This is a genomic window from Streptococcus sp. Marseille-Q5619 (genome assembly GCF_946901205.1).
Taxonomy (GTDB): Bacteria; Bacillota; Bacilli; order Lactobacillales; family Streptococcaceae; genus Streptococcus.
Genome location: NZ_CAMPPO010000006.1, coordinates 1 through 57671, shown reverse-complemented (window position 1 = coordinate 57671; position 57671 = coordinate 1). Strand labels below are relative to the sequence as shown.

The 57671-nt window shown below is 40.2% G+C and carries 29 protein-coding genes and 4 pseudogenes (1 of these 33 running past the window's edge); 32 read left to right on the top strand and 1 reads right to left on the bottom strand.

Annotated elements, in window-relative coordinates; genetic code table 11:
* The 23 genes and pseudogenes from glpO to OC530_RS08065 all read left to right on the top strand — a co-directional run.
* A protein-coding gene (gene glpO / locus OC530_RS08175) for a type 1 glycerol-3-phosphate oxidase (RefSeq protein ID WP_164226146.1) crosses the window boundary here: on the top strand, positions 1–1449 show its 3' portion. It extends 378 nt beyond the left edge of the window; the window shows 1449 of its 1827 coding nt (coding positions 379–1827); its start codon lies off the left edge, out of view; its stop codon occupies positions 1447–1449.
* 69 nt (positions 1450–1518) lie between these two features.
* Positions 1519–2223, top strand: coding sequence for an MIP/aquaporin family protein (locus OC530_RS08170; protein ID WP_164226147.1), 705 nt, complete (start codon positions 1519–1521; stop codon positions 2221–2223).
* A 362-nt stretch (positions 2224–2585) separates the two neighbouring features.
* Positions 2586–3449: a helix-turn-helix domain-containing protein gene (locus tag OC530_RS08165; protein WP_061438586.1), complete on the top strand. Its 864-nt coding sequence runs from the start codon at positions 2586–2588 to the stop codon at positions 3447–3449.
* Between the two features lie 357 nt (positions 3450–3806).
* Complete coding sequence (locus OC530_RS08160; protein ID WP_173218778.1) at positions 3807–5384, top strand: ABC transporter ATP-binding protein; 1578 nt, start codon at positions 3807–3809, stop codon at positions 5382–5384.
* Positions 5385–5595: 211 nt separating this feature from the next.
* The gene (locus OC530_RS08155) at positions 5596–6774 is read left to right on the top strand and encodes a ryptide export MFS transporter (RefSeq protein WP_262081066.1); all 1179 of its coding nucleotides are present in this window, start codon (positions 5596–5598) and stop codon (positions 6772–6774) included.
* A 309-nt stretch (positions 6775–7083) separates the two neighbouring features.
* Positions 7084–7215: a teichoic acid D-Ala incorporation-associated protein DltX gene (locus OC530_RS08150; RefSeq protein ID WP_000813667.1), complete on the top strand. Its 132-nt coding sequence runs from the start codon at positions 7084–7086 to the stop codon at positions 7213–7215.
* Positions 7216–7235: 20 nt separating this feature from the next.
* Entirely contained in the window at positions 7236–8786 is a 1551-nt protein-coding gene (dltA, locus tag OC530_RS08145) for a D-alanine--poly(phosphoribitol) ligase subunit DltA (protein ID WP_262081065.1), read from the top strand.
* A complete protein-coding gene (gene dltB, locus OC530_RS08140) occupies positions 8783–10027 on the top strand; it encodes a D-alanyl-lipoteichoic acid biosynthesis protein DltB (protein WP_262081064.1) in 1245 nt (414 codons plus the stop codon). Before dltA ends, dltB begins: the two co-directional genes overlap by 4 nt.
* Positions 10028–10039: 12 nt before the next feature.
* Entirely contained in the window at positions 10040–10279 is a 240-nt protein-coding gene (dltC, locus tag OC530_RS08135; protein WP_000351967.1) for a D-alanine--poly(phosphoribitol) ligase subunit DltC, read from the top strand.
* A complete protein-coding gene (gene dltD, locus OC530_RS08130; RefSeq protein ID WP_262081063.1) occupies positions 10272–11540 on the top strand; it encodes a D-alanyl-lipoteichoic acid biosynthesis protein DltD in 1269 nt (422 codons plus the stop codon). The genes dltC and dltD overlap by 8 nt, the downstream gene beginning before the upstream one ends.
* A 152-nt stretch (positions 11541–11692) precedes the next feature.
* The gene (gene adcR, locus OC530_RS08125; RefSeq protein ID WP_050208104.1) at positions 11693–12133 is read left to right on the top strand and encodes a zinc-dependent transcriptional regulator AdcR; all 441 of its coding nucleotides are present in this window, start codon (positions 11693–11695) and stop codon (positions 12131–12133) included.
* Positions 12133–12837 carry a metal ABC transporter ATP-binding protein gene (locus tag OC530_RS08120; RefSeq protein ID WP_173234300.1) on the top strand — a complete coding sequence of 235 codons (705 nt, stop codon included), beginning with the start codon at positions 12133–12135 and terminating at the stop codon, positions 12835–12837. Before adcR ends, OC530_RS08120 begins: the two co-directional genes overlap by 1 nt.
* Entirely contained in the window at positions 12830–13636 is an 807-nt protein-coding gene (locus OC530_RS08115; RefSeq protein ID WP_000950038.1) for a metal ABC transporter permease, read from the top strand. The genes OC530_RS08120 and OC530_RS08115 overlap by 8 nt, the downstream gene beginning before the upstream one ends.
* A gap of 9 nt (positions 13637–13645) precedes the next feature.
* Entirely contained in the window at positions 13646–15151 is a 1506-nt protein-coding gene (gene adcA / locus OC530_RS08110; RefSeq protein WP_173234298.1) for a zinc ABC transporter substrate-binding lipoprotein AdcA, read from the top strand.
* 1819 nt (positions 15152–16970) lie between these two features.
* Positions 16971–17855, top strand: coding sequence for an SPFH domain-containing protein (locus tag OC530_RS08105; RefSeq protein ID WP_173306583.1), 885 nt, complete (start codon positions 16971–16973; stop codon positions 17853–17855).
* Between the two features lie 202 nt (positions 17856–18057).
* Positions 18058–23016 (top strand): ZmpA/ZmpB/ZmpC family metallo-endopeptidase, encoded by a 4959-nt coding sequence (locus OC530_RS08100; protein WP_262081062.1) that lies wholly within the window; start codon positions 18058–18060, stop codon positions 23014–23016.
* Between the two features lie 237 nt (positions 23017–23253).
* On the top strand, positions 23254–27042 hold the full coding sequence (locus OC530_RS08095) for a sugar-binding domain-containing protein (RefSeq protein ID WP_262081061.1): 3789 nt from the start codon (positions 23254–23256) through the stop codon (positions 27040–27042).
* 1 nt (position 27043) lies between these two features.
* Positions 27044–28731: pseudogene (locus OC530_RS08090) on the top strand (alpha-L-fucosidase).
* 100 nt (positions 28732–28831) lie between these two features.
* A complete protein-coding gene (locus tag OC530_RS08085) occupies positions 28832–29722 on the top strand; it encodes an Rpn family recombination-promoting nuclease/putative transposase (protein ID WP_112444740.1) in 891 nt (296 codons plus the stop codon).
* A gap of 7 nt (positions 29723–29729) precedes the next feature.
* Positions 29730–30077, top strand: a pseudogene (locus tag OC530_RS08080) (hypothetical protein); the annotation flags it as partial.
* A gap of 5 nt (positions 30078–30082) precedes the next feature.
* Positions 30083–30457: pseudogene (locus OC530_RS08075) on the top strand (hypothetical protein); the annotation flags it as partial.
* Between the two features lie 7 nt (positions 30458–30464).
* Positions 30465–30809 (top strand): annotated as a pseudogene (locus OC530_RS08070) (hypothetical protein); the annotation flags it as partial.
* Between the two features lie 704 nt (positions 30810–31513).
* Positions 31514–42754 (top strand): DUF1542 domain-containing protein, encoded by an 11241-nt coding sequence (locus tag OC530_RS08065; RefSeq protein WP_262081060.1) that lies wholly within the window; start codon positions 31514–31516, stop codon positions 42752–42754.
* Positions 42755–42867: 113 nt separating this feature from the next.
* Here the strand turns inward: OC530_RS08065 and OC530_RS08060 are convergent, their stop codons facing one another.
* Positions 42868–44964, bottom strand: coding sequence for a GH92 family glycosyl hydrolase (locus OC530_RS08060; RefSeq protein ID WP_262081059.1), 2097 nt, complete (start codon positions 44962–44964; stop codon positions 42868–42870).
* 170 nt (positions 44965–45134) lie between these two features.
* Here OC530_RS08060 and OC530_RS08055 point away from each other — a divergent pair, with 170 nt between their 5' ends.
* The 9 genes from OC530_RS08055 to OC530_RS08015 form a co-directional block, all read left to right on the top strand.
* Positions 45135–46415, top strand: a complete 1281-nt coding sequence (locus OC530_RS08055) for a glycoside hydrolase family 125 protein (RefSeq protein WP_262081058.1) — start codon at positions 45135–45137, stop codon at positions 46413–46415.
* Positions 46416–46514: 99 nt separating this feature from the next.
* Positions 46515–49160 (top strand): alpha-mannosidase, encoded by a 2646-nt coding sequence (locus OC530_RS08050; protein ID WP_262081057.1) that lies wholly within the window; start codon positions 46515–46517, stop codon positions 49158–49160.
* Between the two features lie 83 nt (positions 49161–49243).
* The gene (locus tag OC530_RS08045) at positions 49244–50113 is read left to right on the top strand and encodes an ROK family protein (protein ID WP_173274994.1); all 870 of its coding nucleotides are present in this window, start codon (positions 49244–49246) and stop codon (positions 50111–50113) included.
* Positions 50107–51987 (top strand): beta-N-acetylhexosaminidase, encoded by a 1881-nt coding sequence (locus tag OC530_RS08040; RefSeq protein WP_262081056.1) that lies wholly within the window; start codon positions 50107–50109, stop codon positions 51985–51987. Before OC530_RS08045 ends, OC530_RS08040 begins: the two co-directional genes overlap by 7 nt.
* Before the next feature lie 783 nt (positions 51988–52770).
* Positions 52771–53286, top strand: coding sequence for a hypothetical protein (locus OC530_RS08035; RefSeq protein WP_050242789.1), 516 nt, complete (start codon positions 52771–52773; stop codon positions 53284–53286).
* A 341-nt stretch (positions 53287–53627) separates the two neighbouring features.
* Positions 53628–54215, top strand: coding sequence for a hypothetical protein (locus tag OC530_RS08030; protein ID WP_138704746.1), 588 nt, complete (start codon positions 53628–53630; stop codon positions 54213–54215).
* Between the two features lie 14 nt (positions 54216–54229).
* Positions 54230–54574, top strand: a complete 345-nt coding sequence (locus OC530_RS08025; protein WP_050252545.1) for a hypothetical protein — start codon at positions 54230–54232, stop codon at positions 54572–54574.
* The gene (locus tag OC530_RS08020; protein ID WP_054388361.1) at positions 54574–55008 is read left to right on the top strand and encodes a protein-export chaperone SecB; all 435 of its coding nucleotides are present in this window, start codon (positions 54574–54576) and stop codon (positions 55006–55008) included. The genes OC530_RS08025 and OC530_RS08020 overlap by 1 nt, the downstream gene beginning before the upstream one ends.
* 596 nt (positions 55009–55604) lie before the next feature.
* Positions 55605–57671, top strand: a 2067-nt coding sequence (locus OC530_RS08015; RefSeq protein ID WP_262081055.1) for a YSIRK-type signal peptide-containing protein, incomplete at its 3' end; no start/stop codon positions are given.

The window sequence follows — 57671 nt, the reverse complement described above, 5'->3', positions numbered from 1 at the left end:
TACGACCTCTTGGCAGGAGTTAACAACACGCCAGCTGCAAACAAGGTTTTGAGCAAGGATCAAGTCTTGGAACGCCAGCCAAACTTGAAGAAAGAAGGCTTGGTAGGAGGTGGAGTTTATCTTGACTTCCGTAACAACGATGCGCGTCTCGTGATTGAAAATATCAAACGTGCTAACCAAGACGGTGCCCTCATTGCTAACCACGTGAAGGCAGAAGGTTTCCTCTTTGACGAAAGTGGCAAGATTACAGGTGTTGTAGCTCGTGATCTCTTGACAGACCAAGTCTTTGAAATCAAGGCGCGTCTGGTGATTAACACAACAGGTCCTTGGAGCGACAAGGTGCGTAATTTGTCTAATAAGGGAACACAATTCTCACAAATGCGCCCAACTAAGGGGGTTCACCTAGTCGTGGATTCAAGCAAGATCAAGGTTTCACAGCCAGTTTACTTTGACACAGGTTTGGGTGATGGTCGTATGGTCTTTGTTCTCCCACGTGAAAACAAGACTTACTTTGGTACAACGGATACAGATTACACAGGTGATTTGGAACATCCAAAAGTGACTCAGGAAGATGTAGATTATCTACTTGGTATTGTCAACAACCGCTTCCCAGAAGCTAACATTACCATTGATGATATCGAAAGTAGCTGGGCAGGTCTTCGCCCATTGATCGCAGGCAATAGCGCTTCTGACTACAATGGAGGAAATAACGGAACCATCAGTGATGAAAGCTTTAACAACTTGATTGCGACTGTTGAATCTTATCTCTCTAAAGAAAAAACGCGTGAAGATGTTGAATCTGCTGTCAGCAAGCTTGAAAGCAGCACATCTGAGAAACATTTGGACCCATCTGCAGTTTCTCGTGGTTCTAGCTTGGACCGAGATGATAATGGTCTCTTGACCCTTGCTGGTGGTAAAATCACAGACTACCGTAAGATGGCTGAAGGAGCTATGGAGCGCGTGGTTGACATCCTCAAAGCAGAATTTGATCGTAGCTTTAAACTGATCAACTCTAAGACTTACCCTGTTTCAGGTGGAGAATTGAACCCAGCAAATGTGGACTCAGAAATCGAAGCCTTTGCGCAACTTGGAGTGTCACGTGGTTTGGATAGCAAGGAAGCTCACTATCTCGCAAATCTCTACGGTTCAAATGCACCGAAAGTCTTTGCTCTTGCTCATAGTTTAGAACAAGCACCAGGACTCAGCTTGGCAGATACCTTGTCCCTTCACTATGCAATGCGCAATGAGTTGACTCTGAGCCCAGTTGATTTCCTTCTTCGTCGTACCAACCATATGCTTTTTATGCGTGATAGCTTGGATAGCATCGTTGAACCAGTTTTGGATGAAATGGGACGATTCTATGATTGGTCAGAAGAAGAAAAAGCAGGATACCGTGCGGATGTCGAAGCGGCTCTCGCTCAAAATGACTTAGCAGAATTAAAAAATTAAGAAAAAATAAAAGAGGTGGAGGGTAGGACTCCTTGTCGCCCGCCCCTTCTTTTTAATGGAGACAGAAAAATGATGAGTGAATTATTTGGAGAATTTTTAGGGACTTTAATCCTGATTCTTCTAGGAAATGGTGTTGTTGCAGGTGTGGTTCTTCCAAAAACCAAGAGCAACAGCTCAGGTTGGATTGTGATTACTATGGGTTGGGGGATTGCAGTTGCCGTTGCGGTCTTTGTATCTGGCAAGCTCAGTCCAGCTCATTTAAACCCAGCTGTGACCATCGGTGTGGCCTTGAAAGGTGGTTTGCCTTGGGCTTCCGTTTTCCCTTACATCCTAGCTCAGTTCGCAGGAGCTATGCTCGGTCAGATTTTGGTTTGGTTGCAATTCAAACCGCATTATGAGGCAGAAGAAAATGCAGGAAACATTTTGGCTACTTTCAGCACAGGACCAGCTATCAAAGATACTGTATCAAACTTGATTAGTGAAATCCTAGGAACTTTTGTATTGGTATTAACAATCTTTGCTTTGGGACTTTATGACCTTCAAGCAGGAATCGGAACCTTCGCAGTGGGGACTTTGATTGTTGGTATCGGTCTATCACTAGGTGGGACAACAGGTTATGCCTTGAACCCTGCACGTGACCTTGGACCTCGTATCATGCATAGCATCTTGCCAATTTCAAACAAGGGAGACGGAGACTGGTCTTACGCTTGGATTCCTGTTGTGGGACCTGTTATCGGTGCAGCATTGGCTGTTCTTGTATTTTCCCTTTTCTAGTTTAGAAAATAACTATTATTGCTAGAGCTTGGGCGAAAACTCAATTTCAGGAAAAAATGAAGTAAATCTTCTCATAATAAAACGCATCATATCAAGTTTTCAACACCTGATATGATGCGTTTTTCTGATTTTTAAGACTTTTTCTCCAGTCTCTTTTTTCGATTGAAGATGTAAGTATTTTAGTAACTAATTTCTTAGTACTAGCCAACAACGATAATAATAATTCCTTCAAAAAGTAGGAAGAATAAAGACAATAGTTTTTGCTTTTTCATGTGAAATACCTCACTTTTATTTTCTTCTATTTTATGCTAAAATATTAAAAATCAAAAACTGTTCCCATATATGCTTGTTGGAGAGATATTATGAAAAAATTTGGAGAAATTTTTAAAAAGTTTCGAGAATCTAGAGGGTTTCGCTTAAAAGATGTCGAAAAAGCTGGTATATCAACATCACAGCTCTCACGTTTTGAAAAGGGAGAGACTGATTTAACCATTTCAAAATTTATGGCTATTTTGGATGAAATTAACATGCCTATTGATGAATTTATGTATGCTGTTCATGATTTTCATCGTGATGAACTGAATGAACTCTTATCAAAGATTAGGCATTTTGTATCAAATCATGATGTTGATGGGTTGAAAAAACTACTTTATTCTCAGATGGAGTCAGATTCTAAACAAGAGAAATTTCATAAGCTTAACATTATTTTATTAAAAATTCGTTTACAAGATTTATCTGGAGAAGCTTATTATTCTGGTGATGATTTATCTTATCTAACTGACTATCTCTTTAGTGTTGAATACTGGGGATACTATGAATTATTGATTTTTTCAAATACTTTAGATGTCCTAAAACACGATGTCTTTATGGTTTTGGCTAGAGAGATGTCCAGACGTTCTGATTTTTATAAAGAAATTCCTAATAATAGACGATTGATTTCATCTATGCTATTGAACGGATATATCACATGTATTGAAAGAGGAAAATTTCTTGATGCTTTGTATTTTGAAAAACGACTAAACCAATGCTTTTTCACTGAAACTGAAATTTATGAACGGTTGGTATTCCAGTATGCCCAATATCTATATCGCTATAAAAAAGAGACGGATTGTAAAGCAATTATTGAAATGAGGAAGTGTATTGGAGCAATGAAATTAGCGGGAAGTAACCATTTGGCAAAGAATTATGAGGGACATTTAGAAAAAATTTTAGCAGATAAAGGGTAGTGTGCAGATATGGGAAAGGAAGTATCTCGAAATAATATTTTGGTAGAATTGTCTTTAGAAATTTCAATTACGGTTGTTTTATCAGTTCATTGTATTTGAGCGATAGGATTTTTCGAAGTTGTCACCATAATTATGAATTTTGAGGTATTTAATATGCAAGTTCTATCTCCATATATTTTAAGAAAGAAAAGTGAAACAGGAGAATTATTTTTCAATAGTAAAAATAATCACTCTTAATAAACAGCATCATATATAGGTTAATTAAATTATTGTATAGTCTCAGTTGGAGTTAATTTGTTTATAACTTTTAGACTGAGGCTTTTATATCTATTCGCTTTCTTTTAGATAGGCTTATTTATGAAATTTCTAAAATACATTAAAACTAATATTTTTATCTATTTTTTAATAGGAGTGCTTTTGAATAGCGGAATGGCTCTAATAAAGCCATTGTTATTGGATAAGCTATTGAATATTCGTGAAGAGCAACTTACAATTGGTACAATTTCATACTTTGTTTTATATGGCCTGTGTTTACACCTGTTTTTTTATAGCACGATGTTGCTAGCAAATTTTGTCAGTAATAATCTGCAGCGTCATCTGCAAATTCGTTTAAAAGATCAGCTTATCAAGAAACTATTTTTGAAAGAAAATGTTGTAGATGATGAAAAAGTTTCAATTGTTACACAAGATATGGAACTGCTCTATAATCGCTTCTTTTTACCCCTGGATATGATAGTTGGAAGAGTTTTTATACTTTGTACAACGATTGTTTTTATTTTGGTGCAAAATTTTTGGCTTGGTCTTGTTTTTATCGTGTTCTCTTTTCTTCGACCATTACCTCAATGGGTAATGAATAATCGTTTAATGAAAAGTGGTGCAAATTTTTCGGAAATGCAAAAAGCTTTTCATCTATCTGTAGGAGATTTTTTTAAGGGAGCAGATACGATATATTTTTATGGCGCTAGTAAAGAAAACTTTGCTAAGATGAGAAAAAACAACGAGTGTTACGAGAATGCTCGTTGGAAAAATGAATGGACTAGCAATGTCGTTTATTTTTTCAATGGTCCTTTAGAATTCCTTAGTCAGGTACTACCTCTTGCACTTGGTCTTTTATTACAAAAGAGTGGTATAGAGTTAACAACAGCTAGTTTGGTCTCTATGTATATAGCTACAATGAATCTTAGCGGACCTATTCAAAGAATTATGTATAGCATATCTGATATACAGCGATCGCAAACAGTGAAAGAAAAAATATTTTCATTATTGGAAGAATCTTGTTTAGAAACATCATATCTGACAGTCGAATCTTTAGCTGAGCTAGTTTTGGAGGGCGTTTCAAAACAGGTTGGAGAGCAAGTGCTCTTTTATGATTTGTCACTTAGATTAACTAAGCCGAGTAAAGTTTTAATAAAGGGAGCTAGTGGTACCGGAAAGTCAACTCTCCTACAGTTGGTAGCAGGAAAGATAAGTCCGAATAGTGGTAGAATTATCGTCCGTGATAAATCAGGTCGAGAATTTACTCATTATCAAGGGAATGTCGCTTATATCTCTCAGAATCCATTTTTCAGACATGGGACAATCCGAGAAAATTTAACATTAGGACAGGAGATTTCAGATAAAGAATTACTCTGTTGCCTAGAACAAGTTGGCTTAACGAATGAAATCACCAATATCTTGGATTATCAACTGATAAACAATGGAGAAAACATTTCAGGTGGACAACGTTTACGACTTGAATTAGTTCGCTGTCTGCTTCGACAAAAAGACATTGTGTTGGCGGATGAGGTTACATCATCCTTAGACAAGGACAATGCATATCAAGTGCGCCAGTTACTTTTGCAGTTGCCTATCATTTTGATTGAAGTTGCTCATCATATTGATTCAGAAACGGTTTATAATCAAGTAATTGATTTGGGAAAATATAGAATAAAATAAATAGACTTGTTTGGCATCTTGCCAGCTATAATATATATGCTATATTATGGATTGTTTTAGCTGATTTAAAGATGTGAAACCTAAAAACGATGGCTAAGTTGGAATGTTAAAAATTCAATTTCTGACCACCTAATCTTGTGTCAAATAGTTATCAAACAAAGTCTACTATACCATTTATCAGTTAAATATTTTTATGTTATAGGAGCGCTATATGTCTAATTCATTTATCAAGTTGTTAGTCTCTCAATTGTTTGCAAATTTAGCAGATATTTTCTTTAGAGTAACCATCATTGCTAACATATACATTATTTCAAAATCAGTAATTGCCACATCACTAGTTCCCATTTTAATAGGGATATCCTCTTTTGTTGCAAGTCTTTTAGTTCCTTTAGTTACTAAAAGGTTAGCGCTAAATAGGGTTTTATCTTTATCCCAATTTGGAAAGACTATATTATTAACGATACTGGTAGGAATGTTTACCGTAATGCAATCAGTAGCGCCTTTGGTAATCTATCTATTTGTTGTTGCGATTTCCATATTAGATGGTTTTGCAGCACCCGTTTCCTATGCTATTGTGCCACGCTATGCGACCGATTTGGGCAAGGCTAACTCAGCCTTATCAATGACTGGTGAAGCTGTTCAGTTAGTGGGTTGGGGATTAGGTGGACTCTTGTTTGCAACAATTGGTCTCTTACCTACCACGTTTATCATTTTAATCTTGTATATCATTTCTAGCTTTCTGATGTTATTTCTTCCTAAGGCTGAAGTGGAGGTGTTAGAGTCAGAAACTAATCTTGAAATTTTACTCAAAGGTTGGAAGTTAGTTGCTAGAGATCCTAGATTAAGACTTTTTGTATCAGCAAATTTATTGGAAATTTTCTCAAATACGATTTGGGTTTCGTCTATCATACTTGTCTTTGTAACTGAGTTATTAAATGAAACGGAAAGTTACTGGGGATATTCTAATACAGCATACTCTATTGGGATTATAATTAGTGGCTTAATTGCTTTTAGGCTATCTGAAAAGTTCCTCGCTGCTAAATGGGAAAGTATTCTTTTTCCGCTTGTAGCTATGGCAATAGTGACACTGACTATTCTATATTTTCCAAACGCACAGATGTTTTTATTATTTTCAGCTTTAGTTGGTATGTTATCGCAACTAAAAGAAGTTCCTGAAAGTGTATTTCTTCAGGAAACAGTAGAGGAAAATAACTTGGTTAATGTCTATTCCGTTCTTGAAGTGATTTCGACACTAGCATTTTCAGTGTTTGTTTTGCTAATGAGCTATATTACTGAGAGTTTTGGTATTAGCATAAGTTTTTGGCTATCAGCCATTTGTCTGATGATAGAAGCTATTTTAATTTATATCAGACGAGATTATTTTAAATGAGAGACGTGTTAAAAAGTCTTTAGAATCAGAAAAGCGCATAGTATCAGGTGTTGAAAAAATTTGATATTGTGCGTTTTATTATGGAAAGATTCCCTTCATTTTCTACTGAACTTGAGTTTTTGCCCAGGATCACTCTATTTGAAATATACATAGAAAAACCGCATAATTCTTAAAATAAACTGAAATCTAGTGAAAATGTACGGCAAACAATTGAAAAATTACCCTAGAAAGTGGTACAATAGTAGAAAAATACTATAGTAAGAGTCTATCTTATTTAGCAAAAATTACAGAAATGAATGGTTTTTCTTGATGAAACAGAGAAAAGAATTGTACCTCTTTCTTGGTCGGACAGCCTTGTATTTTCTTATCTTTCTGGGGCTGCTTTACTTCTTTAGCTATCTTGGTCAGGGTCAAGGAAGCTTTATCTATAATGAATTTTAACTTGAAGGAGAATCCCTATTGTGTCAAATAAACCAATAGCAGATATGATTAAAACCATTGAGCATTTTGCTCAGACCCAGCCTAGCTATCCTGTTTATAATGTTTTGGGTCAGGAACACACTTATGGAGATTTGAAGGCTGATTCGGATAGTTTGGCTGCAGCCATTGACCAACTAGATTTGCCAGAGAAGTCTCCTGTGGTCGTTTTTGGTGGCCAAGAATATGAAATGTTGGCAACTTTTGTAGCGCTGACTAAGTCAGGACATGCCTACATTCCAATTGATAGTCATTCGGCCTTGGAGCGAGTTTCGGCTATTTTAGAAGTAGCAGAGCCAAGTTTGATTATTGCCATTTCAGACTTTCCATTGGAGCAGGTTTCTACACCGATATTGAATCTAGCTCAGGTTCAAGAAGCCTTTGCTCAAGGGACAAGCTATGAAATCACGCATCCAGTCAAGGGCGATGATAATTACTACATCATCTTTACTTCTGGTACGACTGGTAAGCCTAAGGGAGTGCAGATTTCCCATGATAACCTCCTCAGCTTTACCAATTGGATGATTATGGACAAGGAATTTGCGACACCGAGTCGTCCGCAAATGCTGGCTCAGCCACCTTATTCATTTGATCTGTCTGTCATGTACTGGGCACCGACCTTGGCACTGGGTGGTACGCTCTTCGCTCTTCCTTCAGCTATTACTCAGGATTTTAAGCAACTCTTTGCGACCATCTTTTCATTGCCAATCGCTATCTGGACATCAACACCGTCCTTCGCAGATATGGCCATGTTGTCTGAAGACTTCAATAGTGAGAAAATGCCTGGTATCACGCATTTCTACTTTGATGGTGAAGAATTGACGGTCAAAACGGCTCAAAAACTACGTGAGCGTTTCCCAAATGCCCGTATTATCAATGCCTACGGCCCAACAGAAGCGACAGTAGCCCTGTCAGCAGTTGCTGTGACAGACGAGATGCTAGCGACTCTCAAACGCCTACCAATCGGCTATACCAAGGCTGATTCTCCAACCTTTATCATTGACGAGGAAGGAAATAAACTGCCAAATGGCGAACAGGGAGAAATCATTGTTTCTGGACCAGCTGTTTCAAAAGGTTATATGAACAATCCTGAAAAAACGGCAGAAGCCTTCTTTGAATTTGAAGGGTTGCCAGCCTACCATACAGGAGATGTGGGAACTATGACAGATGAAGGCTTACTTCTCTACGGCGGACGCATGGACTTCCAGATTAAGTTCAACGGTTACCGCATTGAGTTAGAAGATGTCTCTCAAAACCTCAATAAGTCTCGCTTTATCGAGTCTGCTGTAGCTGTACCACGTTATAATAAAGACCACAAGGTGCAAAATCTATTGGCTTATGTCATCTTGAAAGACGGTGTTCGTGAGCAGTTTGAGCGAGATATTGATATTACCAAGGCTATCAAGGAAGATTTAGCAGATATCATGATGTCCTACATGATGCCATCTAAATTCCTTTATCGAGACAGTTTGCCACTGACTCCAAATGGAAAAATTGACATCAAAGGATTGATTAACGAGGTGAATAAGAGATGATGGAGTTTTTTCAACAGCTTCCTCATTTAGAGCCATACGGTAATCCTCAGTATTTTGTTTATGTGATTGCTGCAACCTTACCTATCTTTATTGGTCTCTTTTTCAAGAAACGCTTTGCCTGGTATGAAGTGCTGGTTAGTCTCTTCTTTATCGTCACCATGTTGGTGGGTGGGAAGACCAATCAATTGGCTGCCTTGGGTATTTACCTTTGCTGGGAAATATTGCTCGTACTCTTCTACAAGCATTATCGAAAAAGCAAGGATGGCAAGTGGGTCTTCTACTTAGTTAGTTTTCTGTCCCTACTTCCGATTATCTTTGTCAAGGTGCAGCCGGCTATCAATGGAACGCAGTCTTTGCTTGGGTTCTTGGGAATTTCTTACCTGACTTTTCGTTCGGTTGGGATTATCATCGAGCTGAGAGATGGAGTGATTAAGGATTTTGCCCTCTGGGAGTTCCTTCGTTTTCTTCTCTTCATGCCGACTTTTTCAAGTGGCCCAATCGATCGCTTTAAGCGTTTTAATGAAAATTATCAGACCATTCCTGAGCGAGATGAGTTGATGGATATGCTGGATGAATCTGTTCGCTATATCATGTGGGGCTTTTTGTATAAGTTTATCCTGGCTCATGTTTTAGGAGAAACCTTGTTGCCTCCTCTGAAGAATCTAGCCTTGCAGTCAGGTGGTTTCTTTAACCTCTATGCCTTGGCAGTTATGTATACCTTTGGTCTGGAACTCTTCTTTGACTTTGCAGGTTATTCTATGTTTGCCTTGGCCATTTCAAATTTGATGGGGATCCGTAGCCCGATCAACTTTAACAAGCCCTTTTTATCAAGGGATTTGAAGGAGTTTTGGAATCGTTGGCATATGAGTCTTTCTTTCTGGTTCCGTGACTTTGTCTTTATGCGAATGGTGATGGTGTTGACCAGAAAGAAGATCTTTAAAAATCGCAATGTAACCTCAAGCGTGGCTTATATTGTAAATATGCTGATTATGGGATTTTGGCATGGAGTGACCTGGTACTATATCGCCTATGGACTCTTTCATGGGATTGGACTGGTCATCAATGACGCTTGGGTTCGTAAGAAAAAAACGCTCAATAAGGAGCGGAAAAAAGCAGGGAAGCCTGCTCTACCTGAGAATCGCTGGATTCAGTTGCTTGGCATGGTTATCACCTTCCATGTCGTCATGCTGTCATTCTTGATCTTTTCTGGATTTTTGAATGATTTATGGTTTAAAAAATAAAGGAAATAAAATATGGATATCAAATCAGAAGTTATCGAAATTATTGATGAGTTGTTTATGGAAGATGTTTCTGACATGATGGATGAAGATCTTTTTGACGCAGGTGTCTTGGATAGTATGGGAACGGTTGAATTGATTGTGGAGATTGAAAACCGTTTTGACATTCGTGTCCCTGTAACAGAGTTTGGTCGTGATGACTGGAATACAGCTAATAAAATTATAGCTGGCATTGTGGAGCTACAAAATGCTTAAACGCTTATGGATGATCTTCGGACCGGTCTTGATAGCTGGTTTGTTGGTTTTTCTGCTCATTTTCTTTTATCCTACTGAGATGCGTCATAATCTAGGAGCTGAAAAGCGTTCAGCGGTGGCTACTACTATCGATAGTTTTAAGGAGCGAAGTCAAAAAGTCAGAGCACTATCTGATCCAAATATGCGTTTTGTTCCTTTCTTTGGCTCCAGTGAATGGCTTCGTTTTGACGGTGCTCATCCTGCGGTATTAGCTGAGAAATACAATCGCTCCTACCGTCCTTATCTTTTAGGACAGAGGGGAGCTGCCTCGCTCAATCAGTATTTTGGGATGCAACAGATGCTGCCACAGCTGGAGAATAAACAAGTTGTGTATGTTATCTCACCTCAGTGGTTCAGTAAAAACGGCTATGAGCCAGCAGCCTTCCAGCAGTATTTTAATGGAGACCAGTTGACCAGTTTTCTGGAACATCAATCTGGAGATCAGGCTAGTCAATATGCGGCGACTCGCTTACTACAGCAGTTCCCAAACGTAGCTATGAAGGATTTGGTTCAGAAGTTGGCAAGTAAAGAAGAATTGTCGACGGCAGACAATGAAATGATTGAATTATTGGCTCGGTTTAATGAACGCCAAGCTTCCTTTTTTGGTCAGTTTTCAGTTAGAGGCTATGTCAATTATGATAAGCATGTAGTTAAGTATTTAAAGACCTTGCCAGATCAGTTTTCTTATCAAGCCATAGAAGATGTTGTCAAAGCAGATGCTGAAAAAAATACTTCCAATAATGATCTGGGAATGGAGAATGATTTCTATAATAAGCAGATCAAGAAGGATTTGAAGAAATTAAAGGATTCTCAGAAAAACTTTACCTACCTTAAATCACCGGAGTATAATGACCTGCAGTTGGTGTTAACCCAGTTTTCTAAATCTAAGGTAAACCCGATTTTTATCATTCCACCTGTTAATAAAAAATGGATGGATTATGCTGGTCTACGAGAGGATATGTACCAACAAACGGTGCAGAAGATTCGCTACCAGTTAGAGAGTCAAGGTTTTACCAATATAGCAGATTTTTCTAAGGATGGCGGGGAGTCTTTCTTTATGAAGGACACCATTCACCTTGGTTGGTTGGGTTGGTTGGCATTTGACAAGGCAGTTGATCCTTTCCTATCCAATCCCACACCAGCTCCGACTTACCATCTGAATGAGCGCTTTTTCAGCAAAGATTGGGCGACTTATGATGGAGATATCAAGGAATTTCAATAGATAATAGTATGGAAGAGTTCAAGAATAAAGCCGATTTTTACGTTTTTTCTTGACTCTTTTTTTGCTTGTGATATAATTAACTGGTAAATAAAATTCTACAGAATAGTATTTTTGTCTTAAAAAAGAAAAGTCCAGAAGGAAAGGAGTCAGATATGAGACAGCTAGCGAAGGATATTGATGGCTTTTTGAATGAGGTAATTTTGCAGGCGGAAAACCAACATGAAATCCTAATAGGTCATTGCACTAGCGAGGTGGCCCTGACTAATACCCAGGAGCACATTCTTATGCTCTTGTCAGAGGAATCTTTAACAAATTCAGAGTTGGCGCGTCGCCTCAATGTCAGTCAGGCAGCAGTTACCAAGGCTATTAAGTCTTTGGTCAAGGAAGGGATGTTGGAAACATCTAAAGATCCTAAGGATGCGCGTGTGGTTTTTTATCAGTTGACTGACTTGGCTCGTCCAATCGCTGAGGAGCATCATCATCACCATGAGCATACACTTTTAACCTATGAACAAGTGGCGACTCAGTTTACTCCAAATGAACAAAAAGTGATTCAGCGGTTTTTGACTGCTTTAGTAGGAGAAATCAAATAATGAGATATATTACGGTAGAGGATTTGTCCTTCTATTATGATAAGGAGCCTGTTCTTGAACATATCAATTATAGTGTTGATAGTGGGGAATTTGTTACCTTGACAGGGGAAAATGGGGCAGCTAAGACGACACTGATTAAGGCCAGTCTTGGAATTCTCCAACCACGCATTGGCAAGGTGACCATTTCAAAGACAAATACTCAGGGAAATAAATTGAGAATAGCCTATCTTCCCCAGCAGATTGCCAGTTTTAATGCTGGTTTTCCAAGTACGGTTTATGAATTTGTCAAGTCGGGTCGCTATCCGAGAAAAGGCTGGTTCCGTCGCTTGAATGCTCATGATGAGGAGCATATCAAGGCTAGTCTGAACTCAGTTGGCATGTGGGAACATCGAGACAAACGCTTGGGTTCTCTATCTGGGGGACAAAAGCAGCGAGCGGTGATTGCGCGCATGTTTGCTTCGGATCCAGATGTGTTTATCCTAGATGAGCCGACAACGGGGATGGATGCAGGAAGTAAAAATGAATTTTACGAACTCATGCACCACAGCGCCCATCATCATGGCAAGGCTGTTTTGATGATTACCCATGACCCTGAAGAAGTTAAGGACTATGCGGACCGCAATATCCATCTAGTCCGTAACCAAGACTCACCATGGCGTTGTTTCAACGTTCATGAGAATGACCAGGAGGTGGGCCATGCTTAGTTTATTATCTTATGACTTTATGCAACGCGCCTTTCTGGCGGTTATTGCTATGAGTCTTTTCTCGCCAGTTCTTGGAACCTTCCTTATCTTGCGTCGTCAGAGTTTGATGAGTGATACTCTTAGCCACGTCTCGCTGTCGGGTGTAGCTTTTGGTCTGGTACTAGGGATTTCTCCGACTGTTTCTACGATTGCTATTGTCTTGATTGCGGCGGTCTTTCTGGAGTATCTCCGTACGGTTTACAAGAGCTTTATGGAAATCGGGACAGCTATCCTCATGTCAACAGGTCTGGCTGTTTCTCTGATTGTTATGAGCAAGGGTAAAAGCTCCAGTTCTATGAGTTTGGACCAGTATCTTTTTGGTTCGATTGTGACCATCAGTGAGGAGCAGGTCATTTCCCTCTTCGTCATTGCGGCGGTTGTTTTGATTTTGACCTTCCTCTTCCTTCGTCCTATGTATATCTTGACCTTTGATGAGGATACAGCCTTTGTGGATGGTTTGCCCGTTCGTACCATGTCTATTCTTTTTAACATGGTTACAGGAGTGGCCATTGCCCTTATGATTCCTGCTGCAGGAGCTCTTCTGGTATCGACCATTATGGTCTTGCCAGCTAGTATTGCCCTGCGTCTGGGGAAAAACTTTAAATCGGTTATGCTACTTGCCAGTGCGATTGGATTTTTGGGAATGGTGGCAGGACTTTACATTTCCTACTATGCAGAAACACCTGCAAGTGCAAGTATTACCATTATTTTTGTAACTGTTTTCTTGCTAATCAGTTTAGTAAGACGTTTTATCAAATAGGAGAAGAACATGAAAAAAATTAGCTTATTACTAGCCAGTCTATGTGCCTTGTTTTTAGTGGCTTGTTCCAATCAAAAACAGGCAGATGGCAAACTCAATATCGTGACAACCTTTTACCCTGTCTATGAATTTACCAAGCAAGTCGCAGGAGATACTGCTAATGTAGAACTCCTCATCGGTGCTGGTACAGAACCTCATGAATACGAACCGTCTGCCAAGGCAGTTGCCAAAATCCAAGACGCAGATACCTTCGTTTATGAAAATGAAAACATGGAAACATGGGTTCCTAAATTGCTAGATACTTTGGATAAGAAAAAGGTGAAAACCATCAAGGCGACAGGTGATATGTTGCTCTTGCCAGGTGGTGAGGAAGAAGAGGAAGACCATGACCATGGAGAAGAAGGCCATCACCATGAGTTTGACCCCCATGTTTGGTTATCACCAGTCCGTGCCATTAAACTTGTAGAGCACATCCGTGATAGCTTGTCAGCAGATTATCCGGATAAAAAAGAGACCTTTGAAAAGAACGCATCTGCCTATATCGAAAAATTACAAGCCTTGGATAAGGCTTATGCAGAAGGCTTGTCTCAAGCCAAACAAAAGAGCTTTGTAACGCAACACGCAGCCTTTAACTATCTTGCCTTAGACTATGGACTCAAACAAGTCGCAATCTCAGGTCTCTCTCCAGATGCAGAGCCATCAGCAGCTCGCTTGGCAGAATTGACAGAGTACGTCAAGAAAAATAAAATCGCCTATATCTACTTTGAAGAAAATGCTTCACAAGCTCTTGCTAACACACTTTCAAAAGAGGCAGGTGTCAAAACAGATGTCCTTAATCCTTTAGAAAGTCTGACAGAAGAAGATACCAAGGCGGGAGAAAATTATATCTCTATCATGGAGAAAAACCTCAAAGCTTTGAAACAAACAACAGACCAAGAAGGTCCAGCTATCGAGCCTGAAAAGGCAGAGGATACCAAGACAGTCCAAAATGGTTACTTCGAAGATGCAGACGTCAAGGATCGCACCTTGAGCGACTATGCAGGCAACTGGCAATCAGTTTATCCTTTCCTTGAAGATGGAACTTTTGATCAGGTCTTTGACTACAAGGCTAAGTTGACTGGTAAGATGACTCAGGCTGAGTACAAGGCATACTATACAAAAGGCTATCAGACAGATGTCACTAAGATCAACATCACTGATAACACTATGGAATTTGTTCAAGGTGGACAAAGTAAGAAATTCACCTACAAGTATGTTGGTAAGAAAATCTTGACTTATAAGAAAGGCAATCGTGGTGTGCGCTTCCTCTTTGAAGCGACAGATGCGGACGCTGGACAGTTCAAGTATGTTCAGTTTAGTGACCACAATATCGCCCCAGTTAAGGCAGAACATTTCCATATCTTCTTTGGAGGCACAAGCCAAGAAGCCCTCTTTGAAGAAATGGATAACTGGCCAACCTACTACCCAGATAACCTATCTGGACAAGAAATCGCCCAAGAAATGTTGGCGCATTGATGAGAAATCGACTAGTTCATAAGAGCTAGTCGGTTTTTAGATATTAGATGGCTAACTTCATTATAGACCTTTCCAGAACTTTAAAAAATAAATAAAACTCTTGAAATATCTGGGCTTATATGCTAGAATGATTTTATCGGATAAGGTTCATTAGAATACTACCCCCTAACTACTGCCATAGTTAAGGGGTGTTTTGGTATATTCTACAGGAATAGAAAAAGACCCTCTAAACTTTGTAGAGAGCCTTAAAAAATCAAAATAAAAAGATAACCCCAGGCACATAGGAATGCTCAACCTTTCAGTCTACCCCATTCTGGGACCCAGCGTTTATCCTTCACAAGTTATCTTATTGAGTCCATTATATCACACTTATGGAAAATGTAAGAAATTTGTATAGTATTTTTAAATGAATTGATGAAAAATCAAATACCTTTCAGAACTAAGGAACTTTAAATAATAAATAAAACTCTTGAAATCTTAGCGCTTGTGTGTTAGAATAATTTTATCGGGTAAGGTTCATTAGAACACCAAATCCCTTAACTATGGCCGTAGTTAAGGGATTTTTTGACGTATCTTAGCGATTTAACGGGTGTTTACAGGCTAGTCATTCGGTCTACTTCTTACCATCTAGCCATTTGCAGACGAAATACAAGATAATTCCTGCTATGACGTCCGTTACAATAGTAAGAACGAGCTCTGGGGCAAGGTTCATTAGTTTCACCTCCTCTCACGAACCGTAAGGAACGTAATCGGTAACCGATGACAAAAATAGTACATCACATTAAATTTAGATCATCAACATTGCTTAATGCTTGAAATATTAGGACTTATATGCTAGAATGTAGTTAGTGTATAAGGTTCATTAGAACACCAAAGCCCCTAACTACTGCCATAGTTAAGGGCTTTTTTGACGTATCTTAGAGATTTAACGGGTGTTTATAGGCTAGTCAGTCGGTCTACTTCTTACCATCTAGCCATTTGCAGACGAAATACAAGATAATTCCAGCTATAACATCTGCTATAATAGTAAGAGCAAGCTCTGGTATAAGGCTCATTAGTTTCACCTCCTCTCACGAACCCATAGGAACGTAATCGGTAACCGATGACAAAAGTATTATACCACACTAAATTTAGATCATCAACCTCACTTAATGCTTGAACTATTGTAGATTATATGCTAGAATATAGTTAATTGATAAGGTTCATTAGAACACCAAAGCCCTTAACTATTGCCGTAGTTAAGGGCTTTTTTGACGTATCTTAGCGATTTAACGGGTGTTGATAGGCTAGTCAGTCGGTCTACTCCTTACTATCTAGCCATCTGCAGACGAAATACAAGATAATTCCAGCTATAACATCCGCTATAATAGTAAGAGCGAGCTCTATGATAAGGCTCATTAGTTTCACCTCCTCTCACGAACCCATAGGAACGTAATCGGTAACCGATGACAAAAGTATTATACCACACTAAATTTAGATCATCAACATTGCTTAACGCTTGAACTATTGGAGTGCGGTTCACTGTAATGATATTTTTTGTTACCCTCTTAAAGAATTAGCCATTACTTGTATTGTTTCTTTGTCCACGGCTTTAAAAGCTCAGATAGTACGTTGATAAGCAACGGAGTTAGAGAGAACTGGCATGGTGCACCTAATTTCTTACCAGTTGTTTTAGAAAGAGATTGGACGACAATAGGACAATTCACCTCTAATTATTGACATTTCAGGAAAAATCGCAGTAAAAACGGTACAGCCTTCTTTAAATGTGCTATAATACTAGAAAAATACTTGTGGAGGTTCCATTATGGCAATATTTTTCATGATTTTTCTGATTGTTTGTGTGCTCCTATTGCTGATAGTCACATTGAGTACGGTTTATGTGGTTCGTCAGCAGTCGGTGGCGATTATTGAACGCTTTGGGAAATACCAAAAGGTTTCCAATAGCGGTATTCATATTCGCTTGCCTTTTGGGATTGACTCGATTGCGGCACGAATCCAGTTGCGCTTGTTGCAAAGTGATATTGTGGTTGAGACTAAGACCAAGGACAATGTGTTCGTTATGATGAATGTGGCGACTCAGTACCGTGTCAATGAGCAGAGCGTGACAGATGCCTACTATAAACTCATGCGTCCAGAATCTCAGATTAAATCTTATATCGAAGACGCCCTTCGCTCTTCTGTTCCAAAATTAACCTTGGATGAATTGTTTGAGAAAAAAGATGAGATTGCCCTTGAAGTTCAACACCAAGTAGCAGAAGAAATGACCACTTACGGCTATATTATTGTGAAAACCTTGATTACCAAGGTCGAACCTGATGCAGAAGTTAAGCAATCCATGAATGAAATCAATGCGGCGCAACGTAAGCGGGTCGCAGCGCAAGAATTGGCTGAAGCCGATAAGATTAAAATTGTCACTGCAGCTGAAGCCGAAGCAGAAAAAGACCGCCTTCATGGTGTGGGGATTGCCCAACAACGTAAGGCGATTGTGGATGGATTGGCAGAGTCTATCACTGAACTCAAGGAAGCCAATGTTGGCATGACAGAAGAGCAAATCATGTCTATCCTCTTGACCAACCAGTATTTGGATACTTTGAATACCTTTGCCTCTAAAGGAAATCAAACCATCTTTTTACCAAATACGCCAAATGGTGTAGATGATATCCGAACACAAATCTTGTCAGCCCTCCGTGCTGAGAAGAAATAATAGACTAAAGAGCTTGGCAACAGGCTCTTTTTGTATTGTTTTTGTTAAGAAAAACAAAGAACATTGATATACATTTAACTAAAAATTATTGTATATTGTCTACTTTAATTAGGAATGATAAGAGAATAACTAGAAAGATTTGTGAATACAGACTATTTCTGATATACTAAATATACAGTAATAATGAATGATGGGAGATGAGATGAAAGAATTTCAATTTGAGAGAAAGCAGCGTTTTTCTTTGAGGAAATATGCAATAGGAGCTTGTTCAGTCTTGCTAGGAACGAGTTTATTTTTTGCTGGTATGGGGGCTCAATCCGTACAGGCTACAGAAACGACTTCAACACTAATTTCAAGTCATTATTTGGATGAGCAGGATTTACCTGAAAAGCTGAAATCTGAGTTGCAATGGTTTGAAGAAAATAAGATTGAGGTAAAAGAGGGAAAAGAATACTATTTTGTCTATCGAAAATTGGCTACAAGATTACCAGAAACAGGTCTGTTTTCTAATGATGGGATGTTTATCTTGGGAGCAGGATTATTATTGCTTTCCTTCACTTTGATCAAGAGAAAAAAGGGAGCGACTTACTTCCTTGTGACCGTCTTTGCTGTTGGTGGCTGGGGAGCATCCATCTCTGCTATCGAAAATCTGGTAGAATTGCAACCAGTCCTTGTTAAAAGGGTAGAAGGTCAGTTTTTACCAAGTCCTGAAAGAGTCCAAGGATATGAATTTACGGGATATTATTTGGTAAGAGATAGTGGTAGCAAGGAACTTACTGTTGATAAGGTAGAGTCGCCAGCATTATCTCAAAAGGAGGACAGTTCAGAACCTCAATCTAAGAAGATTGTACCACAGACTGCATCTCATTTTAGCTCGACTGAAGACCTTGTGCAATCTCCTCAACCATCCTACGCAGTTGAGAAAATTGTTGAAGCTCCTGTAAGCAAACAAGCTCCTGATGAAATTGGATCTATAGGGGCTAAGGAGGAAGTTACAGGAAATCCCCGAGTAGAACAACCGAAAGCAGAAAATAATAGTGATTATAAAACAAGTCCTGAGGAAGGTGTGTTAAATGCCACAGTAGAGAAACCAGAATTGCTAGTCACTACAGAGGAGGTTGCTTTCCAAACGATAGAACAAGAAGATGCAACCTTAGCTAAAGGGCAAACTAAAGTTGTTCAAGAAGGTGTTGTTGGTGAACGCACCATCTATACAGAAGTCACTATCGTTAATGGGGAAAAATCTAGCAAAGTTATAGAAAATATAATCACAAAAGAGCCGGTGGACAAGGTGATTGCAGTTGGGACTAAGGAAGAAGTTGCACCAAAACCAACACAACCTGTAACTCCAGAGCCAGAGGAAGTTCAACCAGTTCAACCTGAAAAAATTGAGAAAAAACCAATAGTAGAGAATGAAACGGAGACAAAACCAGCTGATGGAATAGGACAACCAAGACCAGGAGCAGAAGAAACGCCGGGTACAGAAGCAACACCAGACGAGAAACAAACACCTGACAAACCCGAATCCGAGCCGAAGCAACCAGATCCAGCAAGACCAGCCGTGGAATCAGGGGGTGAGGAAAATCAAACTCATGCCCCACAAGGTACTGAGTCTAAGCAACCATCTAAAGAAGCTGCTGAGACCAAAGATTCTGAACCAGCAACCCCAGCCGTGGAATCAGGGGGTGAGGAAAATCAATCCCCTGTGGGGCAAAAGGATGAGGAGAACCAGCTGGAGAATCCAGTTGAGGGGGTAAAAGATACTGGTGAGTCTGCCCCACAAGAACCCAAAAAACAACCAGAACAAACGGCTCCATCTCCAGAGGTCAATCCAAGTCCAGTAAACGAACCAGAACCAGCTGTTCAGCCTGAACCCTTAGCTCCCCAAGAGCAGTCAGATTCACAAGAGCAACCAACTGTCCCAAGTCCAGTAACGAAAGAAAAAGTACTGGACTATAAAACAATCTATACAGCATCGCCAGCTTTAAATTACAAAGAGCAACGAGTAGAAGTAGCAGGCGAAAATGGTAAGGAAGTGACAACTACTTCTTACAGTTTTGATGAAAGTACTGGGAAAATAGTAGAAAACACTTCAACAAAGATAGAAAAACATCCAGTAGATAGAGTTGTTAAGGTTGGGAATGTAGAAGAAACAAGATCAACAGTCAAAAGAGGTGAACAGTTTGTCGCGGATGAGTCACTTGATAAAGGGGTTAAAGTAGTTAGAGAACAAGGTCAAGATGAAGAAACGACAACAATAAAAGTTTACAAAGTAAATGAACAAACAGGAGACTTGACTGAGCCAGATGTAACGACAAAAGTCGCTAAGCCAATGCAAGCGAAAATAACGGCAGTAGGAACAAAACCAACAGTTCAATCACAAGAAATTCCTTTTAAGACAGTTTATGAAGCAAATCCAGCGTTAGATTACAATCAGAAAATAGAAGAAACATCAGGGGAAAACGGTCGTACAGTATCAACTACAAAATACACATTAAATCCTGAAACAGGGGCTATCTCAGAAGAAACTACAACTGAAAATATTCCAGTTAAAGACAAAGTAGTAAAAGTTGGAAATGTGGAAAAGATAGTGTCACCTATAGAAATCACTGAGTTGAGAAAAGATAACCCTGAACTTTCGAAAGGAAAAGAAGAGGTTGAAGATGCAGGTGAACAAGGGGAAACAACCGTTACTAAAACTTATGAAGTTAGTCCGGAGACAGGAGAGTTAACAAATCCAGTAGAGAAGACTGAAACAACTAAAGCTATGCGCCCAAAAGTAATCTTGGTTGGTACTAAAGAAGACAAACCGCATTTACTGCCAGAAAATAGTGAGTTAGAAAATGCAGTGGATGTGATGGAAGCTAGTAGAGAAATGAAGTCTGTAGACTTCTTAACAGATGAAAAAATAAAAGCGCAACTAACTCCGCCTGCTTTAGAAATAGAGCGTGATTTTTATAAAAAACGCAGTGAGTTGAAAAAAACTAATCCGGCGATAACTGATGAAGAAGTAAAAGAAATTCTACGAAAAGAATATCTTGAAAAATTATCGATTAAAGAAATACTCGATGCGACTAAAACCGATTTAGAAGCTAGTTTGAAAAAAGTTGTGGCGCATACCTTGAGTATTTTAGGTGACAATCAACAAAATAGAGAAAAAGTAAAAGGTGATATTGAAGCTAATAAAGAGAAAATATTACTAGGGTTATCCTATATCAATCGTTTTTATAATATTGATTTTGGAGATACCAACATCCGTGATATTCTAGCTTATAATCCAAGTTCGTTCGGTAAAAAAGACCTTACTTCTTTAGATTGGTTAACACACCTTGGGTCTATGAGTTATGATGAATTAAGATTAACCAATAGTCCAAAAACATTTGAGAAATACTTTGGTAAAATTACAGATAAACTAACATTATTAGATTTCCTAGATTACAATAGAACTACATTCACTAATATGGATGGCGATACGTGGTTGAAGAAAGCGACTAAAGCTATCGTAGTTGAAAAAGCTTCGAAAGAAAAACCTGATGAAAAAGTAGACTTATATACAAAATTAACTACGCCTCCTGAGAAATATGGGGCTGAAAATCTTCAAATTGAAAGTAGAAGACAACAAAATGTAGCTACATTATTAGGTTTGGTAAATATTAAAGAACCAAGAGTGTATGCTATAACTAACATAGCGACGGTAACCTACGGAAACATCGGAACGTATATGGATACTTCTTTAGAGAAAACGAATCCAGTTAAGTATAAAGAAGAATTAGAAAAAGTTAAAGCATTGATAGAATTAACTGCGACAAGACAGGCTAATTATGTTGATACTTTATACAGAATTACAAAAGAAGAAAATCGTCCGAAACTAATTACAAATAGAGTAATTGTAGATACGATGAAGAAATATACGACAAATGTGACTGCTGGAATAACGACAACATGGTCTAAAGAATCAGGACCAACAGCAGATAAAGGGGTTAAAGACTTTATGACACCTCTAGGATTGTATTCACCATCGCAAAATGTAGGTGCAGAAGCCAATGGAGTGGGTGTCCGTTACTTTATAGATAGAGTTCTTGATGATAGAGGTTCAGCGACTTACTCTCACGAAATGACGCATTTATTAGACAGAACAGTACTGTTTAATAATCATGGTCGTCGAGATGGTACAGCGGCAGAGTTTTATGCTAGAGGAATCTTCGAGAATTCATACACACCAGAGACAGATACATATTTCAACTTAAACTTCGTTTACGATGAAAGTAAGAAAAATGGCTTTTACAACAAAACACCAGATAGATTCAAAACAGCTGCAGATTTGAAATCTTATATGCATGGAAGTTTTGATGTGTTATATAGTTTAGATTATTTAGAGGCAGAAGCAACAAAGCAACTTTCAGCAGAAGATAAAACTAAATATTTCAAAAAAATAACACCAATTGCGTCGATAGGACCTAGAGCGACAGTAACATACACAAATCCAGCAGTTCAAGCTACGCACAAGAGTGAAAAAATCTCAGAAATTACACTGACAGAAGCGGAAAAACTAACGGATATCAATAGCTTGATTGATAATAATATTTTAGTGAACCGTTATATCATAAATGGATTTTATGCAACAGGTGATGTAAAAGCTAATGGATATTATTTAGTGGATATGTTTGATACCATTTATGGTGTTAGTCAAAATGACACTGGTATGAGTGGGGATATCACCTTTAGAAAACAATCTTTTGAATTGATGGCTGCTTTGGGCTATTATGAAGGATTTGTTCCTTATGTGTCAAATCAATACAAACACGAAGCAGAGGCTGAGAACAAGCCTTTATCCGATACTTACATTTTCAATCAAGTTTTGAATGGTAAGAGTTATGCTGAGTTCAAAAAAGCACAGTTTAAGGAAAGAGTAGCTAAGATTGATCAATTGAAACCTTTGACAATCCAATATGAAGGTCAGGAAGTAAGTCTGACAAGTCAGAAGTTAAAAGAATTGATGCAGAAAGCTGTCCAAGAGGAGTTGAAACAGATTAAAGCAGGCAAAACAACTGCTAGCACCTATAGCTTTATCGAAACCCCAGTTCAAAAACTGAAAAAAGCGATTTATAAAGCTTATCTCAAAGATTCAGATGACTTTAGACAGTCGATTTACAATAGTTAAGACAAAAGGGACATCTCTCTGGAATGAACATTCAGAGAGGTGTTTTTTGCGCTCTTGTAAGGTTTGATCTTATTTCTTAAAAATGACAGTTTGCTTGAATATGGAGTGATTTTCAGACTTTTCCACAAATTATAGAATCTTTTCCGAGTATTTAGGGAGTGATAGAGGAAATCTTGAAAGCGCTTTTGTTTTGTGCTATAGTCAAGTCAATAGACTTGTTTAAAGAGGAATGCTTGTATGAGAAGAGAAGAAGTTTTACGGAATCACTGGTTTTTTAGTCAGGAGGTGGGGAAAGAAGAAGCCTTGGCACCGGATTTTCAGAGAGAAAATTGGCAGGCTATTCAAGTGCCACATGACTGGAGTATTTACAATGATTTTGACCAGTATTCGCCAGCGCAAAATGAGGGTGGTCAGTTAAACGGGGGTCAGGCTTGGTATCGGACACAGTTTTACTTGGAAGAAGATGCCAGTCTTGTATCGGTGCGTTTGTTGTTTGATGGAGTTTACATGAATGCCCAAGTCTATATCAACGGGCAAGTGCTGGGCTATTATCCCAATGGTTATACACCCTTTTCTTATGATATCACGCCTTATCTAAGAAATGATGGGACGGCCAACCAGCTTGCGGTTTTTGTGGAAAATCAGCAACCTAGCAGTCGTTGGTACTCTGGTAGCGGTATTTACCGAGAAGTAAAATTGTTGATTACAGATGCAGTTCATCTGGATTTGTATGGGATTAAGATAGCAAGTCCCAAGCTAAAGGAACAAAGAGATAGATGGGTGGAGACTCAGCTTACAAGTAAGGTTTCAAATGATGGACCTCAGTCCGTGTCGGTGTATTTGGAGCAGAGTATCTGGTATGATGGACAACAGCTGTCAGACTGGCAGGCGACAGACTCTCTAGTGATTGAGTCTGGGGACAAATATTCTTTCCAACAAGCCATATCAATTTTTCAACCCTTGCTTTGGGATATTGAATCCCCTCACCTTTACCAATTGAAGACACGCCTTTACAAAAATGGCATTTTGGTTGATGAAGAAGAGGAGACCTTTGGTTACCGCTATATGGATTGGCAAGCGGATAAGGGCTTCTTTCTAAATGGTCGCTGGTTGAAGATTCATGGGGTTTGTTTGCACCATGACTACGGAGCGCTGGGAGCTGTGGAAAACAGGTCAGCTGCTGAGAGACGCTTGCGCCAGATGAAGGAAATGGGTGTCAATGCGATTCGAATCACCCATAATCCAGCTAGTAGTATTTTGCTGGGTGTGGCTGCCAAAATGGGGCTACTTATCCAAGAAGAAGCCTTTGATACCTGGTATGGAGGCAAGAAAGAATATGATTATGGTCGCTTTTTTGAGGAAGAAGCGAATCATCCAGAAGCGAAAGCAGGCGATTTCTGGTCAGATTATGATTTGCGCACTATGATTGAACGTGGCAAGAACAATCCAGCGATTTTTATGTGGTCCTTGGGAAATGAAGTCAGCGAAGCAAATGGAGATGCTCATTCATTGAAGACGATCAAACGCTTGCTAGAAAGGGTTAAGGAGGTTGATGATAGCCGTTTTGTGACCATGGGAATGGATCAGTTCCGTTTTGGAGATGGGTCTGGAGGTCATGAAAAGATTGCTGATTTGCTGGATGTGGTGGGCTTAAATTACTCGGAAGATAATATTGATGGGATTCGCAAAAGACATCCCAAGTGGCGACTTTACGGATCTGAAACCTCATCGGCTACAAGGACGCGTGACAGCTATTTTCGCCCAGCTAAGGAATGGGTTGGGGATAATCGCCGCGTGCGGAATTTTGAACAGTCAGACTATGGCAATGATCGGGTTCCTTGGGGGAAGACAGCGACGGCTTCTTGGATAGCAGATAGAAATCGGCTAGACTATGCGGGGCAGTTTATCTGGACAGGAGTGGACTATATCGGCGAGCCGACTCCTTGGCACAACCAAAATGACACGCCCGTCAAGAGTTCTTATTTTGGAATTGTAGACACAGCAGGGCTTCCTAAAAATGATTATTATCTCTATCAAAGTCAGTGGTTGGACCTAGATCAGCATCCTATGGTTCATATCCTGCCCCATTGGAATTGGGAAATTCACAAGAGTTATCAACAAGTTGTGGATAAGTATGGGGATATACCTGTTCGAGTGTATTCAAATGCTGGTTCGGTAGAGCTATTTCTCAATGGAAAATCCCAAGGTAGGAAGATATTTCAGGAAAAATGGACCTCAGATGGTAGAAAATACCAAGAGGGAGAAGGTTCTGACCAACTCTATCTCGAATGGCCTTTGGCTTATCAACCGGGAGAATTGCGTGCTGTAGCTTATGACCGTCAAGGTCAGCTTGTGGCAGAAGATAGGGTGGTGACTGCAGGTAAGCCTGCTAAGATTGGGTTACATGCCGAGAAATCACAACTGGAGCCAGATGGGCAAGACCTCCTCTATCTCTATTTTGATGTATTGGACAAGGATGGAAATTGGGTGCCGAGCGCTTCCAATCAGCTTCATTTTAAAATTGAAGGCCCTGCTCGCATTGTGGGTGTGGATAATGGTAGGCAGGCTAGTCGTGAACGTTACCAAGCCCAGAAAAATGGTCGGTTTCAGAGGAAAGCCTTTCATGGCAGAGGTGTCCTCTTAGTTCAGAGCTTGGAGCAGGTGGGTCTAGTCAGAGTAAAGGCCAGTGCCAGAGGGCTAGAGCAAGCAAGTTTTGATCTCTTAGTGGGAGAGACTTTGGTTTGCCAGCCAGTAAAAAATCAGCGCTTGTTTGAGATTCGAATGGACAAGCAGACCGGTTTACAAGAAGGAGATTCCCCAGCCATTGGACTTTATCCACAAACTGTGGATAACCCTGTGAACAAGGTGGGGAATAGTGAAGTGATTTGGGAGACGAGTGGTAGTGCCCACGCCATTATTAAGCAGGGAGTGCTTCATTGTTTGTCTGCTGGCGACTTGGCTATCCGAGCCATGTATCAAGGTAAAACCTATCAAACTCATTTGCAGGTCACAGAAAATACCTCACTAGGGCAGGCAGTTTCTGTACGACCACTTCGCTTGTATACAGCTAAGGGAACTTATCCACAGCTGCCATCTTCAGTTTTGGTGGACTATGAGCTCGGGAGTGCAAAACGAGTCAAGGTTGTTTGGGAGGCAATATCCGAAGAAGATATGGCAAGCTTTCATGAGTTTACGGTATCTGGTCAGCTAGAGGGTTTGGATTTAAAGGCTTCTGCTCAGGTTTGTGTCCAAGGGATTTCCGCTATTGAACCTGAAAGGGTTTGGACGCTTGTCAAGGAAGTCCCACATTTACCAGACCGAGTCAAGCTAGTCTTATCAGATGGCAGACGAGATACAGCCAAGGTGACTTGGGATGAACTCGATCCTCAAATCTATACTCAGGTAGGAGAATGCGTTTTCACAGGGCAGGTAGCGGGCTGTGAGTTGCCAGCAATAGTCACCATTCATGTGACAGGTGCCAGTGTAGATGGGGAAGTTATTTCCAATCAGTGGACAGGGTCTAACCTGCCTCTGGTCTTTGCTTCTCACTCAGAGCCGAATCACCCAGCCTCATATCTCAATGACAAGGTCATTGCTCGGAAGAAATCGACAGCCAATACTTGGATTACCAAGTCAGAGCAAGCCAGCGTGGGCATGCTTTTTGGAGATGCAGGGATTTTAAAACCGCGATTTGTGGATAACGTGACCTTGTATTATGTTGAAAATCAAGAATACGTGGCGATGGAGCCTACTTTTATTGATTATTATGTAGGGAATGAGCCTAGCTTACCTCGAACTCCCAACCATTTGGATAAGGATTCCCTGCTCAAGCAAGAGGAGAATTGGCGCCCTGTATCAGCTATCCGAAAAGTTTCAAGCGACAAGGATGAAGAGCTTCGTTTTGAATTTGATAAGGTAGAGACTTATGCCCTTCGTCTTGGATTTGAAAACTTGACAAGCCCTCTAGCGTTAACAGAGTTGCAAGTACATGCCAAAAAAGTTAAGAAAAATGTAGATAGGAAATAGTATGGTAAGAGAAATAAAACCGCATGGGCCCTTGCCTAGTCAGGCCCAGCTAGCTTATTTAGAGGATGAACTAGCAGCCTTTATCCATTTTGGACCCAATACTTTTTATGATCAGGAATGGGGGACGGGTCAGGAGGATCCTGAACGCTTTAACCCGACAAGGTTAGATGCGCGTGAGTGGGTTCGCGTGCTCAAGGAAACGGGCTTTAAAAAGTTGATTTTGGTGGTCAAGCACCACGACGGCTTTGTCCTCTATCCGACAGCTCATACAGATTATTCGGTCAAGAGCAGTCCTTGGAGGAATGGAGAGGGGGACTTACTCCTTGAAGTATCCCAAGCTGCCACAGAGTTTGATATGGATATGGGGGTCTACCTATCGCCGTGGGACGCCCACAGTCCCCTCTATCATGTGGACCGAGAAGCGGACTATAATTCCTATTATCTGGCTCAGCTGAAGGAGATTTTATCAAATCCTGCCTATGGAAATGGAGGGAAATTTGCTGAGGTCTGGATGGATGGTGCCAGAGGAGAGGGCGCTCAAAAGGTCAATTATGAATTTGAAAAATGGTTTGAAACCATTCGTGAACTGCAGGGAGATTGCTTAATTTTTTCAACAGAAGGCACTAGTATCCGCTGGATTGGCAATGAACGAGGGTATGCAGGTGATCCACTGTGGCAAAAGGTGAATCCTGACAAACTAGGAACAGAAGCAGAGCTGGATTATCTTCAGCATGGAGATTCTTCAGGCACTATTTTTTCAATCGGTGAGGCAGATGTTTCCATCCGGCCGGGGTGGTTTTACCATGAAGAGCAGGATCCTAAGTCACTTGAGGAGTTGATCGAAATCTACTTTCACTCGGTGGGTCGGGGAACTCCACTCTTGCTTAATATTCCGCCGAATAAAGATGGGCTCTTTGATGCAAAGGATATTGAACGCCTCTATGAATTTGCGGCCTATCGCAATGAGCTCTATAAAGAAGATTTGGCTCTGGGAGCTGAGGTATCTGGTCCTGCTCTTTCCGCAGACTTTGCTTGTCGCCATTTGACAGACGGCCTTGAAACTAGCTCTTGGGCAAGCGCTGCAGACTTGCCCATCCAGCTAGAACTAGACTTAGGGGCGCCTAAAACTTTCGATGTGCTTGAGTTAAGAGAAGATTTGAAGCTGGGGCAACGAATCGCTGCTTTTCATGTGCAAGTAGAGGTGGATGGTGTCTGGCAAGAATTTGGCATGGGCTTTACCGTTGGTCATAAGCGTCTCTTGCGAGGTCCGCTAGTAGAGGCACAGAAGGTGCGCGTGATAATTACCGAGGCACAATCTATGCCTGTATTGACCAAGATTTCCCTCTATAAAACTCCTGGATTATCAAAAAAAGAAGTTGTTCAGGGCTAGCATTTGCAGAAAAAAGTCTAGCTGTAGCAAAGGGAGAGACTCTTCATTTTAGGATTGAACGTAGCGAAAGTAATACTCCTTTAGAGGCTAAGATTTCGATTCAACCGGGGACAGGTGTCCATGGTGTCGCCTATCAGGACGAGATTCAGACCCTTCAATTCCAAACAGGGGAAAGCAAAAAAGATTTGTGCCTACCAACCCTGTATTTTGCTGCTGATAAGACCTTGGATTTCTATCTGAATCTGACTGTTGATGGACAGTTGGTTGATCAAGCTCATATTTTAGTTGAAACGAGATAAAATATCTTTACAATTCATTTCTTTTCCGAATAAATAGATAGAACCATCGAATCTAGCAAAATTAGATTTAAAAATATGGTATAATAGAAGGAGGAAATAGATGACTTTAAGACATCCGGGCATCAGCCCAACCAATGACTTGGTTGCTAAGAAAATCTTTAGCAACCCAGAAATCACTTGTCAATTTATTCGCGATATGTTGGATTTACCAGCAAAAAATGTGACCATTTTGGAGGGAAGCAACATTCACGTCTTGCCTTCCCTGCCTTATTCAGCGCAGGATTTCTACACCAGTATAGATGTTTTAGCTGAACTAGATAATGGCACTCAAGTTATCATCGAAATACAAGTACATCATCAGAATTTTTTCATCAATCGCCTGTGGGCTTACCTATGCAGTCAGGTCAATCAAAACCTAGAAAAAATTCGCCAGCGTGAAGGTGACACCCACCAGAGTTATAAACATATTGCACCAGTATATGCTATTGCTATCGTGGATAGTAATTATTTCTCAGATGACCTGGCTTTTCACAGTTTTAGTATGCGAGAGGACACGACAGGTGAGGTTTTAACCATCACTAATAACGGTCAAGAAAACCATCTGGTCAAGATGGCATTCTTGGAATTAAAAAAATATAGAGAAACCAGCAAAGACAAGATTCGCAAGCCGTGGTTGGAGTTTTTCGGGAATAAGCCCTTTACCCAGCAACCTGAGCGAGCCATCAGCCAAGCAGATCAACTGCTGGACTACAAAAGCTGGTCCGAGGAGGACAGGAGAATGTTTAGTGAACAACGCAGGCGTGAAGAACAAGCATTATTGGCTCATGACTATGCCTTGGAACAAGCTGAAGAAAAAGGCTTAGAACGTGGGAAAATATCTACCTTTCTTGATTTAGTACATCAACATGTTTTAACTTCCGAATTTGCGAGTGAGCAATTAGGTATGTCAGTTGCTGAGTTTGAGTCACTATTGAAAGACCGTAATAAATAAGACCTAAAAATATAGAGAAACCAGCAAAGACGAGGTTTGTAAACCATGGTTGGAGTTTTTTGGGAATAAGCCCTTTACTCAGGAACCCGAGCGAGCCATCAGCCAGGCAGACCAACTGCTGGACTACAAGAGCTGGTCCGAGGAGGATAGGAAGATGTTTAGTCAACTACGTATGCGCGAAGAACAAGCCTTGTTAGCGCAGGACTATGCCTTAGAAACAGCTAGGGCGGAAGGTGGTTTTGTTATGTTAGCAAATCTAGTTCGTCAAGGTCTTCTGACTTCGGAGGTTGCGAGTCAGCAACTGGGTATGTCAGTAGCAGAGTTTGAAGCGCTATTGAAGAACCATCATAAATAAGACCTAAAAAATACAGAGAAACCAGCAAGGATAGCATTCGCAAGCCATGGTTGGAGTTTTTCGGTAATAAACCCTTTACTCAGGAACCCGAGCGAGCCATCAGCCAAGCAGACCAACTGCTAGACTATAAAAGCTGGTCCGAGGAGGACAGGAAAATGTTTAGTCAACTACGTATGCGCGAAGAACAAGCCTTGTTAGCACACGACTATGCCTTGGAACAAGCTGAAGAAAGAGGATTGGAGCGTGGGAAAGTTGAAGGAAGAGTCTTTGCTTTCCTAGATATGGTTCGTCAAGGTCTTCTGACTTCGGAGGTTGCGAGTCAGCAACTGGGTATGTCAGTCGCGGAGTTTGAAGCGTTGCTGAAAGACCGTAATAAATAAGACCTAAAAATACAGAGAAACCAGCAAAGATGAGGTTCGCAAGCCGTGGTTAGAGTTTTTCGGCAACAAGCCCTTTACCCAACAACCTGAGCGAGCTATCAGCCAAGCAGACCAACTGCTAGACTACAAGAGCTGGTCCGAGGAGGACAGGAAAATGTTTAGTCAACTACGTATGCGTGAAGAACAAGCCTTGTTAGCACAGGACTATGCCTTGGAACAAGCGGAGGAGCGTGGTCGAGCTGAAGGTGGTTTCGCGATGTTAGCAAATCTAGTTCGTCAAGGTCTTCTGACACCTGAGATTGCCAGTCAGCAATTAGGCATGACTGTCGCTGAGTTTGAGGCATTGCTGTAAATAGGAACAGATGACATGTTGCCAGAATGAGGTAGCATGTTTTATTTTAGCTTTAGTTGTTAGTTGCAACAGGCAGACCAGCCAGAGAATGCTAACACTTTTAGGTCGTAATTAGGATGTGGAAGTCAGTCATATTTCTACGGTGAGGCGACTCTGGCGTATTTTGCCTTTGAATTTTAAGAGAATAGTGCATATGAGAGATAGGGTCTGGTTCTGTTGGGCTCTGCTAGAAAGCTATTAGAGAATCTGGGCATTTAACTGATAGGTTCTCTTTTTTGGAAGAAAAAAAGCTAAAAACCTAAAAATTTTTGTATATTTATTTTACGAATGTTTTGTTTAAAAATAGTAGAATAGTTCCTTTTAGGTATCAAAGTTATCTGCTTTTCAAAATAAAAAGATTTTATCCAAATTCATTTCCGAATTTCAGGTTTTAACACAATATAATAACATGCAGAAAACCAAAATATTTTCCTGATTTTAAAGTTAAAAAATTCATAATTTTGGTTATAAAAACGAACAAATTGTGAAAATTGTCTGAAAATGTTTTTTTTTTTAGTAAATTTGATGAGCATTTAGTTTGCATATATATCACTTATCATGTACAATGAAGAAGTAAAGTATCATATGCAAAACCTCGTCCATGGCGAGGAATCTTTGCATGTAGATATGGAGATAAAAAAATATTTTTAAGGAGAACACAATAAGTGGAGAAGAAATCGCCTATGAGTCGTGTTGAACGCTTGCACCGTGAAAAGGTCACACGTTACTCAATCCGTAAATATAGTTTTGGAGCAGCCAGCGTAGCAGTTGCTGCCCTGTTCATGTTCTTGGGAAATGGAGCTGTATCAGCTAATGAGCTAAGTAAACAAGATACACCAGATGTAGAAGCTCTAGCGCCAGCCCTTGATGCCCCATCAACTCCAGCAGAAAGCGTTCCAGCAGCACAACCAGTTGTAGAAGAACCAACAAAACCAGCTGCAGCAGAAGTAACAACTCCAGCTTTGGACAAAAAGCAACTTGAAAACTACATTTCAGAAGTTAAATCAAAACTTTCTGCAGGTAAGTATGCTAATAAAACAGAGGAGAGCCTTGCTCTTTTGAATGGTGAATTGGCTTCTGCTGAGTCTACACTCGCTTCTGCAACTAGTCAAGATGAATTGACAAAGGCTTATCAGAAACTAGTGACGTTTGTTAGTTCAGGGTTAAAAAACAAACCAAAAGATTCAAAAGACGCTCCGAAAGTAGACACTACTAACGGACAACCAACTGTAGGTAAAAAAGCCGAAAACACTGAGAAAAAATCAGAATCTAACGCAATCGAAAACACAGGTTCAAATGACCCACGTAATGAGAAAGAGATTAGTAAAGATAATCCGTTTAGAACAGAAGCGACTGATACGGAAGGTCCAGTGGCAGAAATACCATATTCCGAGGGTAGGAATGTATATGTATATGGTGGAGAATCAGAAGGGTTTGATATAAAAATCAAAGATAATTCTGGAGTTGTTGCAAATGCCACTATTGTACGAGGAGGTAATCAGCCATTTACTGCTGTTTCAGGTGAAACAGATATACTTGACGTGGAATTTGGTTATAAAGCAAATGTCTTTTCAACAGAAACTCCAGCGAGTGAGTCTAATCCAGCTGTTATTCATTATACAGGTCTTCCTGGTGGTACATTAAATCAAAAACAATTAGAAGATGCTAGAACTACAGGATTAAATCTAGGTTGGCGTTATGTTAAGGCGACAGATAAAGCAGGGAATGGTTTAAGAGCGATAGATGAAAGAGATGACAAACCAGGCGCTCTTTATGTTGTCGTTAAACCTCAAACATATAAATACAACATCCAACAACCAGAAAACAATGCGAATAAAATTGCTGTTTCAGATATTAACAACTTAACGGAAACTGATATTCAGAAAATTAAAGACCAAATCAAAATTGGATATTCTAAAACAAGCCAAGATGCTAGATTTGAATCTAAAAAAGGTCAAGATTTAGATAATCAAGCTTCTGTAGTGAAAAGTATTGAAGTAAATGGACAAACTATCACTGTAACCTATAACGATGATTCAACAGACACAGCTTCAATTTCTGATGTGGCACGTACCAATAACGCACCAACAGTCGAAATTCCATTCTCTGATGCTGCAACAAAGCAGGTTTATGTTTATGGAGGAGAAGAAAATTCATTTGATATTAAATTCAAAGATGACTCAGGTAAGATCAAGAGTGCTGCAGTAGTTCAAGGCGGGAATAATGCATTTAATAGAGTAGAAGGTGAAGAAAATAAAGTAGATGTTGAGTGGGGATACACTGCGAACTTTATCGATGCTGAAACAACAGCAACAGAAGATTCACCGGCAATTATTAGTTATTCAGGAATGCCTGGAGGTAAGCTAACAAATAAACAATTAGAAACAGCCAGAACTAAAGGTTTAGTGTTAGGTAAGCGATATGCAACAGCGGCTGACTTAGATAATGCAATAATTAAAAATACTGCTCGAGGTAATTCGTTCCAAACAGACCCAGGAGCATTTGAAGTTGTATTGAAACCACAAACTCAAAAGTATGACATTCAAACACCAGCAGAAGCTGATAAAGTAGCAGTGGATGACGCGTCAGATGTGAGTGAAGCAGAATTTAATAAAATCAAAGATAAGATTAAGATTGAATACTCTAAAAATAACATCGATGCTCGTCTAGCTGATAAAAAAGGTCAAGCTGTAGAAAATCAAGAAGAACGTATCACAAGCATTAAAAAAGTTGATAACAATCTAGTTGTAACTTATAAAGATGGTTCAACAGATACTAGACCATTGACTGATTTTGCACGTACGAACAATGCTCCAGAAGTAACAATCCCTTACTCTACAACTGCAAATGGTAAAAAAGATGTCTATATTTATGCTAATGAAGATATCAATATCGATATTAAATATACAGATGATTTAGGTAAGATTAAATCTGCAACAGTTAAAAAAGGTGGAAACAATGATTTAAGTGCAACTGCGAATCCTGCAGTTTTAGATAACGAATATGATATGACTTTAACGCCAATTACTGCAGAAACAGTAGCGACAGCTGAAAATCCTGCAATTGTGAAAATTGGTGGTAAGGTAACGAAAGAGACACCTAAACTTGACGCGGCTAAATTCCCTAAAGGTGATAATGATGAATATCGTCTAGTAACTCGTTATGCAACTGCAACTGACACAGATGGAAAAGAAATTCGTAATGTTGCTAAAGGTTCTTCATATGAAACTGACCCAGGTTCATTCAGTATTGTATTAAAATCTCAAACGAAAAAATATGACATTAGAGAGTTGGCTGATGCTGAGAAACCGGTGGTATCAAACATTGATAATATTCCAGCAGATGAGTTAGCTAATATTAAAGAAAATCTTCCATTAGAATACTCTAAGAAAAATGAAGATAAGAACTTAGAAGATAAAAAAGGAAAAGCAGTAGAAGCTGAAAATGCTAAGAAGGTTGTAAAAGATCTTGTTCAAGAGGGTACGAACTTAGTAGTAACTTATCAAGATGATTCTAAAGATACAATTCCTGTAGAGAAAGTTGTGAAATTAGATAAACAACCAGCTATTGATGCGGTAACAACTGAAGCTGCTAATAAAATCAAAGCTATTAAGGAAAATACTGCATTATCAAAAGCTGAACAAGATAAAGCTATTGCTGATGTAGAAAAAGATAAAGCAGCAGCATTAGACAAAATCGCTGATGCTACAAATGCAACAGATGTAACTGCAGGTAAAGATGAAGGTACTGGTGCTGTAGCAAAAGTAAATCCAATCGGTAAAGAAAAAGCTAAAGAAGAAATCGCTAAGACTTTGGAAGCTAAGAAGGATGCTATTGAGAACAATGATAGCTTAACACAAGCCGAGAAGGAAAAAGCTAAAAAAGCTGCTGAAGACAAGGCAGCAGCAGCCCTTGATGAAATCGAAAAACAACCAGCAACAGCAGAAACAGCAGATGCGGCAACAGCAGCGCAACAAGCTGTAAACGATAAACAAGCTGAAGGAACCAAAGAAGTTGCTAAAATCAACCCAATCGGTAAACAAGCAGCATTAGACAAAATCGATGAAGCCTTAAAAGCTAAAGAAGCAGAAATGGATGCCCGAACTGACCTAACAGAGGAAGAAAAGGCAGAAGCGAAGGCAGAAGCTAAAAAACTTGCTGATGCTAAAAAAGCTGAAATTAAGGCGAAAAATGATAATGCAGAAACGCCTGAAGCAGCTACACAAGAGCAAGGTAAAATCGATACAGCAGGCGATACTGGAAAAACACAGGTAGAGGGTGTTACTAAACCTGCTGCTAAAAAACCAGCAGCTAAAACAGCGGTAGAAACTACAGCCGCTGCTAAAAAGCAAGAAATTGCTCAAGACGCAGCCTTGACTGAAGAAGCTAGAGCAAAACTTCAAGCTGAGGTAGATGCTGTTAAGAAAGCTTCGGAAGAGGCAATCGATGGTGCTAAGAAAAATGCCGATGTTGATAACGCTAAGAAATCAGCAGAAGCAGCGATTAAAGCCATCAACTCTGCTCGTTTACCAGCGAACAAGGTAATTGCTGAAAATCCAACAGCCTTAAATGAGGATGAACGGAAAAAACTAGAAGATGCTATTAAAGCAGTAAACCCTCCTGGAACGACGGTAGTTGTTAAGGATGATGGAAGTGCTGAAGTAACCTTACCAGGGAAGCAAGCACCTGAAACATTAAAACAAACAGACCTAACAAAAGATGTAAATGCTTTAGATACTGCAGGTGGTGGCAACAACATCAACCGTCCAACGGATAAAGTGATTGTTGGAAATCCTGAAAGTTTGACAGATGCAGATAAAGAAAACATCAAAAAAGCTGTTCGTGAAGTAAATCCTAATGCTGTTGTGACAATTGATGACAATGGTACAGTAACGGTTTCAACACCAGAAGGAAATACAGCAGGATTTACAGCCAAAGAATTGGTGCGTACTTTAGCTGATGCAGCAAATCCTGATTCAGGTAATGCAGGTGTTCGTAAGCCAGCAGATAAAAAAGTTGGACTAGCGACAGACCCGGCAGCACAAGCTGAAGTAACTGAAAAACTGAAAAAATTAAATGGTGGCGACGAAAAAGTTAAAGCTGTTAAATATGACGATGAAGGAAATGCAACAGTAGTTCTTAAAGACGGAACAATTGCGACAATTCCAGCAGGTGACTTATTCAAGACAGAAGAAGATGCTAAGAAAGCAAACGGTGGCGATGACATCAATAAACCGAATGCTCAAACAGTTGTAGAAGATATTGCAGCATTACAAGGTGAAGCAAATAAAGAAAAACTTGATAAAGTAAAAGCTGAAATTAAAGCAAAAGTTGAAGCTGTAAATCCAGGTGCAGTTGTAGTAGTTGACGACCAAGGAAACGCAGTTGTAACAACACCAGAAGGTAAAACAGCAGTTATTGACGCAGATGATTTAATTAAAAAACCTAATGAAACATCAACTGCCAAAGCTGGTAACAACATCAACAACCCAGCTGACAGAGTACGTGTTGATAACAGTAAGCAATTAACAGACCCTGAACTTGCTAGAATTAAAGCAGCAGTTGAAGCAGTGAACCCAGATGCTACAGTAGTAGTCGATGACCAAGGAAATGCGACTGTAACAACTAAAGATGGTAAAACTGCAACAATTCCAGTGGCAGATTTAGTCAAATCAGATGCGGATAAAGAGAATGTTAACGGTGGAAACCAAGTAAACACTCCAGCTGATAGAGTAGTGGTGGACAGTACAGATGCACCATTACCACAAGAAGTTACAGACGCTATTAAAGCTAAAATTCAAGCAGTAAATCCAGATGCAACAGTTGTTGTAGATGAAAAAGGAAATGCAACAGTAACAACGAAAGACGGAGCTGTGGCAACAATTCCAGCAAGCGATTTAGTAAAACCTAAAGCTGACTTAGCTGACCCAGCGAAACAAGATGCTGTCAACAAACCAGCAGATAAAGTAGTAGTTGATCCAGCACTAGTAGCAGCTGATAAAGATTTACCACAAGAAGCTAAAGACGCTATTAAAGCAGCAGTTGAAGCAGTAAATCCAGATTCTACTGTAGTAGTTGATGACAAAGGAAATGCAACAGTAACAACACCAGAAGGTAAAACTGTCGTTATTCCAAAAGCTGACTTAGTGAAGAAAGAAGCTGACAAAGAAACTGCTAAAGCAGGAAACAACATCAACAAACCAGCAGACAAAGTAGTTGCTAATAAAGATGCCTTAACTCCTGAAAATATCGCAGCAATCAAGGCTAAAGTTCAAGCAGTAAATCCAGATGCAACAGTAGTAGTTGATGCAAAAGGAAATACAACAGTAGTTACACCAGACGGTAAGACAGCAACAATTCCAGTAACTGACTTAGTGAAATCTCCAGAAGAAGCTAAAGATGAAAAAGCAGGAAACAACGTCAACAAACCAGCCGATAAAGTAGCAGCAACAAAAGCTGATTTAGCTGATGATGCGAAGAAAGCAGACGTTAAAGCTAAAATCAAAGCGGCTGTAGAAGCAGTGAATCCAGAAGGTTCAAAAGTATTCGTAGACGACCAAGGAAATGCGACTGTAACAACTCCAGATGGTAAAACAGCGACAATCCCTGTTGAAGATCTTATCAAAGATACAACTCAACCAAATGCAGGAAACAAAGTAAACACTCCAGCAACTAAGGTTGTTGTAACAGATCCTGCTAATATCAAGGCTGATGAAGATAAGATTAGAGCAGAAATCCTTAAAGTGAATCCAGGTGCAACAGTTGTATTTGACGAAAAAGGAAACGCAACAGTAACAACGAAAGATGGAGCTGTGGCAACAATTCCAGCATCTGATTTAGCAAAAGATGCAGCTGACTTAAGGAACCCAGACAAGCAAGATGCAGTTAAGAAACCAGCAGATAAAACACTTGTTAAGAAAGCAGGTAAATTAACTCCAGCTGAAAAAGATGCAATCAAAGCAGAAATCGCTAAGGTAAATAGAGATCCGAAGACAACTATCGTAGTTGATGACGAAGGAAATGCAACAGTAACAACTCCAGAAGGAAAAACTGTAGTAATCGCCAAAGAAGACTTAGTGAAATCTCCACAAGAAGTTGATGGTGCAAAAGCAGGAAATAACATCAACAAGCCAGCGGATAAAGTAGCAGCAGCGGCGGCAGATTTAGTTGGACCGAATAAAGATGAAGTTAAAGCTAAAATCCAAAAAGCTGTAGAATCAGTAAACCCAGGTGCTACTGTATTCGTTGACGACAAAGGAAACGCAACAGTCACAACACCAGACGGTAAGACAGCAACAATCCCAGTTGAAGACTTATTGAAAGATCCAGCAGCTAAAGAAACTCCATCAGCAGGAAACAAAGTAAACACTCCAGCAGAAAGAACAGTAGTAGCAAATCCAGCTGAATTAACTGATGCTGAAAAAGCTAAGATTACTGCAGCGATTCAAGAGGTAAACCCTGAAGGAACTAAAGTTGTATTTGACGAAGCAGGAAACGGAACAGTAACAGTACCAAATCAAGACGGAACTACAGCTACAGCGACAATCCCTGTAAGTGACTTAGTGAAATCAAATGCTGAAAAAGATCTATTGGATCCAGCTAAACAAAACCCAGTTAAGAAACCTATCGATCAAACAGTAGTTGCTAATAAAGATGCATTAACTGATGAAGACCGTAAAGCTATTAAAGCTAAAGTTGCAGAAGTTAACCCAGGAGCAACTGTAGTAGTTGATGAAAAAGGAAATGCGACAGTAACAACTAAAGATGGTAAGACAGCTGTAATCGCAGCGGATGATTTAGTGAAAACTGATGATGAAGTATTAAGCGATGCAAAAGCAGGTAACCTTATCAACAAACCAGCAGATCGAGTGTTTGTTAAAGATGGACAAATTACGGATGATGTTAAAGCAAAAATCGCTGCTAAAGTTCAACGTATAAATCCAGGAGCAACAGTATTCGTAGATGAAAATGGAAATGCGACAGTAACAACACCAGAAGGTAAAACTGCAACAATTCCAGTAGCTGATTTAACGAAGACTGACGCTGATAAAGCTAAAGTGAATGCAGGAAATAAAATCAATTCACCAGCAGACAGAGTGTTAGTGAAAGATAGAGATAAATTAACAGCGGAAGATATTCAAGAAATTGAGAAAAACATCTTAGAAGTTAACCCAGGAGCAACAGTAGTATTTGACGCAAAAGGAAATGCGACTGTTAAGAATGCAAATGGAGACATCGCAACAATCCCTGTAGAAGCTTTAGCGAAACCAAAAGCAGATCTATTAAAACCTGAGAAACAAGATTTAATTAAGAAACCTGTTGATAAGGTATTAGTAACAGATCCAGCTAACGTGGATAAAGAAGCTATTAAGAAAGCTGTTGAGGAAGTGAACCCAGGTTCAACGGTTGTTGTTGATGACAATGGAAATGCAACGATAACTACAGAAGATGGTAGAAGCTTTGTAATTCCAGCAAAAGATTTAGTGAAAACTCCAGAAGAATCTAAAAATGCAAAAGCAGGAAACAACATTAACAAACCAGCTGATAAAGTAGTAGTAGCTGATCCAACTAAACCATTATCTCCAGAAGAGAAAAAAGCGATTGAAGCTAAGATTAAAGAAGTAAATCCAGATGCAAAAGCGATCTTCGTAGATGATAAAGGAAATGCAACGGTAACTATAGAAGATAAAGATGGTAATACGGAAACAGCAACAATTCCAGCGGCAGATTTAGTAACAAGTCCAGAAGAAGCTAAACAACCAAATGCAGGAAACAAAGTTAACACACCAGCAGATAAAGTAGTTGTAAGCGATCCAGATCATTTATCAGACCAAGATAAAGCTAAGATTACAGAAGCAATCAAAGCAGTAAATCCAGAAGCTAAGGTGGCATTTGACGATAAAGGAAATGCAACGGTAACAACTAAAGATGGAGAAGTTGCAACAATTCCAGCTACTGATTTAGTGAAAACAGCAGAAGAAGCAGCTAAACCAAATGCAGGAAACAATGTCAATACACCAGCTGATAAAGTAGCGGTTGATTCTACTAAACCATTAACGGAAGATGAGAAAAAAGCAATCGCAGCTAAAGTAGCAGAAGTTAACCCGGGTGCAACTGTAGCAGTAGATGACAAAGGAAACGCAACAGTAACAGTGAATGGTAAGACAGCGGTCATTCCAGCGGCGGCATTAACTAAGACAGCAGATTCAGCTAAAGAACCAAACGCAGGAAACGACGTAGTTAAACCAGCTGACAAGACAGTTGTAGAAGATCCAGAATCATTAACAAAAGATGAGCAAGATGCAATCGCAGCTAAAGTTAAATCTGTGAATCCAGAAGCTAAAACTGTAGTTGTTGATGACCAAGGAAATGCAACAGTAACAACTAAAGATGGTAAGACAGTGGTTATCCCAGCGAAAGATTTGGTGAAAACAGCAGCAGAAGCCGCTAAGCCAAACGCAGGAAACGATGTCAACACACCAGCAGATAAGACAGTCTTGGATCCAAATGACTTAGAAGCATCTAAGAAAGCAATCGAAGACAAGGTTAAAGCTGTAAATCCAGGAGCAACTGTAGTTGTAGATGACCAAGGAAACGCAACAGTAACAACTAAAGATGGTAAAGTAGCAGTCATTCCAGCATCAGACTTAACTAAGACAGCAGATTCAGCTAAAGAGCCAAACGCAGGAAACGACGTAGTTAAACCAGCCGATAAGACTGTGGTAGCAAATCCAGAATCGTTAACAAAAGACGAAAAAGATGCAATTGCAGCTAAAGTTAAAGCAGTAAATCCAGATGCGACTGTAGTAGTAGACGACCAAGGAAATGCAACAGTTACACCTAAAGATGGAAAACCAGTTGTAATTCCAGCATCAGACTTAACTAAGACAGCATCAGACGCAGCTAAACCAAACGCAGGAAACGACATCGTTAAACCAGCAGATAAGACTGTAGTAGCAAATCCAGACTCATTAACAAAAGACGAAAAAGATGCAATTGTTGCTAAAGTTAAAGCAGTAAATCCAGGTGCTGAAGTTGTAGTGGACGACCAAGGAAACGCAACAGTAACAGTAAATGGTAAGACAGCGGTCATTCCAGCGGCAGACTTAACGAAGAATGCAGATGCAGAAAAGGCACCAAAAGCAGGAAATGACATTGTTAAACCAGCTTCTAAGACAAAAGTTGCAAATCCAGACTCATTAACAAAAGATGAGAAAGAAGCAATTGCAGCTAAAGTAGCAGCCGTCAATCCAGGTTCAACTGTAGTAGTAGACGACCAAGGAAATGCAACAGTAACTCTTCCAAACGGAAATACAGCAGTTATCCCAGCATCAGATTTAACAAAATCTGAAAAAGATGCAAATGCTAAAGACAATGCAGTTACACCAGCCTCTAAGACAAAAGTCGCAAATCCAAATGCCTTAACTGAAGCTGAGAAGAAAGCCATCGAAGACAAAGTTAAAGCAGCAAATCCAGGCGCAACTGTTGTAGTAGACGAAAAAGGAAATGCAACTGTAGTGAAAGATGGCAATGTTTCAGTTATCCCATCAACAGACTTAGTTAAAGTTGAAGATGATGCTACGAAACCAAATGGTGGTAACGATGCAAACACACCAGCAGCTAAGACTGTAGTAGCAGATCCAACTAAACTTACAGATGAAGAAAAAGCAGCTGTTAAGAAAGCTGTAGCAGCAGTCAACCCAGAATCAACCGTAGTCGTAGATGACCAAGGAAACGCAACAGTAACCAAAGGTGACGGAACAGTTCTTAACATCCCAGCTTCAGATTTAGTCATCCCAGCAGAAAAATTCGCTGACGAAGCTAAGACTGCTAAAGTGAAAACACCAGCTATCCGTACATTAGTTGGAAATAAAGAAAACTTAACAAAAGACGAAAAAGACGCTGTTAAGAAAGCTGTTGAAGCAGTCAACCCAGGCGCAACTGTAGTAGTAGACGATAAAGGAAACGCAACAGTAACAATGCCAGACGGTTCTACAGCAACAATTTCTAAAGAACAACTAGTGAAAGATAAAGAAGCTGTTTCTAAATCTAAACACGGTGGAGATAATCTTGATATCGACTTGAGTAAAGTAGAGGTAAAAGACCTTGAAAATATTACTCCAGAAGAAAAAGCTAAATTCCAATTCAAAGTTCTAGGTGCTATCACTAATGTAGAAGAATTCGATCTTGATGCTTACATTAAGTCAACAGAAGACGGAAATACAGTTTACACATCTAAAGATGGTAAAGTGAAAATTACAATCGACAAAGATGGTAATGCAACAGTCGAAAAAGATGGTAAGAAAGAATTAGCTATTAACATTGATAAAGCCGGAAATGTAACAATCGTTACAAAAGAAGGTCAAGTATTAGCAATTCCAAGAGATGACGCATTCAAACAACGTCCATATGTACCATCAAATGTTGGAGGTAATAACGGAGCTACTAACACTGACGCAAAAGTGAATAAAGCTAAGTTAGAAGGTGCTATCCATCAATTAGATGAATTGTTCATCCAAGAATCAGCTAAGCTTGATGCAGAAACTGCAAAAGAAGCGACTGACTTATTGGCAGACGCTAAGAAAGTATTTGCAGATCCGAAAGCAAGCCAAGATGAAGTGGATGCAATGGTGAAACGTATCGAAGACTTTATGGCGAAAGTTGCTCCATCAACTGACCCTACAAGCCCAGCTAAGGACCAAGCTGCTCAAACATCAGATGTAGCTCCAGCTACTGCTCAAGCAGCAAATGCCAACCAAGCAGCAGCAAACGCGCGTAAAGCAGCTAAAGAATTGCCAAATACAGGTACAGCAGATTCTACTGTAGCTATGGTAGCAGCAGCCGCAAGTGCCTTACTTGGTCTTGGTCTTGCAGGCCGTCGTCGTAAAGAAGACGAAGAAGCTTAATTGGTAGATTATTTGATAATTATCAGATGATAAGTCCGATTTTCAAAGCTTAAACAAGTACCTCTCATAAGAAAATCTCCTAGCAGGAAAGTCTGCTAGGAGATTTTTGCATTTCAGGAAGTGGATGAGTGACTTGGCAACCAGCTAAGTGTAAAGGTTAGTTGCTCAGCTTTTAGGAGGTCTTGGTGTTGAATAGTTGATACTTGTTTTTTGTCCAGTCGGCATTCTTTGACAAAGTTGAAGTGGCTGTGGTTTTGCTCAGTATGAATATCTAGCCATTTATCTTCTTTAGCCAGGTAGACTCGGAGGTGGTCAAAGAGAGGGATTCCGAGATCATAGCTTGGTTTTCCTGGACAGGTAGGATAAAATCCGAGAGCTGACCAGATGTACCAAGCAGAGAGACTGCCATTGTCTTCATCTCCAGGATAGGCTTCCCAACTTGGGTGAAAGGCTTTCTGACGGAGAGTCTTGATAAGAAGGGCAGTGTAGTCAGGGTAATTGCTGTAGCGGAAGAGATAAGGAATGTGGAAGCTCGGCTGGTTGGAAATGGCGATTTGCCCAAATGGAGCGGTAGCCATTTCACTCATTTCGTGAATTTCGTAACCATAGCCTGTTGTCTCAAAGAGGGGAGCATCTTGACAGGTTTTCAAAAGATAGTTGCTGAAGGTTTCTTTTCCACCCATAAGTTGGATTAAATCTGGGATGTCGTGGAGAACGCCTAAAGTTGCTTGGATGGCTGAACATTCGGCATAATCACGTCCCCAACTATAAGGAGAGAAGTCAGGGCGGAAGTTGCCTTGATTGTCTCGCGCACGCATATAGCCTGTTTCAGTATCAAATAGATGTCGGTAACTGTGTGAAGTAGTCTTATAAATCTCAGCAATCTCTATTTTCCCTAGTTTTTTGGCACAGCTGGCGATACAAAAGTCGCTATAGGCATAGTCAAGGGTGTGACTGACACTTTCGTGGTGGTCGGTAGAGAGGTAGCCCAGTTCTTGGTATTGGGCTAGTCCGTGACGACCATTGATGCCGAGAGGGTCGGACTTGCTGGCTGTTTCAAGCATGGCTTGGAAGAGTTCTTCTTCTAGGTCGGGGGCCATGTCCTTGCAGGCGCTATCTGCGATAATGCCGTCTAAAAGTGTACCTGGCATCATACCCCGTTCATCTGGGGCTAGCCATTTTGGAAGGAATCCAGTGTCGCGGTAGTTATTGAGAAAGCCTTCTAAAAAGAGACGATAATGCTCTGGTATGACAAGGGCAAAGAGGGGGAAGATGGTGCGGAAGGTATCCCAGAAGCCATTGTTGCTAAAGAGGACACCGGGCTTGACAGTGCCAGTGGCCAGATCCATGTGGATGGCTTGCCCTGATTCATCAATCTCATAAAAAGTTTGAGGAAATAGGAAGAGTCTGTAGAGGCAGTGGTCAAAGAAGGTTCGGTCCGCCTCCCCTGTCTCTATAATGTCAAAATGATGAAGAAGATTTTCCCAGTCCGCTTGGGCATTTACTTTACAGTTATCAAAATCTTCTTGAGGTAGATTAAGCAGTGCTTGAGAAGGAGAGATGAAAGAAGTCGCTAGCTGAATCTCAGCATGGCTATCTGCTAAGTCAATTCGCCAGTCTTCGCCTTCTTGGCTGATAGCAAGAATATCCGTATTCATTTGCAGGGCAGTGAACATAGTTAGTGGATTTTTGTTGGTTTCAGTTTTTCCTTCTTGTCTTAGGGCAAGAGTTCGCTTATCTACTTGCTCTACTGTCAGCTCATCTGCTGCGTGAAGGTAGAGGGAGAGGGCTTTGCCTTGCTTTTGCTCCAAACGAATAGAAGCACCGTAGCAAGTCGGTGTAAGCTGGCTTTCAATCTGATAGCGCAGGGAGAAAATCTTCAGATAATGGGGTTGGAAAGAGGCCTTATCTATGTCATAGGAAGATTGGCGGTGAAAGAGGCTGTCTCCACCCAGTTGACCGGTGACAGGTGTCAGGAGGAGCCAAGAGTAGTCGCCAATCCAAGGGCTGGGCTGGTGAGTTAATCGAATCCCCTGAAAGATAGGCAGATGTGGGTCGAAAAACCAAGATCCCTCCTGGTCGCTGGTCTGGGGTACAAAGTAATTCATCCCAAAAGGCACGCCTGTGTATGGCAGGGTATTTCCCTGAGAGAAGGCATGCTTGCTGGCAGTTCCAAAGCGGGTATCGATGGTTTCAAGTAGTGGTTTCATAGTCTTTCCTTTAGCTGTTTTTCTACATTATATCAGAAAAAGATAGCCTATAGAAAAGGAGTTTCAAAGATAACTATTTTGTAGAAAAATGACTATCATTTGTGTATGTATTTTCTGTCTCAAAAGCTATATACTGAAAATGAAACTTGTTTGAAAGAGGATACTGCACGATGATTTATTCGAAAGAAATTGTTAGAGAATGGCTAGATGAAGTGGCAGAGCGGGCTAAGGACCATCCAGAGTGGGTGGATGTTTTCGAGCGTTGCTACACCGATACCTTGGACAATACGGTTGAAATCCTAGAAGGCGGTTCAACCTTTGTACTCACTGGGGATATTCCTGCTATGTGGCTTCGAGATTCGACAGCCCAACTCAGACCCTACCTACATGTGGCTAAAAGAGATGCCCTCCTGCGTCAGACCATTGCAGGTTTAGTCAAACGTCAGATGACCTTGGTGCTCAAGGATCCTTATGCCAACTCCTTCAACATTGAGGAAAACTGGAAGGGGCACCACGAGACCGACCACACCGACCTTAATGGCTGGATTTGGGAACGCAAGTACGAGGTGGACTCGCTTTGCTATCCTTTGCAGTTGGCTTATCTCCTCTGGAAAGAGACTGGCGAGACTAGCCAGTTTGATGAGACTTTTGTCGCAGCGACTAAGGAAATTCTCCATCTTTGGACGGTGGAACAAGACCACAAGAACTCTCCTTATCGTTTTGTCCGAGATACGGACCGCAAGGAAGACACCTTGGTAAATGATGGCTTTGGCCCTGATTTTGCAGTGACAGGTATGACTTGGTCCGCTTTTCGTCCGAGTGATGACTGTTGTCAGTATAGTTACTTGATTCCGTCAAATATGTTTGCTGTAGTAGTCTTGGGTTATGTGCAAGAAATCTTTGTCGAACTAGACCTAGCTGATAGCCAGAGCATTATTGCTGATGCTAAGCGTCTTCGTGCTGAAATCCAAGAAGGAATCGAAAATTACGCCTATACAAGCAACAGCAAGGGCGAAAAGATTTATGCCTTTGAAGTGGATGGTCTAGGAAATGCCAGCATCATGGATGATCCAAACGTACCAAGTTTGTTGGCTGCGCCTTATCTGGGCTATTGCGATATTGACGATGAAGTGTATCAAGCCACTCGTCGTACCATTCTGAGCCCTGAAAATCCATATTTCTACCAAGGAGAATACGCTAGTGGCCTCGGCAGTTCTCATACCTTCTATCGCTATATCTGGCCAATCGCCCTTTCTATCCAAGGCCTGACAACAAGAGATAAGACAGAGAAGAAATTCTTGCTGGATCAGCTGGTTGCTTGCGATGGTGGTACAGGTGTCATGCACGAAAGCTTCCACGTGGATGACCCAACTCTCTACTCTCGTGAATGGTTCTCTTGGGCCAACATGATGTTCTGTGAATTGGTCTTGGATTACCTAGATATTCGCTAAGGAACATGCTTTAGCGCAACTGATTCTTGGAAAGAATCACAAATTTACATCCAAAAACGTTAACAATAAAAATTTAAATTTAGAATGAGGTTTTACTTCATGGAAAATGTTGTCGTACATATTATCTCACATAGTCACTGGGACCGTGAGTGGTACTTGCCTTTTGAAAGCCATCGTATGCAGTTGGTGGAATTGTTTGACAATCTCTTTGATCTCTTTGAAAATGACCCTGAGTTCAAGAGTTTCCACTTGGATGGACAAACCATTGTCCTTGATGACTACTTGGAGATTCGTCCTGAAAATCGCGACAAAGTTCAACGCTACATTGACGAAGGAAAATTGAAGATTGGTCCTTTTTACATTTTGCAGGATGATTACTTGATTTCAAGTGAAGCCAACGTCCGCAATACCTTGATTGGTCAAGCAGAATGTGCAAAATGGGGCAAATCAACCCAGATTGGTTACTTCCCAGATACCTTTGGAAATATGGGACAAGCGCCTCAAATTCTTCAAAAATCAGGCATTCACGTGGCGGCCTTTGGTCGTGGGGTGAAACCGATTGGCTTTGATAACCAAGTTCTCGAAGATGAGCAGTTTACTTCCCAGTTTTCAGAAATGTACTGGCAGGGTGCGGACGGAAGTCGTGTCCTCGGGATTCTCTTTGCCAACTGGTACAGTAATGGGAATGAAATTCCAGTTGATAAAGACGAGGCCTTGACCTTCTGGAAACAAAAATTGTCAGATGTGCGTGCCTACGCTTCGACCAACCAGTGGTTGATGATGAACGGATGTGACCACCAGCCTGTCCAGAAAAATCTGAGTGAAGCCATTCGTGTGGCAAATGAACTCTTCCCAGATGTAACCTTTGTTCATAGTTCTTTTGATGAATATGTCCAAGCCGTGGAAAGTGCCCTACCAGAGCAATTATCAACGGTTATAGGTGAGTTGACCAGTCAGGAAACAGACGGCTGGTACACACTTGCCAACACTTCTTCATCTCGTATTTATCTCAAACAAGCCTTCCAAGAAAATAGCAACCTCCTAGAGCAAGTAGTGGAGCCACTAACTATCATCACTGGGGGTCATAACCACAAGGACCAGTTGACCTATGCTTGGAAAACTCTTTTGCAAAATGCGCCGCATGATAGTATCTGTGGCTGTAGCGTGGACGAAGTTCACCGTGAGATGGAAACACGTTTTGCCAAGGTCAATCAAGTCGGAGACTTTGTTAAAAGTAACTTGCTCAACGAGTGGAAGGGCAAAATCGCTACAGCTAAGGCTCAAAGTGATTATCTCTTTACTGTCATTAACACAGGTTTGCATGATAAGGTCGATACTGTCAGTACAGTGATTGATGTTGCGATTTGTGATTTTAAGGAATTGCACCCAACAGAAGGTTATAAGAAGATGGCTGATCTTACCTTGCCAAGTTACCGTGTGGAGGACTTGGATGGGCGTCCTGTAGAGGCTAAAATCGAAGACCTCGGAGCTAATTTTGAGTACGATTTACCAAAAGATAAGTTCCGCCAAGCTCGTATTGCTCGACAAGTGCGCGTGACCATTCCAGTTCACCTGGCACCGCTTTCTTGGACAACCTTCCAATTGCTGGAAGGAGAGCAAGAACACCGCGACGGTATTTACCAAAACGGAGTGATTGATACGCCATTTGTAACGGTAAGTGTGGATGACAACATCACAGTCTATGACAAGACAACTCACGAAGCCTATGAAGACTTTATCCGCTTTGAAGACCGTGGGGACATCGGAAACGAGTATATCTATTTCCAACCAAAAGGAACAGAGCCAATCTATGCAGAGCTTAAGGGCTACGAGGTCTTGGAAAACACAGCTCGCTATGCTAAGATTTTGCTCAAACATGAATTGACCGTGCCTGTCAGTGCAGATGAAAAGCTAGAAGAAGAGCAAAAAGGCATCATCGAGTTTATGAAGCGTGAAGCTGGACGTTCAGAAGAATTGACAAGCATTCCTCTTGAAACTGAGATGACTGTCTTCGTTGACAATCCACAAATTCGTTGCAAGACTCGCTTTACCAACACTGCCAAAGACCACCGTATCCGTCTCTTGGTCAAGACTCATAACACGCGTCCAAGTAATGATTCTGAAAGCATCTATGAGGTGGTGACACGACCAAACAAACCAGCAGCTTCATGGGAAAATCCTGAAAATCCTCAACACCAACAAGCCTTTGTCAGTCTGTATGACGATGAAAAAGGGGTGACTGTATCTAACAAGGGATTGAATGAATACGAAATCCTTGGGGACGACACCATTGCAGTGACTATTTTGCGTGCATCAGGTGAGCTAGGTGACTGGGGTTATTTCCCAACACCAGAAGCTCAATGCTTGCGTGAGTTTGAAGTTGAGTTTGCGCTTGAATGCCACCAAGCCCAAGAACGCTTCTCAGCCTATCGTCGTGCTAAAGCCTTGCAGACACCATTTACCAGCCTTCAGCTTGCTAGACAAGAAGGAAGCGTGGCTGCGACTGGTAGCCTCTTGAGCCATTCTGTTCTCAGCATACCGCAAATCTGTCCAACAGCCTTTAAGGTAGCTGAAAATGAAGAAGGCTATGTACTTCGTTACTACAATATGTGTAGTGAAAATGTGCGTGTACCGGAAAGTCAACATCTCTTCCTGGACCTACTTGAACGACCATACCCAGTTCATTCAGGCCTCATTTCACCACAAGAGATTCGTACAGAATTGATTAAAAAAGAAGAAATTTAATTTCAAAAAGTAAACATCAAAAGAAAGGAGGGGCGAAAAGGTAAGAACTAACTGCTGATTTGCCCCTTTTTATGGTAAAAACAATGACCATTGCAACGATTGATATCGGAGGGACTGGGATTAAGTTTGCTAGTCTGACTCCTGATGGGAAAATACTAGATAAGACAAGCATTCCAACGCCTGAAAGTTTGGAGGATTTACTAGCGTGGCTAGACCAGCGCTTGTCAGATCAGGATTACAGTGGGATTGCTATGAGCGTTCCAGGTGCGGTCAATCAAGAGACAGGTGTGATTGATGGCTTCAGTGCGGTGCCCTACATTCACGGCTTTTCTTGGTATGAGGCGCTTAGTTCTTATCAGATTCCTGTCCATCTGGAAAATGATGCCAACTGCGTTGGACTCAGTGAATTACTGGCTCATCCAGAACTTGAAAATGCAGCCTGTGTCGTGATTGGAACAGGGATTGGCGGAGCTATGATTATCAATGGCAGACTTCATCGAGGTCGCCACGGTCTGGGTGGAGAATTTGGCTACATGACCACCCTTGCCCCTGCTGAAAAGCTCAACAACTGGTCGCAACTAGCGTCAACTGGGAATATGGTTCGCTACGTGATTGAAAAATCTGGTCAGACTGATTGGGACGGTCGCAAGATTTACCAAGAAGCTGCAGCTGGGAATGCCATTTGCCAAGAAGCCATTGAGCGCATGAACCGCAATTTGGCGCAAGGCTTGCTCAATATCCAGTATCTGATTGATCCAGATGTCATTAGTCTGGGAGGTTCTATCAGTCAAAATCCAGATTTTATCCAAGGTGTCAAGGAAGCTGTTGAAGACTTTGTCGATACCTACGAAGAATATACGGTCGCACCCGTTATCCAAGCCTGCACCTATCATGCAGATGCTAATCTCTACGGTGCCCTTGTCAACTGGCTACAGGAGGAAAATCAATGGTAAGATTTACAGGACTTAGTCCCAAACAAACTCAGGCTATCGACTTGCTGACAAAGCATATTTCTTTACCAGATGTTGAGGTGTTAGTCACTCAGTCTGATCAAGCTTCTATCTCTATCAAGGGTGAGGATGGTCACTATCAATTGACCTACCGCAAACCTCACCAACTTTATCGTGCCTTGTCCTTGTTGGCAACAGCTCTAGCAGAAGGTGACAAGGTAGAGATTGAGGAACAAGCAGCTTACGAAGATTTAGCCTATATGGCTGACTGTTCGCGCAATGCGGTGCTGAATGTCGCTTCTGCCAAGCAGATGATTGAACTCTTAGCTCTCATGGGCTATTCAACCTTTGAACTTTACATGGAAGACACTTACCAGATTGAGGGGCAGCCTTACTTTGGCTATTTCCGTGGAGCTTATTCAGCAGAGGAATTACAGGAAATCGAAGCCTATGCCCAGCAGTTTGACATGACTTTTGTGCCTTGTATCCAGACCTTGGCCCACTTGTCAGCCTTCGTCAAATGGGGTGTCAAAGAAGTCCAGGAGCTTCGTGATGTGGAGGATATTCTTCTCATTGGCGAAGAAAAGGTTTATAACCTGATTGATGGCATGTTTGCTACTCTATCTAAACTACAAACTCGCAAGGTCAATATTGGGATGGACGAAGCCCACTTGGTTGGTTTGGGACGCTACTTGATTCTGAACGGTGTTGTGGATCGTAGTCTCCTCATGTGCCAACACTTGGAGCGCGTGCTGGATATTGCAGACAAATATGGTTTCCACTGCCAGATGTGGAGCGATATGTTCTTTAAACTTATGTCAGCAGATGGTCAGTACGACCGCGATGTGGAAATTCCAGAGGAAACTCGTGTCTACCTAGACCGTCTCAAAGACCGTGTGACCTTGGTTTACTGGGATTATTACCAGGATAGCGAGGAAAAATACAATCGCAACTTCCGCAACCACCACAGGATTAGCCATGACCTTGCATTTGCAGGGGGAGCTTGGAAGTGGATTGGCTTTACACCTCACAACCATTTCAGCCGTCTAGTGGCTATCGAGGCCAATAAAGCCTGCCGTGCCAATGACATCAAAGAAGTCATTGTAACGGGTTGGGGGGACAATGGTGGTGAAACAGCCCAGTTTTCTATCCTACCAAGTCTGCAAATCTGGGCAGAACTCAGCTACCGCAATGACCTAGACCGTTTGTCTGCTCATTTCCAGACCAATACAGGTCTATCGGTTGAAGATTTTATGCAGCTTGACCTTGCCAACCTCTTGCCAGATCTACCAGAAAATCTCAGTGGCATCAATCCCAACCGCTATGTCTTTTATCAGGATGTTCTCTGTCCGATCCTTGACCGGCACATGACACCTGAACAGGACAAACCACACTTTGCTCAGGCTGCTGAGATGCTTGCTGATATTAAAGAAAAAGCTGGCAACTATGCCTACCTCTTTGAAACTCAGGCCCAGTTGAATGCTATTTTAAGTAGCAAAGTCGATGTGGGACGACACATTCGTCAAGCCTATCAAGCAGATGATAAAGAAAGTCTGCAAGAAATCGCAAGACAAGAATTACCAGAACTCAGAAGCCAAATTGAAGACTTCCATGCCCTCTTTAGCCATCAATGGCTGAAGGAAAACAAGGTCTTTGGTTTGGATACAGTTGACATCCGTATGGGCGGACTCTTGCAACGCATCAAGCGAGCAGAAAGCCGTATCGAGGCTTATCTGGCTGGTCAGCTTGACCGCATCGACGAACTAGAAGTGGAAATCCTGCCATTTAACGACTTCTACGCAGACAAGGGCTTCGCAGCCACAACAGCCAACCAATGGCATACCATTGCGACAGCTTCAACGATTTATACAACTTAAAAACAAGAACACCTTGCCTGGCGCAGGGTGTTTCGCGTGAAACAGAAGAATTATCTAGTTTCAAATGCCACAGTTAGACAAACTTATGATAAAATAGCAGAAAGGGAATGTTTCCTAAGAGCAATTCTATCGATTAGCAATTGGAGGTATTGTGGTACACTTAAAATTAGTAAAACAAGTGTTTTTTTGTGATGGTTTCAGATAAGAGAGTTTTTTAATACTCAATGAAAATCAAAGAGCAAACTAGGAAGCTAGCTGTAGGTTGCTCAAAACACTGTTTTGAGGTTTCAGATGGAAGCTGAGGAGGTTTGAAGAGATTTTCGAAGAGTATAAATTTGTTGAGCGTGTAGCTAATACGTATCAAGTCTGGTAGATTGAGAAAACTTGACAAAAATTAGATAGTGCTAGAATAACATTAACGAAAGACATTTGAGGGCAGAAAGGTTCCTGTCACACCTTGCAAAAGGGTATCTGAGATGCTGGGTACACCGACCAGCCAAAGGGTCCGTTATTTCAAAGGAGGGGCTTAAATGCTCCTTTTTTATTTAAAAATTTCAAAATAGATTACACTCACCGCAGGCTTAGGCTTGCGTTTTTTTGTTTGACAAAATTAAAAAAATGTGTAAGAATAAGTAGAATTGAAAACAGGAAAACTCACCTCCTTTCGATTCGTCTAGCCTTTTCGTGAGGCAATGAGGGGGCGGAGAGACGCGCTCGTCAACAGAAGTATCTCATTGGAAATGTTGCTCACTTTTTAGTGAGCTTTTTATCTAGGGAATAGAAATGAAAAGCAAAAAATTAAAATTAGGTCAAATTGATTTAAAAATGTGCAAGGATTACGACCTTATTCAAGCGATGGACTATGACTTTAAGACGAAGGAAGTAATGAATAAAGGAAGGGGATTTGCGGTAACTGTTGTCAAAATACAGGGGCTAACTTTCTTGATTCCATTTAGAAGTTACATTCCTAAAAAGTATCAATTGAAGTATAAGCTTAGAAATTCAGCAAAAGAAGGATATGTTGAAGGATTAGATATTGGTAAAACATTGATTTTAGAAGATAAAAGTTATTTACTAAATACCACTTTTCGCCTTCGGAAAGTCGAAGATTATTATAAAGTAATGGATAATGATAAAGCTATAATCAATAAGTTAGTGAAAGCTATTATAGACTATAACCGTGCTTTAGAAATGAACGATAGAAACAAACTTGAAGATCCTAAACGCTTTAAATTCTCAACATTCCAGAATTATTCTACTAGATTAAGAGTCATAACAGAAAAAGACTATTTAGAATAGATAATGTTTCCGCAGGCTTAGGCTTGTGTTTTTTTATAGTAGATTGAAATAAGATTTGAACAAATTGATTAGGAAAGTCAAATTAATTTCTAGCAATGTTTTAGTAGTCGAAGTGTACTGTTCTAGTTCCAATTCACTCTATTCTTCAAAAAAGCCCGATTTTATGGGGTTTTAATTCTGATAAAATCCGATAATTTCGGCATGATAAGGTGAGGTAGTTATTGTCTTAATGCTCAGTTACGTTCTGGAAATCGCTAGAATTTTTTCAAAAAAGCCCGTAATAGTTGAATTATCTAAGCTTTAACAGTATAATTAAGCTAGTAGCTTCATCAGGAGGTTCTATGCTACAATATAGTGGGTGGCACGGCACCACCAATAAAAGGAAAGAAAAGATTCTATCTGCTGGGTTTTCTTATGAGAAATATAAACCTGGTATTCATAAACAGAGACATCCGAACGATTTGGGTAATGGTATTTACTTTTTTCTACCTTTTAACAAAGATACTGGTAAAACGATTGCTTCTGCTTATGTCGCAAAGTATAAGTCATTTGAACTAAGCAAACCTGGGGTTAGGCCTGAGTTAATTCATGCTAAAATCACCCTAAAATCTATAGATAAGATTTTTATTTTAGATAACCCAAAAAACCAAAGGTTATTAGAGGAATATCGACAAGCGGCATCTATTCAAATTGAACGTGAGATTGCAGGTATTTCAGGTAGCGGAGCCAAAAATAGAGCTACTCTTCTTAACCAAAATCAAGGATTAATTATTGAACTGTTGCTTGATTTAGCGTCTCAGCATGGGAAGAATTATGAAGCAGTGCAGTCCAAAACATATACTGCTATTCCATCTTTACCAGTAATTGACGGAAAGAATGGAGAGGAAATTTGTATCCGTGATTTAAATTGTATTACAAACATTTTATAAATAAGGAGGCTTTTATGAGTTTATTGTCAAACTTTTTAGGAACTGAAGAATTTTCTTTGATGGATTCTCCAATGTTCCAAGAATTAGTTGAAAATATTAAGGCCAACAAAATTTATTCAGTAAACAATGAATTTGATTATGATTTGAATATATCAGGAAGTCTTAAAAAATATAAAGATGAAATCCATTTTACTCCTCAATTAAATAATCAAAAAGAGTTTGATGATTTGAATTCTGTAACTAAAGTAAATGCAATGCCTGAATATAATATAAAAAACAAGAAGTCATGTTTTTCATATTTACCAATAGATTCTGAAAACTTAATTACAACAAAAGAAAATAGTGAGGTGGCAGCTTAATGTCCTCTTTACAATTTAAAGATTATTTTTTAAATGAAGTATCATACCGAAGAAATCCTACTTTTGACCAAACAAATAGTACTATTAATTTACATCCTGAATTGTCTGCACAGATTTTAATAAGAAAATCTGAAAACCTTGCTTATGTTAACTTGATAACAAAGCAAGGAAATATAGATTCAGATGATTCTGCTTTTGAGCTTATTGTAGATATTGTTGGAGAATTTTCATTTATATATGATGAGACAGAATTTGATATTGATTTTGAAACTTTTCTTAAAGAGAATGGCTTAGCAATTCTTTGGTCCTATATTCGGCCTATCGTATCTGATATGATTACTCGGGGTAATGAGTTCCCCAACTTCATATTGCCTGTCGTTAACATTAAAAAAATGCTTGAAGACAAAGATTCTATCAAGTTAACATACGAATAAAAACAGTGTATGTATTTTTCAAAGCTCCAATGAAATGCTTTCACATTTAAAAGGTATTCGGAGAACTATAAATCAAAATTGTGATAAAAATAAATAGGATCAAAGAGTTTTGTATGATAGTAGTTTCAATTTAAACTCTACCTTCTTCGAGACTCAGCTATCAATGAAAATCACCAGAAGGGCAGTATTTTAAGGCTCTTCTGGTGGTTTTTGAATTGTTTGGTTAGTGTGAGATATGAATAATTTGGGGTTTAATATTCTTCGAAAATCTCTTCAAACCACGTCAGCTTCCATCTGCAACCTCAAAACAGTGTTTTGAGTAACCTGCGGCTATCTTCTTAGTTTGCTCTTTGATTTTCATTGAGTATAAAAACAAGAACACCTTGCCTGGCGCAGGGTGTTTCGCGTGAAACAGAAGAATTGGATAAGATGCATCATATCAAGCTTAGTTCATAACATTTGATTTATAAAACAAAAAAGAGTATAATAAATTATGCCAGTCTAAAATGTACTTAAATATTTTAGGGGGGGGCTTTTTATTTGCCCTTCTTAGTATATATCAACAGATAATTATCGCAAAAGGAGTAAGATTATATATGTTTTATAAAGGTAGCGAAGATAGAGAAAAACGCTTGCGGTTTTCGATTCGTAAGGTTAGTTTTGGTGCTGCATCGGTAGCGGTGGCAACGCTCTATCTTTTTATGGGAAGCGGAGTTGTATCTGCTGCTGAAAAAGATTCTGGAGATAGAGGAGTGCACCAAGTAGAAGGACCTGACTCAAGGAGTAATTCAGATAAGATAGAGCATTCTCAAGGAGATTCTAATAAAGAAAATTTGGATAATTCTGATAGTACAAATGTAGTAAAGGAGAAGGCTAGTAGTGCTGAAGGAATTGAAGGTGGAGCAACTGGAGCTGTTACTACTTCTAAAGATACAAATCCAGTTTCAGATAGAGTTCAAGATGGAACAGATTCTCAAGAACAATCTGTCTCTGATACTACTCCATCCAACTCCTTAGAAGATAAACCTAAGAAGAGGTCGCGCCGAGACCTTTCAACATCTTCTGAACAAACTGACGATCCTGATGCGAATCAAGTTTTTGAAGCGCCGAATGAGAATGAAAATGTAGACGGACTGCTGGCTAAGCTAGTGAATTTATCTGATACAATTAACAACGAAACAAAACTTGCAAACATAGATCAGGTTGCGGCTGACAAGAATATAGCCCCGGGTACAGTACAAGAATTAAATGAGTTCGGAGGGTGGAAGGCTGTAAGAGATTCAGAAGGACAGGGGAAGTTTGCTGTTGCAAGAAAAACAGCAAACGGTGTCTTTCCAATTGAGACAGTGAATACTGTAAAACTAAATGATCACACAAATAGGACATGGACTTCAGAGTCTGTCTTAGATCGTGGAAATGAACATGTCTTGCTTTTATCAGAAGTAAGAACTCAAGCAACTAGAACTCAAAAAGTATTTGATAAAACAGAGTATAAAGACAATTATGAGAGCAAGACAATTGCTAGAGGTTTAACAGGCTATAATGGGATAGAAAAAACATTTAAAGCTTTTTCTCCTACTGTCGGATCAACTACAAAGGTTTCGTTTAAGACGGGATATACAGGAGATATAGATGGTAGTAAAGCTAAATATAAGGTTGAGGTTCTGGGAAGAACTGACGAGACTAGCACCCCTGTCAGTCTTTATAGTGTAACTTTTGATCCTTCAAGGAAAAACACTACTCCTGATATGAAAGTGATTGCGGCTAGGGATGGAAAATCTTCATATATTGATACTTCTAGAGGTAGTACATCTACAGATACCCTAAACACAAAATTAGCTGAAAGAGGAAAGAGTCCTAACGGAACGACAGGGACCTTTACAAGTAAAGATATTGAGATTCCTCCTGGATACACTGAATATACTGTGCGTATCAGTTCTGCGGATAATACTCATTTGGGTATGGGATACCAAATTCCGTGGAAGCACTATGCCCTACCTATCGCTGGACTAGAATTTAGTATAACTCAGGATACTAAAAAAGCAGCTAAAGCGTTGTTGACTAAGACGTATGATAAATTAAAAGAACAATTAGATGACGATACTAAGTGGTCAACGCCAGAAACCAAAGCAGTCTATGAGGCAAAATTGCAAAAAATTAAAGATGCACTGAATTCTGACACTAGTACTACAGCTAGCTACAAAACAGTAGCAGAAGATGCTGTAGCGCAGCAGAAAAAGTTGAATGAAGAGGTGCAAATTAAAAAGAAAGCAAACGATGCTGTAACTGCTAAGTTGACTGAAAAAGAGCAAAGTATTGAAGATAATGGTCACTTGTCGCCAACTGAAAAGTCTAGGGCTAAGGAGCAGGCAAAAGAGGAAGCTAGAAAAGCGAACCTTGCTATTACAGGTGCTGGTTCTCAAACAGCGGTCACAACAGCTCAAACTACAGGAGAAGCCGACATTCAGAAGGTGAACCCAGTAGGAAAAGACAAGGCTAAAAAAGCCATTGAAGATGAGCTCGCTAAGAAGCTTCAAGCCATTAACGACAACGATAAGTTAAGTCAAGATGAAAAAGATAGAGCCAAGGCAGAGGCAACAGCTAAAGCTCAAGCACAAACCGAGGCTATTGATAAGCAACCTGCTAATGCAGATACAGCAGAT

What these genes read in the sequence shown, in the direction of transcription:
- OC530_RS08170 (WP_164226147.1), top strand. Translation starts at nt 1,519, where the DNA reads ATGATGAGTGAATTATTTGGAGAATTTTTAGGGACTTTAATCCTGATT.
- OC530_RS08165 (WP_061438586.1), top strand. Translation starts at nt 2,586, where the DNA reads ATGAAAAAATTTGGAGAAATTTTTAAAAAGTTTCGAGAATCTAGAGGG.
- OC530_RS08160 (WP_173218778.1), top strand. Translation starts at nt 3,807, where the DNA reads ATGAAATTTCTAAAATACATTAAAACTAATATTTTTATCTATTTTTTA.
- OC530_RS08155 (WP_262081066.1), top strand. Translation starts at nt 5,596, where the DNA reads ATGTCTAATTCATTTATCAAGTTGTTAGTCTCTCAATTGTTTGCAAAT.
- OC530_RS08150 (WP_000813667.1), top strand. Translation starts at nt 7,084, where the DNA reads ATGAAACAGAGAAAAGAATTGTACCTCTTTCTTGGTCGGACAGCCTTG.
- dltB (WP_262081064.1), top strand. Translation starts at nt 8,783, where the DNA reads ATGATGGAGTTTTTTCAACAGCTTCCTCATTTAGAGCCATACGGTAAT.
- dltC (WP_000351967.1), top strand. Translation starts at nt 10,040, where the DNA reads ATGGATATCAAATCAGAAGTTATCGAAATTATTGATGAGTTGTTTATG.
- dltD (WP_262081063.1), top strand. Translation starts at nt 10,272, where the DNA reads ATGCTTAAACGCTTATGGATGATCTTCGGACCGGTCTTGATAGCTGGT.
- adcR (WP_050208104.1), top strand. Translation starts at nt 11,693, where the DNA reads ATGAGACAGCTAGCGAAGGATATTGATGGCTTTTTGAATGAGGTAATT.
- OC530_RS08120 (WP_173234300.1), top strand. Translation starts at nt 12,133, where the DNA reads ATGAGATATATTACGGTAGAGGATTTGTCCTTCTATTATGATAAGGAG.
- OC530_RS08115 (WP_000950038.1), top strand. Translation starts at nt 12,830, where the DNA reads ATGCTTAGTTTATTATCTTATGACTTTATGCAACGCGCCTTTCTGGCG.
- adcA (WP_173234298.1), top strand. Translation starts at nt 13,646, where the DNA reads ATGAAAAAAATTAGCTTATTACTAGCCAGTCTATGTGCCTTGTTTTTA.
- OC530_RS08105 (WP_173306583.1), top strand. Translation starts at nt 16,971, where the DNA reads ATGATTTTTCTGATTGTTTGTGTGCTCCTATTGCTGATAGTCACATTG.
- OC530_RS08100 (WP_262081062.1), top strand. Translation starts at nt 18,058, where the DNA reads ATGAAAGAATTTCAATTTGAGAGAAAGCAGCGTTTTTCTTTGAGGAAA.
- OC530_RS08095 (WP_262081061.1), top strand. Translation starts at nt 23,254, where the DNA reads ATGAGAAGAGAAGAAGTTTTACGGAATCACTGGTTTTTTAGTCAGGAG.
- OC530_RS08085 (WP_112444740.1), top strand. Translation starts at nt 28,832, where the DNA reads ATGACTTTAAGACATCCGGGCATCAGCCCAACCAATGACTTGGTTGCT.
- OC530_RS08060 (WP_262081059.1), bottom strand. Translation starts at nt 44,964, where the DNA reads ATGAAACCACTACTTGAAACCATCGATACCCGCTTTGGAACTGCCAGC.
- OC530_RS08055 (WP_262081058.1), top strand. Translation starts at nt 45,135, where the DNA reads ATGATTTATTCGAAAGAAATTGTTAGAGAATGGCTAGATGAAGTGGCA.
- OC530_RS08050 (WP_262081057.1), top strand. Translation starts at nt 46,515, where the DNA reads ATGGAAAATGTTGTCGTACATATTATCTCACATAGTCACTGGGACCGT.
- OC530_RS08045 (WP_173274994.1), top strand. Translation starts at nt 49,244, where the DNA reads ATGACCATTGCAACGATTGATATCGGAGGGACTGGGATTAAGTTTGCT.
- OC530_RS08040 (WP_262081056.1), top strand. Translation starts at nt 50,107, where the DNA reads ATGGTAAGATTTACAGGACTTAGTCCCAAACAAACTCAGGCTATCGAC.
- OC530_RS08035 (WP_050242789.1), top strand. Translation starts at nt 52,771, where the DNA reads ATGAAAAGCAAAAAATTAAAATTAGGTCAAATTGATTTAAAAATGTGC.
- OC530_RS08030 (WP_138704746.1), top strand. Translation starts at nt 53,628, where the DNA reads ATGCTACAATATAGTGGGTGGCACGGCACCACCAATAAAAGGAAAGAA.
- OC530_RS08025 (WP_050252545.1), top strand. Translation starts at nt 54,230, where the DNA reads ATGAGTTTATTGTCAAACTTTTTAGGAACTGAAGAATTTTCTTTGATG.
- OC530_RS08020 (WP_054388361.1), top strand. Translation starts at nt 54,574, where the DNA reads ATGTCCTCTTTACAATTTAAAGATTATTTTTTAAATGAAGTATCATAC.